We start from the raw sequence: 50,799 nt of genomic DNA, 5'->3' as shown, positions 1-50,799 counted from the left end.
ACCCAAGCCCGCCGTTCCCACTCCCCGGGACGCTGGTCTCCCAACCCCGAGGCGGTACTTGCCGAGCCGCACGAGCGGCCTGGTGAGTAGCCAGTGCTCCACATCTATGAGCAGCCGCCTGACAGACATCCGCTGTCAACAGCAGCCACCGACCACCGCACCCCGGCCCGAAGGCAGGGTCCACGACGGCCAGCTCATGCTCCTTAGAAAGGAGGTGATCCAGCCGCACCTTCCGGTACGGCTACCTTGTTACGACTTCGTCCCAATCGCCGGCCCCACCTTCGACCGCTCCCCCCACACAAGGTGGTTGGGCCACGGGCTTCGGGTGTTGCCGACTTTCGTGACGTGACGGGCGGTGTGTACAAGGCCCGGGAACGTATTCACCGCAGCGTTGCTGATCTGCGATTACTAGCGACTCCGACTTCACGAAGTCGAGTTGCAGACTTCGATCCGAACTGAGACCGGCTTTAAGGGATTCGCTCCACCTCACGGTATCGCAGCCCACTGTACCGGCCATTGTAGCATGTTTGCAGCCCAAGACATAAGGGGCATGATGACTTGACGTCATCCCCACCTTCCTCCGAGTTGACCCCGGCGGTCTCCCATGAGTCCCCAACCACCCGAAGGCGTTGCTGGCAACATGGAACGAGGGTTGCGCTCGTTGCGGGACTTAACCCAACATCTCACGACACGAGCTGACGACAGCCATGCACCACCTGTCACCGGCCCAAAAAGGACCCCGCATCTCTGCGGGATTTCCGGCAATGTCAAGCCTTGGTAAGGTTCTTCGCGTTGCGTCGAATTAAGCAACATGCTCCGCCGCTTGTGCGGGCCCCCGTCAATTCCTTTGAGTTTTAGCCTTGCGGCCGTACTCCCCAGGCGGGGCGCTTAATGCGTTAGCTACGGCGCGGAATCCGTGGAAGAACCCCACACCTAGCGCCCAACGTTTACGGCGTGGACTACCAGGGTATCTAATCCTGTTCGCTCCCCACGCTTTCGCTCCTCAGCGTCAGTACAGGCCCAGAGAACCGCCTTCGCCACCGGTGTTCCTCCCGATATCTGCGCATTTCACCGCTACACCGGGAATTCCGTTCTCCCCTACCTGCCTCTAGCCTGCCCGTATCCACCGCAGACCCACAGTTAAGCCGTGGGCTTTCACGACAGACGCGACAAACCGCCTACGAGCTCTTTACGCCCAATAATTCCGGACAACGCTTGCGCCCTACGTATTACCGCGGCTGCTGGCACGTAGTTAGCCGGCGCTTCTTCTGCACCTACCGTCACCCGAAGGCTTCGTCGATGCTGAAAGAGGTTTACAACCCGAAGGCCGTCATCCCCCACGCGGCGTCGCTGCGTCAGGCTTCCGCCCATTGCGCAATATTCCCCACTGCTGCCTCCCGTAGGAGTCTGGGCCGTGTCTCAGTCCCAGTGTGACCGGTCGCCCTCTCAGGCCGGTTACCCGTCGTCGCCTTGGTAGGCCATCACCCCACCAACAAGCTGATAGGCCGCGAGCCCATCCCCAACCGAAAAACTTTCCACACGCACACCATGCGATGACGCGTCATATCCGGTATTAGACCCGGTTTCCCAGGCTTATCCCGAAGTCAGGGGCAGGTTGCTCACGTGTTACTCACCCGTTCGCCGCTCGAGTACCCCCGAAGGGGCCTTTCCGCTCGACTTGCATGTGTTAAGCACGCCGCCAGCGTTCGTCCTGAGCCAGGATCAAACTCTCCATTAAGGCCCAACGACCAACCAGGAAACAAACCCCGGCCGGCCAAACCTTGAAGAAAATCCCAGCAATGAACCCCAAAGGGCTCCTGCCTCAAAGAAATCCCCACCACCCCCAAACGAGGGCGGCACGGGACGACCCGACCGAACAAACATCCGGCCGAGCCGAAAAAGGCACTGGCTTTTAACACGCTGTTGAGTTCTCAAGAAACGGACACCCACCGCGCCGAACCCCGCTCCCGCAGGCCCCGGCTCCGGGGCAACCACTCCATCCTAGCCGATCCGCCTCCTTTGTCCAACTTGGAGGCAGTTCGTCCCTTACGTCCCTTTGAGTGGAGACAGGTCTCCACCCAGTGGGTTCGTAGCGGATTCCCCTCCGGACCGGCCGCCTCTCGGCGTCCCGCTCCCCGGTGGGGCGTGTAGAACACTAGATCCGGCCCCCAGGGGCGTCAAATCGACCCCGCCAGGGACGAAAACCCAGGTCAGCCGGCGTTTTCCAGGCGTAAATGCTGCCCTGGAACGCGTCCCCGTAACCGCACTGTGACGTGTATTTGCCGAAGTTTGCCTCCGACATGGCGACCGTTCGCCCGGAACGCTCCGGACGGACGGTCACCTGGCGGCTCAGGACGCGGTCACCTCGACGCCGCCCACGTTGCGCTTGCCACGTCGCAGGACGAGGAAGCGGCCGTGGAGGAGGTCGGTGGCGGCCGGCGTCGCGTCTTCTGACTCGACCTTGGCGTTGTTGAGATAGGCGCCGCCCTGGGCGATCGCCCGGCGTGCCTCGGACTTGCTCTTGCACAGGCCGGACGCTGCGAGAAGGTCCACCACGGCGGGCAGTTCTCCCGGGGGAAGCTCGGTTCGAGGCACCTCGGCGAGCGCGGCCTGCAGCGTCCGTTCGTCCAGTTCCTCCAGCGCACCCTGCCCGAACAGGGCACGGGAGGCGGCCACGACCCGCTCGGTCTCGTCCGCGCCGTGCACGAGCGTGGTCAGCTCCTCGGCGAGCGCCCGCTGGGGGGCTCGCGCGGCGGGCCGGTCGGTGCCCTCCTTGACCAGGTCCTCGATCTCCTCACGGGGACGGAAGCTGAAGACCTTGAGGAAGTTCTCCACGTCCCGGTCGTCGGCGTTGATCCAGAACTGGTAGAACGCGTACGGCGAGGTCAGCTCGGCGTCGAGCCAGTAGGTCTCGCCGCCCGCGGTCTTGCCGAACTTGGACCCGTCCGCCTTGGTGAGCAGCGGCGTGGTCAGCGCGTGCGCGCTGCCGCCCTCGACGCGGCGGATCAGGTCGACCCCCGCCGTAAGGTTGCCCCACTGGTCGCTGCCGCCCGTCTGCAGCCGGCACCCGTACCGCCGGTACAGCTCCAGGAAGTCCATCGACTGGAGCAGGACGTAGCTGAACTCGGTGTAGCTCATGCCGGTGGTGTCGAGACGGGCCTTGACGGTCTCGCGGGCGAGCATCCGGTTGACCGGGAAGTGCTTGCCGATGTCGCGCAGGAACTCGATGGCCGTCATGGGGCCGGTCCAGTCGAGGTTGCTGACCATCGTCGCGCCCGACGGCCCCTCGTCGAAGTCGAGGAACCTCGACACCTGGCCGCGGATCCGGTCGACCCAGCCGGCCACGGTCTCCTCGGAGTTCAGGACGCGTTCGGCGCTCTTGCCGCTCGGGTCGCCGATCAGGCCGGTGGCGCCGCCGACGAGGCCGAGGGGCCGGTGGCCGGCCTTCTGGAAGCGCCGCAGCATGAGGATCTGGATCAGGTTCCCGAGGTGCAGCGAGGGCGCCGTCGGGTCGAACCCGCAATAGAGCGTGACCGGCCCCGCGGCGAGCAGCGCCCGCAGTTCGTCCAGGTCGGTGGACTGCGCGATCAGGCCGCGCCACGCGAGATCGTCCAGGATGTCGGCCACGTTCTCCCTCGTCTCCGCCTTGCTTTCCGTTCGCCCACCAGCCTGCCCGGCGGGCGGGCATTACGCCAACGATGTTCAACGCCCGCCCACGAAGTAGCGGGCTGGAACGAACACCTCGTGTCCCGAGGTGAACCTCACACGGACGCCTTCCTTGGTCCAGCTCACGAATTTGATGGCCACTGCTCCAACGAAGTCCAGGTGGACGAAGTGGCCGTAGAAGAGGTCTTTCGACACACCGGCGTACAGCTCATAGCCCTGGTGTCTCCCGAAGATCCGGCTGCGGTCGTGGGTCAGGGCGACGTAGTGGGTGGGGTGGAGCCCGTAGTCGTCCGTGTATCGCACCGAGGCCGGTTGCTGATGCACGTTGCCGACCCTTTCAGACTGGAGTAGCGAGGCGTCGATTACCACGACCGCCAAGAGGATCAGGACGGCGAAGTAACCCGTCGTGCAGAGCACGGCCTTCCGCCACCGTCTCCGCGGCCGTGGCGGGGCCGGGACGGGCGGCCCGCTCTGGCGGGGTGACTCCGGCGTGGCGGTCTCAGTCATCGGCGGTGGCCTTCTTTCGCGGCCTCGGGACGTGCGGCCGGTACGGGGAGACGGTGGGGTCGCCGTCGATCCAGAAGCGCCACGGCACCTCCTTGGCCCCGTTCACGCCGGTGCGCGGCCCCGTCCTGATCCGGCCGGGATCGGCGGGCTCACCGGCGTGGACGGTCAGGGGGCCGCCCGGCGAGCAGACGTCCAGGCCGTTGTGCTCGCGCGCGACGGCGAGCGCCCGGCAGAGCCGGGCGGGGCCCCGGGCCAGGTCGCGGACGGCGGAACGCGGGCGCCGCGCCCGTGCCGTCTCCTCCCCCTCGATGATCTCGCCCCCGCGGAGCAGCACCGCCATGGACGTCCCGTCCGGCCCGCACACGAGGTTCATGCAGAAGTGCATGCCGTACGTGAAGTAGACGTAGACGTGGCCGGGCGGCCCGAACATGACGGCGTTGCGCGCCGTCCGGCCCCGGAAGGCGTGGGAGGCGGGGTCGTGAGGCCCCGCATACGCCTCGACCTCGGTAAGCCTGACCGCGACCTCGCCCTCGGGCGTGCCGTGCCTGAGCACCTGCCCCAGCAGTGCGGGGGCCACCTCGTCGACCGGACGGTCGAAGAAGTCCCGTGACAGCAATGCTCCGCTCATCGCCTCACCCTATGGCGGCACCATGGCCGTTCTGATCGCAGGCGTGGACCACTCGGCGCGGGAAGGCTCAGGCGTCGGAGCCGGCGGCCCAGGCGGCGTGCTCGTTGACCAGGGTGCGCAGCGCGCCGATCTGCTCGCGGACGCGCTCGGGCGCCGTGCCCCCGTACGCCTTCCGTGACGCCAGGGCGCCCTGCACGTTGAGGACCTCGCGCACGTCCGGGGTCAGGTGCGGGGACACCTTGCCGAGTTCCTCGTCGGTCAGGTCGTCGAAGTCCTTGTCGTGGACCTGGCACCAGACGACGAGGTGGCCGACGACCTCGTGGGCGTCGCGGAACGCCACGCCGCGGCGGACGAGCAGTTCGGCGAGGTCGGTGGCGAGGGCGAAGCCGTCGGGGGCGAGGGCCTCAAGGCGCTCGGTGTTGACGCGCATGGTCGCGATCAGGCCGGACATGGCGGGCAGGACGAGCAGCAGCGTCTCGACGGCGTCGAACGCGCCCTCCTTGTCCTCCTGCAGGTCGCGGTTGTAGGTGAGCGGCAGGCCCTTGAGGGTGGTGAGGAGGCCGACGAGGTGGCCGATGAGGCGGCCCGCCTTGCCGCGCGCCAGTTCGGCGACGTCGGGGTTCTTCTTCTGCGGCATGATCGACGACCCGGTGGCGTAGGTGTCGTCCATCTCGATCCACCGGAACTCCTGCGACGCCCAGAGGCAGATCTCCTCGCCGAGGCGCGACAGGTGGACGCCGATCATCGCGGCGGCGAAGAGGAACTCGGCGACGAAGTCGCGGTCGGAGACGGCGTCCATGGAGTTGGCGGCGGCGGCGTCGAAGCCGAGTTCGGCGGCGGTGGCCTGCGGGTCCAGGGGCAGCGACGAGCCGGCGAGGGCGCCGGAGCCGAGCGGTGAGACGGCGGTGCGCCTGTCCCCGTCGCGCAGCCGCTCGATGTCGCGGGTGAGCGGCTGGACGTGCGCGAGGAGCTGGTGGGAGAACAGCACGGGCTGGGCGTGCTGGAGGTGGGTCATGCCGGGCGCGGCGACCCCGAGGTTGTGCTCGGCCTGCGCGATCAACGCGGTCTCCAGCTCGACCAGCCGGGAGACGATCTGGCGGGCGTGGTCGCGCAGGTAGAGGCGCAGATCGGTGGCGACCTGGTCGTTGCGGCTGCGGCCGGCGCGCAGCTTGCCGCCGAGGGCGCCGAGCCGCTCCAGCAGGCCGCGTTCCAGGGCGGTGTGGACGTCCTCGTCGGCGACGGCGGGCCGGAAGTCCCCGGACTTGCAGGCCTCCTCGAGGTCGTCCAGGGCACCGAGCATGCGGTCCAGCTCGTCGTCGGTGAGCAGCCCCGCCCGGTTGAGGACGCGGGCGTGCGCCCGCGAGCCCATCAGGTCGTAGGGGGCGAGCCGCCAGTCGAACTGGACGCTCACCGAGAGCCGCGCGAGCGCGTCCGACGGGCCGCCTTCGAACCGGCCGCCCCACAGCCGCGTCGGTGCCTTCGTCACGAAAATCCTCTTCCCACCGTTGATCGTTGTTCCGTCCCGCCACGCCGGGGCGCGCACGTACGGCGCGGGGACGCCGGGTGCACGGCGTCCCCGCGGAATGGCGCGGCGCCCCGGCCACAGGGTACGGCGAAACCGCTCGCGGAACCGCCGTTCCCTGTGGCCGGGGCGGCGTGTCAGGCGCCGCGGTCCCGCTCGGCGGCGATCTTGCTGGGCAGGCTCCACAGCTCGACGAAGCCCTTGGCGAGGCTCTGGTCGAACGTGTCGCCGGTGTCGTAGGTGGCCAGGTCGTAGCTGTACAGGGACGCGTCGCTGCGCCGGCCGGTGACGACTGCGCGGCCGCCGTGCAGCGTCAGCCGGACGTCGCCGGACACGTGCTTCTGCACGTCGGCGATGAACGCGTCCAGGGAGTCCTTCAGCGGCGAGAACCACAGGCCGTCGTAGGCGAGCTCCCCCCACCGCTGGTCGACCGACCGCTTGAAGCGGGCGAGGTCGCGTTCGACGGTGACGCTCTCCAGCTCCATGTGCGCGGTGATGAGCGCGATCGCGGCGGGGGCCTCGTAGACCTCCCGGCTCTTGATGCCGACGAGCCGGTCCTCGACCATGTCGATGCGCCCGACGCCCTGGGCGCCGGCGCGCCGGTTCAGCTCGGCGATGACCTGGTACGGGGTGAGCGGGCGGCCGTCGAGCGCGACGGGCACGCCGGCGGCGAAGGTGATCACGACCTCGTCGGCCTCGCGCGGCCCGGCGGGGTCGTCGGTGTAGTCGTAGACGTCCTCGGTGGGGCCGTTCCAGATGTCCTCCAGGAACCCGGTCTCGACGGCCCGGCCCCACAGGTTCTGGTCGATCGAGTACGGGGACTTGGCGGACACGTCGATCGGCAGGCCCTTGTCCTCGGCGAACGCGATCGCCTTGTCCCGCGTCCAGGCGAAGTCCCGGGCGGGCGCGATGACCTTCAGGGCGGGATTGAGGGCCGACAGCCCGGCCTCGAAGCGGACCTGGTCGTTGCCCTTGCCGGTGCAGCCGTGCGAGACGGTGGTCCCGCCGAACTCCCGGGCGGCCGACACCAGGTGCTTGACGATCAGCGGCCGGGACAGCGCCGACAGCAGCGGGTAGCGGTCCATGTAGAGGGCGTTGGCCTGCATGGCGGGGACGCAGAAGTCCGCGGCGAACTCCTCCTTGGCGTCCACGACGACGGCCTCGGCCGCGCCGCAGGCGATGGCCCGCTTGCGGATGGTGTCGAGGTCCTCGCCGCCCTGGCCGACGTCGACGGCCACGGCGATGACCTCCCCGCCGGTCTGCTCGGCGAGGTACGGGATGGCGACGGAGGTGTCCAGCCCTCCGGAGTATGCGAGTACGACGCGCTCGCTCATGTCGTTGTCTCCTGTGCGAAGTGTGTGCGTGAAGTTTCGGTGTGTGCTGGCTGGGACCGGGCCGGACGGCCCTAGCTTCGTCGTTCGCGTCCGTTGGTCAGCCGCAGGAGCGCCTGCGCGACGTCGTCCCCGCCGTGCGGGTCGCGGGCGATGACGAGGATGGAGTCGTCGCCCGCGACGGTGCCGAGGATGGTCGGCCACTCGGCGTGGTCGATCGCCGAGGCCAGGTACTGCGCGGCCCCGGGCGGGGTCCGCACCATGACGAGGTTGGCCGACGCCTCGGCCGAGACGAGCAGCTCCGCGGCGAGCCGGGAGAGCCGTCCGGTGAAGGTCTCGGCGGAGCCGGTGCGGGCCCGCCGGATGCGCTCGCCGCCCTCTCCGGGGACGGCGTAGATCAGGCTGCCGTCCTCGGAGCGCAGCCGTACCGCGCCGATCTCGACCAGGTCGCGCGACAGCGTGGCCTGGGTGACGTCGACGCCTTCGTCCGCGAGCAGCTTGGCCAGCTCCCCCTGCGAGTGGACGGGGTGCCGGGTCAGCAGCTCGATCACCCGGGCGTGCCGGGCGGCCTTGGTCATGGGGGTCGTCACCGGGAGCGCTCCAGAAGCCAGACGAGCAGCGCCTTCTGGGCGTGCAGCCGGTTCTCCGCCTCGTCCCACACGCGGCTCCGCGGCCCGTCGAGGACGGACGCGGCGATCTCCTTGCCGCGGTAGGCGGGCAGGCAGTGCAGGACGATCGCGTCCGGGCCGGCGGCGCCGAGCAGGTCCTCGGTGACGGCGTACGGCTCGTACAGCGAGGTGTCCTTGCCGTCCTGGCCCATCGAGACCCACGTGTCGGTCGCGAGGACGTCGGCGCCGGCCGCGGCCTTGCCCGGGTCGTCGGTGACGGTCACGGATCCGCCGGTCGCCGCGGCGATCTCGGCGGCGCGGCCGGCGATGTCCGGGTCCGGGGGCAGGGACGCCGGGGCGCCGATCCGGACGTGCATCCCGGCGGTGGCCCCGCCGAGCAGGTAGGAGTGGGCCATGTTGTTGGCGCCGTCGCCGAAGTAGGCGAGGGTGGCGCCCGCGAGGCCGCCCTTCGCCTCCCGGACGGTCTGCAGGTCGGCGAGGACCTGGCAGGGGTGGAACTCGTCGGTGAGGGCGTTGACGACGGGCACGGTGGTCCCGGCGGCCATCTCCTCGATGCGCTCCTGCCCCGCCGTCCGCCAGACGATGGCGGCGACCTGGCGCTCCAGGACGCGCGCGGTGTCGGATATGGGCTCGCCGCGGCCGAGCTGGCTGGTGCCGGCGTCCATCACGAGGGGATTGCCGCCCAGCTCAGCGATGCCGACGGTGAACGAGATCCGGGTCCGGGTGGACGGCTTGTCGAACAGGACCGCGACGGAGCGCGGGCCCTCCAGCGGCCGGAACCCGAACCGGTCCCGCTTCACCCGGGCCGCCAGGTCGAGGACCTCGGCCTGCTCGGCGGGCGTGAGGTCGTCGTCGCGGAGGAAGTGCCTGGCCATGGTCAGCTCTCCTTCCCGGGGGCGGCGGCGTCGAGGATCGAGGGGAACGCGGCGGTGAACGAGCGCGCCTGCCCGGCGGTGAGCGTGAGCGGCGGGGCGATCCGCAGCGCGTCCGGCTGGAGCGCGTTGATCAGGAAGCCGGCGTCGCGGGCGGCGGCCTCCACGGCGGGCGCGTGCGGCCCGGTGAGGACGGCGGCGCGCCAGAGCCCGCGGCCCCGCACGCCCGCGAGCAGCGGGTGGTCGACGGCGTCGAGCCCGGCGGCCAGGACCTCCCCCACCGAGCCGGCGTTGCCGAGCAGGCCGTCCCTCTCGATCGCGGTGAGGACGGCGAGGGCGGCGGCGGTGGCGACCGGGTTCCCGCCGAACGTGCTGCCGTGGTCGCCCTTCGCGAACAGTCCGCCGTGCGGGCCGAACGCGATGCACGCCCCGATCGGCAGGCCCCCGCCCAGGCCCTTGGCGAGCGTGAGCACGTCCGGCTTCGCGTTCTCGTGCTCGAAGGCGAACCAGGTGCCGGTCCGGCCGATCGCGGACTGGATCTCGTCGGCGACGAACAGGGCGCCGGTGGCGTCGCAGATGTCGCGGACCGTGGCGAAGTACCCCTCCGGCGGCGGGACGACCCCGGCCTCGCCCTGCGCGGGCTCCAGGAAGACCGCCGCGCAGTCCTCGTCCACCGCGGCCTTCAGCGCGCCGGCGTCGCCGTAGGGGACGAACCGCACGTCGATTCCGAACGGGCCGAACGGCTCCCGGATCGACGCCTTGCCGGTCAGGGACAGCGCCCCCATGGTCCGGCCGTGGAACCCGTTCTCCGCCGCGACGATGTACGACCGGCCGTTCGTCCTGCCGTACTTGAGGGCGAGCTTCAGCGCGCACTCGTTGGCCTCGGTGCCGCTGTTGGCCAGGAACACCCTGCCGTCGCCGCCCAGCAACTCCAGCAGCCGCTCGGCGAGCAGCACCTCCGGCTCGTGCAGGAACAGGTTGGATGAATGCGCCAGCGTCGCGACCTGCGACGACACCGCCTCGACCAGGGCCGGGTGGCCGTGCCCGAGCGAGCTGACCGCGATCCCGGCGATCAGGTCGAGGTACTCGCGGCCGTCGGCGTCCCACACGCGGCAGCCCTCGCCGCGCGCCAGCGCGAGCGGCGGGACGCCGTAGTTCGGCATGAACGCGGCCTCGAACCGCTCCCTGAGGTCGCTCATGCCCGTCCCCTGTGGGGGGACGACCCCCCACGCCCCCCGGTTCGCTCCGCTCATGCCCGCTCCGCCCCGGGAACGCCGGGAAGCACCATCGTTCCGATCCCTTCGTCGGTGAAGATCTCCAGCAGCAGCGCGTGCGGGACGCGCCCGTCCAGCACGTGGGCCCGCGGGACGCCGCCGCGCACCGCGGTCAGGCACGCCTCCATCTTGGGGACCATGCCCGCCGACAGGTCCGGCAAAAGGACGGCCAGCTCATCGGTGGTGAGGCTGTCGATCACGTCGTCGCCTGTTTCGCCCCCATGGCTACGCCCCGCCGCCCCCCGAGGGGGCCAGTCGGCGTAGAGCCCCTCGACGTCGGTCAGCACGACCAGCTTGGCCGCGTCCAGCGTGACGGCCAGCGCCGCCGCGGCCGTGTCGGCGTTGACGTTGTAGACCTCGCCGTCGTCGCCGCGCGCGATGCTGGAGACCACCGGGATCCGGCCGTCGTCCAGCAGCGCCCGGACGGCCCCGGCCTGCACCTCGACGATCTCGCCGACCTGGCCGATGTCGACGGCCTCGCCGTCCACCATCGCCCGCTTGCGCTCGGCGGTGAGCAGGTTCGCGTCCTCGCCGGACATGCCGAGCGCGAACGGCCCGTGCCGGTTGATCAGCCCGACGACGTCGCGCTGCACCTGGCCGGTCAGCACCATCCGGACGACCTCCATGGCCTCCGGCGTGGTCACCCGCAGCCCGGCGGTGAACTCCGAGTCGATGCCGTTGCGGGCGAGCGCCGCGTTGATCTGCGGGCCGCCGCCGTGCACGATCACCGGCTTCAGCCCCGCGTAGCGCAGGAACACGATGTCCTCGGCGAACGAGTGGCGCAGTGCTTCGTCCGTCATCGCGTGCCCGCCGTACTTGATCACGACGGTCTTGCCGTGGAACCGCTCCAGCCACGGCAGGGCCTTGATCAGCGTCTCGGCCTTGGCCAGGACACCGGCCCTGCTCTTGCGCATGTCCGCGCCCGGCGTGATCGCGCTCATGTCGAATACGCCGAGTTCTCGTGGACGTAGTCGGCCGTGAGGTCGGTCGTCCAGACGGTCGCGCTGTGCGGGCCGGCCGACAGGTCGACGGTGATCGTCACGTCGCGGGGGCGCAGGTCGACCTTGTCGCGGTCGTCGCCGGGCGCGCCGTTCCGGCACACCCACACACCGTTGATCGCGACGTTGAGGTCGCCGGGCTCGAACACCGCGTCGGTGGTGCCGACCGCCGAGAGAACCCGGCCCCAGTTGGGGTCCTCTCCGTGGATGGCGCACTTGAGGAGGTTGTTGCGGGCGATGGAGCGTCCGACGGTCACCGCGTCGTCGTCGCTCGCGGCGCCGACGACCTCGATCGCGATGGCCTTGGACGCGCCCTCGGCGTCCACGAGGAGCTGCCGGGTGAGGTCGGCGCACACGTCGGTGAGCAGCGCCGTGAACTCCTCCTCGTCCGGGGTGGTCGCGGCGGCGCCGGAGGCCAGCAGGAGGACGGTGTCGTTGGTGGACAGGCACCCGTCGGAGTCGAGCCGGTCGAGGGTGACGCCGGTGGCCGCGCGCAGCGCCCGGTCGAGCGTCTCCGCGGGCAGGTCGGCGTCGGTGGTGATGACGCAGAGCATGGTGGCCAGGGACGGCGCGAGCATGCCCGCGCCCTTGGCCATCGCGCCGATCATGTAGCCGCCCGCGCCCTGCCGGAAGGAGATCTTGGCGACGGTGTCGGTGGTGCGGATCGCGTCGGCGGCGGCGAGGCCGCCGTCCCCGCGCGACAGCTCGGCGGCGGCCTTGCCGACGCCGGGCAGCAGCAGGTCCATCGGGAGCCGCTCGCCGATCAGGCCGGTGGAGCAGACCGCGACCTCGCCGGCCGAGTCCTCCAGCAGTTCGGCGGCCTTCTCGGCGGTGGCGTGGGCGTCCTGGAAGCCGGGCGCGCCGGTGCAGGCGTTGGCGCCGCCCGCGTTCAGCACGACGGCGTGGACGCGGCCGCCCTTGAGGACCTGCTCCGACCACAGCACCGGCGCGGCCTTCACGCGGTTGCGGGTGAAGACGCCGGCCGCGGCGCGGGACGGCCCGTCGTTGACGACGAGGGCCAGGTCGCGGTTCCCGCTGTCCTTGAGCCCGGCGACGACGCCGGCGGCGCGGAAGCCCCGGGGGGCGGTGACGCTCAAGGGGACACTCCGATCGTGGTGAGCCCGAGGTCCTCGGGGAGGCCGAGGGCGATGTTGGCGCTCTGCACCGCGCCGCCGGCGGTGCCCTTGGTGAGGTTGTCGACGGCGGCGACCGCGACGAGCCGTCCGGCGGCCTCGTCCAGGGCGACCTGGACGAGGACGGTGTTCGCGCCGAGCGTCATGGACGTGGCGGGCCAGCGCCCCTCGGGCAGCAGCCCGGCGAACGGCTCGCCCTCGTACGCCGTGCCGTAGGCGGCGCGCAGCGCCGCGGCGGTCACGCCGGGGCGGGCCTTGGCCGTGCAGGTGGCGAGGATGCCCCGGCTCATCGGCGCGAGCGTCGGGGTGAACGACACCGTGACGGGCTCCCCCGCGACCGCGCTCAGGTTCTGGATCATCTCGGGTGTATGCCTATGCGTTCCGGCGGGCGAGTACGCGGAGACCGAGCCCATGACCTCGCTGCCCAGCAGGTGCGGCTTGAGGGCCTTTCCGGCGCCCGAGGTGCCGGACGCGGCGACCACGACGACGTCGGGTTCGGCGAGCCCGGCGGCGAACGCCGGGAACAGCGCGACGGAGACCGCCGTCGGGTAGCAGCCGGGGACGGCGATGCGCCTGGCGGACCGCAGCGCGTCCCGCCGCCCGGGAAGTTCGGGGAGGCCGTAGGGCCAGGTGCCCGCGTGGGACGTCCCGTAGAAGCTCTCCCACTGGCCCGGGTCGCTGAGCCGGTGGTCGGCGCCGCAGTCGATGACCAGCACGTCCTCGCCGAGTCGCCCGGCGATCTCTGCGGACCGGCCGTGCGGCAGCGCCAGGAAGACGACATCGTGGCCCGCGAGGTCGCCGGGGGTGGTCTCGGCCAGGACGCGCCCGGCCAGGGATCGCAGGTGGGGCTGGTGCGCGCCCAGCTCGGTGCCCGCGTTGGAGCCCGCCGTCAGCGCGCCGATCTCGAACTCTGGATGTCCCGCGAGGATGCGCAGCAGCTCGCCGCCCGCGTAACCGCTGGCGCCGGCGACCGCCGTCCGGATTCCCATGTCCCACTCTGCCCTTCGGAAGCAACAGGCAAGAGTATGCATGATGATGGATGCATATTCAAATGCGTCTCGGGTGCCGAGACGCCGGCCCGCCGGCCTCACCGCCCGCGGTGACCCGTGGCGCGGGCTCAGCGGCGGACGCCGGGGCCGGTGATGCGGACGTCGCCGCGGCTGGTCACGACGAAGACCTGCCAGTTGTAATAGGCGTAGTAGGCGCGCGGGTCCCTCCGCATCTGGCGTGCGTGACGCTGCACCGCCTCCACGTAGAGCGGGGTCGGGTTGTAGGCGTGCAGAGCCCGCCGGTAGTCGTCCGGCGCTCCCGAGGACGTCAGGTAGTTCGCGGCCCCCATGACCGCGTCGCGCGGGTCGTGTATGTCGCCGTCCATCCCGGACTGGCGCCAGGTCGCGGGCAGGAACTGCATGGGCCCCTGCGCCCCGGCCCAGCTCGGCGACTTCACCCGGCCGTACTTCGTCTCCACCAGCATGATCCCGGCCAGCACCTGCCAGTCGACGCCGAACCGCTTCCCGGCGTCCTTGAAGTGCTTCAGCAGCACGCCCGCCGGCACGGGCTCCCGGGTGCGGAACTTGCCGAGGTCGTCCTCCGGCTTGGCCAGCTCCAGCAGCTTGCCGACGGCCGTCACGTTGTCGCGCGTCGGGCCGGCGACCGCTCCCGGGAGTCGCGCGATCGTGCGCCGTTCGAGGCCGGAGTCCCTGGCGAGCGCCCGGTAGAGCCGCTGCTGCCGCAGGGCCAGGTGGACGACCGCCTCGGGCGGCCGGGTCCGGCTCGGGTCACCGCGCACCCACGCGTCCACCGCGGGACCGAGTGCCCGGTGCGTCCGGTTCAGGTCCTCGGCCAGGCCCTCCGGGTCCTTCGCGAGCCTGCCGTTGGGTTCCGGCAGAGGCGCCGCCGAGGGCGAGGCCGGCGTGGTCGCCGCTCGTGAAGGCGGCGGCTGCCCGCGCTCGCCGTCCGCTCCGCCGCCACATCCGGCCACCAGCAGGACCACCGCGGCGCCCAGGGCGCGGTATCGCCGTTTCGACATCCGAATCACGCACGCGACGATGCCCATCTCACGGGCACCGGTCAACCGCCCCCTACGACAGGCCGTCAACCGGCGTTGACACTCGCGCTGATGTCAACCTAGATTGACAACCCGGAACGAGTGGATACTTGGACGCCTCAGGATTCCACCCCCACGAAGAGGAATCGGAGGGAGACGGCGCATGACCGAACCCCCGGAAGCCGCCGTTCGCACGGCCGGCCTGGAGAAGACCTATCCCGCCTCCGGGCCGCGCCCCGAGGTGCCCGCCGTCCGGGGCATCGACCTGGACGTCCCGCGCGGCGAGTTCTTCGGGCTGCTCGGCCCGAACGGCGCGGGCAAGTCGACCACCATCGGCATGCTCACCACCCTCGTCGTCCCGACCGGCGGCAGCGCGCACGTCTGCGGCCTGGACGTGGTGAAGGACTCCGTCGAGATCAAGCGCCGTATCGGAGTCGTGTCGCAGAACAACACCCTCGACAGCGACCTGACCGTCGCCGAGAACCTGGAGTTCCGGGGCCGGTACTTCGGGCTGCGCGCCCGCGACGCCCGCAGGCGCACCGACGAGCTGCTGGAGCTGTTCGGCCTGACCGAGCAGCGCGGCGGCAACCCGTTCGAGATCTCGGGCGGGCAGGCCAAGCGCGTGATGATCTGCCGCGCCCTCATGCACGGCCCCGAGGTCCTGTTCCTCGACGAGCCGACGGCCGGGCTCGACCCGCAGACCCGCACCAACCTGTGGGAGGTGCTGCGCGGTCTCCAGGCCGCCGGGCAGACCATCCTGCTGACCACGCATTACATGGAAGAGGCCGAGGCACTCTGCGACCGGGTCGCGGTCGTCGACCACGGCGAGATCCTCGCCAGCGGGACGGTCGACCAGCTGAAGTCCAGCGCGGGCGCCGACACCGTCATCACCGTGGCCTACGACGCGGCCGTTCCTGAGGAGGTCAAGGCGGTCGCCGAGCGCACGGGGATCAGCAAGGTCGAGATCAACGACGGCCAGGTGCGCGTGTTCGCCGCCGACCCCGACGGCCTCCTCGGCGAACTCGTCGACCTTGGGTCTGCGGCTGGCGTCGGTGTCACCGACGCTAGCCAGCTCCGCCCCAGCCTAGAGACCGTCTTTCTCGCCCTCACCGGAAGGGAGTACCGCGATTGACCTCACCCCACGTCGAGACAAGGGGCTTCAACCCTCGCAGGTTGAGCTTTCTGCTTCTCAGACAGCAGCCGACCCGAATCAACGGCGAGGGACAGAGCACTGCCCATCGGTCTTACGCCAGCTCCACAGACCTGACATTCCGCCAGCCCGGCGGTAGGCCCGGCCGTCTTGGTCCTCGCCGACCCGGCGCCGCCAAACGTATCGCCCCCACCACGATCCGTGGCCAGAATGGAGAAATCCGTTGAGCACCACCGTCCTGGCTCCGCCGCCGCCGGCGCGGGCGACGATCGGCCGCACGTTCGCCGCGATGATGGCGCGCGAGGCGCGGGTCCTGCGCAAGAACTTCCTGTCGACGTTCGTGCGGGTGCTGGTCCAGCCCGTGATGTTCGTCTTCGTGTTCGCCTACGTCCTGCCCAAGCTCGGCGGCGGCGCGATGGCGGGGGCCGCCGGGGGCCCGACGTTCTCCACCATCCTGCTGCCGGGCCTCGTCGGGTCGTCCATCATCATGCAGGCCATGATGGCGGTGATCTTCCCGCTGATGATGGAGCTGACCTGGCAGAAGTCCATCACCGACCGGGCGCTGGCGCCGTTGCCGATCCCGCTGCTGGCCGCCCAGAAGATCATCGCGGCGGCGGCGCAGGGGCTGATCGGCGGGCTGCTGGTGTTCCCCGCGGTGCTGTTCATCCACGCCGAGGGCGAGTCGCCCAGCGTCCACGTGAGCAACTGGCCGGTGCTGGTCCTGGTCATGGTGGCCGGGGCGCTCATGTCGGCCGCGGGCGGCCTGCTGCTCGGCACGCTGATGAACCCGCAGAAGGTCCAGGTGCTGTTCGCGATGGTGCTGCTGCCGATGACCATGCTCGGCTGCGTGTACTACCCGTGGTCGGCGCTGGACGGCATCCGCTGGCTGCAGATCGCCAGCCTGTTCAACCCCCTGGTGTACGTCAGCGAGGGGCTGCGCAGCGTGCTCACGCCGGACGTTCCGCACATGCCCATGTGGGCGTTCCTGCTGGCCATCCTGGGCGGGACGGTCCTGCTGACCTGGGCCGCGACCCGCACCTTCACCAAGCGGGTCCTGACCTGACGCGCGCGGAGCGGGGCCCGAGGGTTTTGCCGCCCCCCGGGCCCCTGTGGTTACCGCCCAATTCGCACGCCGGCACATGGATGGACGCGGATCAGCCTGAGACCGTCGCGCGTTACCGTTATGCGACCGCCGCACGAGCGCGGCGAGCCGGACTCGAACCGGCATCTCGACGGTGGTAGTCCACGTCCGCGCGATCCGGCGATCGGCGGTGAATGCTGAGTCTGGAGCGAGAATCTGAGTTTGATCGGATGGCCGCCTCTACCGTTGGGCCACCCCGGCGCGGATGCCGGGGGCGGGACTCGAACCCGCATGTGACACTCATCCTGGTCAGCTTCGGCTTCAGCTTCAGCTTGCGCTCCTCGCGCACCCCCCGCGCCACGGCGGGGGGATCCTATTGAGTTGTCGGAATCGTCTCGTGCGGCGCGCTCACCCGAACAGGTAGCCGAAGACCGCCTCGCCGACCCGCTGGTCGGTGACCTCGGCCGCGTTGGCCTCCTCACGGGCGAACTTGACCGCGTCCTGCAGCTTCTCCACGCGGCCGAGCAGCTCGTTGACGCGCCTGGCCGGAAGCGCCCCGGAGAACTTCACCGTCGTCCACGTGCCGACGGGGACGTCCTCGTAGTACACCTCGACCTGGGCCGGGTGCTTCTCGGTCGCCTCCGCCTTGACGTGGTTGCGCGGGACCTTCTTGGTCTTCACGGTGCGGACCGCCTCGGTCCGCCACACGTCGGTGGACGCGTCGAAGGTCCACGCCTCCGCGGCGTCCAGCACCGGCAGCTTCTTGACGAAGGTGTGCAGGTCCTTGAGCTGCTTCTCCAGGAAGAGCAGGTAGGAGACCGGCACGTCGCGCAGCAGCGTCGTGCCGTCGACCGCCACGTCGGCCCGGGCGGTGCAGTTCGCCCAGTCCTTGGTGGCGGTGACGTCGAACAGCCGCGTCAGCGAGCCCGTCACGTCGCGCAGGACGTCGTCGACCTTGACCTGGACCCGGGTGGACTCGGCGGGCAGCTGCTCCCCCTCCTCGTCCCTCGGCTGGTAGGTCCGCGAGATGCCCGACAGCAGCGGAGCCTTCTGGACCGCATGGTGCGCGGCGGTCAGGTCCTGGAAGGACTTGCTCTTGACGCCCTTCTCGACCGCGATGATCTGGTTGAGCTTGGTCGGCACCCCGATGACTCCCCTCGATGTGGGCACAACGGTAACAGGCGATTGATCATGCCATCACCGCATTTTCGCCACCCGGCCCGGTCTCGGTCAGGCCGGTCGCACGGTCCATGCGCAGCCTGCGGGTGATGCCGAGGGTGCTCAGGAACGGCTCGTCGTGGCTGACCACGATCAGGGCGCCCTCATAGGCGGTGAGGGCCTGCGCGAGCTGCGCGGCGCTGGCCATGTCGAGGTTGTTGGTCGGCTCGTCCAGCATGAGCAGCTGCGGGGCGGGCTCGGCGAGCAGCAGGGACGCCAGCACGGCGCGGAAGCGCTCCCCGCCCGACAGCGTCCCGGCCGGCCGCTCGGCCCGCGCGCCGCGGAACAGGAAGCGCGCCAGCCCGGCCCTGACCTTCGACGGCGGCGCCGAAGGGGCCTGCGCGCGGACGTTGTCCAGGACGCTGAGCTCCTCGTCGAGGACATCGAGCCGCTGCGGCAGGTACCGGACGCCGTCCACCCCGACCTTGACCGACACTCCCTCCGGGAGGCACTCGCCGGTGAGCGCCCGGAGGAACGTCGTCTTGCCGGAACCGTTCGGGCCGGTCAGCGCGATCCGCTCCGGGCCCCGGACGATCAGCTCGCCGAGCGTCCCGGTCTCCGGCTCCGGCGCGGTCAGGCCGGTCACGGTGACGACCGTCCGGCCTGCCGGTACACGGGTGGCGGGCAGCTCGATCCGGATCCCGGCGTCCTCACGGACCGCCTCCTCCGCCTCGGTGAGCCTCGTGCGGGCGCCGGCGAGCCTCTCCTCGTGCATGATGCGGTGCTTGCCGGCCGACACCTGCGCCTGCCGTTTGCGCTCCCCCATCACGATCTTCGGCTCGCGCTTGTTCTCGTTCATCTTGGCCCCGTAGCGCTTGCGCCGGGCCAGTTTGACGTGCGCCTCCTCCAGTTCGCGCTTCTGGCGCCGCAGGTCGGTCTCGGCGGCACGGACCGTCCGCTCCGCCGCCTCCTTCTCCACGGCGAGCAGCTCCTCGTAGGCGGACAGGGCGCCGCCGAACGACCGGATCGCGCCGTCGCGCAGGTCGGCGATCTCGTCGACGCGGTCGAGGAGTTCGCGGTCGTGGCTGACGACGACGAGCACGCCTGTCCAGGCCGCGACCGCGTCGTACAGGCGGTGCCGCGCGTCCAGGTCGAGGTTGTTGGTCGGCTCGTCCAGCAGCAGGACGTCGGGACGCGCGAGGAACTGCGCCGCGAGCCCGACCATCACGGCCTCGCCGCCCGACAGCGCCGGGACGGCCCTGTCCAGGCCGATGTGGTCCAGGCCGAGCCGGTCCAGCTCGGCGCGTGCGCGCTCCTCGACGTCCCAGTCGTCGCCCACCGCGGCGAAGTTCTCCTCGGTGGCCTCGCCGCGCTCGATGGCGTGCAGCGCGGCGCGCGTCGCGCTGACACCGAGCAGGTCCGAGACCGTGGCCGCGCCGCCGAGGGCGAGGTTCTGCGGCAGGTAGCCGACCTCGCCGTCGACGCCGACGGTTCCCGACCCGGGACGCAGCTCCCCGGCGATGATCTTCAGCAGGGTGGACTTGCCGGATCCGTTGACCCCGATGAGCCCGGTCCGCCCGGCGCCGAACGCGGCGTCCAGGCCGTCGAGGACGACGGTGCCGTCCTCCCAGGCGAAAGACAGGTCCGAGCACACGATGGCGAATGACATAGGGGCGGCCTCCATGGTGATGAGCAGGTGCGGGACACATGGAGACACCGCGGAGCCGCGCGACGCGCCGGCGGGCATGGGAAAGCCCGGCGAGACGAGAGTCCACACTGAGGTCACGTGCGCGGGCCGGTGAACGGCCGCTGCGCGGTGTCGGACCTCAGATCCTCAATGGACTCCCCTGCCGGGCGGCGATGTGACGTGGTCGAGATTACCCGATCCCTTATCGCAACACAAGTAGCATTAACAGGTTTTCCAGGCGGCCCCTCGTCGAGAGCCTGAAGCCTCGGCTACGCCGGTCGAGACGTGAATCCGCCCCGGCCCCGCGGAAGGGCGGGCCCGGAGCGGGTTTCGCGTGGGTCAGGCGCCGCGGAGGGTGGCGCCGGTGCGGTCGGAGGCGGACGCCACGGCGGCGGCGCGGGCCTCCGAGGCCTCCTCGGCGGTGAGGGTGCGGTCCGGGGCGCGGAAGCGCAGCGAGTAGGCGAGGGACTTGCGGCCCTCGCCCACCTGCTCGCCGGTGTAGACGTCGAACAGCCGGATCGCCTCCAGCAGGTCGCCGGCGCCGGCGCGCAGCGCCGACTCCACCTCCGCGGCCGGCACCGAGGAGTCGACGGTCAGCGCGACGTCCTGGGTGGCGACCGGGTAGCGCGACACGTGCGGCGCGCGGACGGTCGCGGGGTCGCCGAGGCGGCGCAGCTCCAGTTCCATCGCGCAGGTCCGCGCGGGCAGACCGTACGCCTTGGTGACGCGCGGGTGGAGCTCACCGGCGTGCCCGACGAGGGTGTCGCCCGCGTAGAGCGCGGCGCAGCGGCCCGGATGCCACGGCGCGTGCCGGTCGGCCTCGGCCCTCAGCTCGACGCCCGCCTCGCGGGCCACGGTGCGGGCCGCCTCGATCGCGTCCGCCCACAGCGCCGGACGGCCCGTGCCCCACCAGCCGGACGGCTCGCGGTCGCCGGACAGGACGGCGGCCACGCGGTGCGGCTGGTCGGGCAGCGCCGCCTCCAGGGAAGCGATCTCCTCGGGCGACGGGCCGCGGTCGACCGCGAGGCGCGGTGCGCGGGCGGGCGCGTCCGGGTCCGGCCGGAACACCACGCCCAGCTCGTACAGGGCGGTGTCGGCGAAGCCGCGTCCCACGTTGAGCGCCAGCGCCTTGAGCAGCCCCGTCAGGAGGGTCGTGCGCAGCAGCGGCTCCTGCTCCGACATCGGGTTCGCGAGCCGCAGCGTCCGGCGGCGGTCGTCGCCGGCGGGGAGCTGGAGGCCGTCCAGGTCCTTCTCGGCGACGAACGGGAAGGTCAGCGCCTCGACGTAACCGGCCCCCGCGAGCGCGCGGCCGACGCGGCGGCGCAGCCGCTGCTGGACGGTCAGCCCCTTCCCGGCGACCGGGCGCGGCGCCCTGGCGGGGATGTCCTCGTACCCCTCCAGCCGGATGACCTCTTCGGCGAGGTCGTTGGGGTCGGTGAGGTCGGGGCGCCAGGACGGCGGCCTCACCGTGAGCGTGTCGTCCCCTTCGACGGCGCAGCCGACCTGCTCCAGCCGGCGGACGACCGCGTCCCGCCCGTAGACGACGCCCGCGACCCTGTCGGGGTGGCCGGCGGGCATCGTGACGGTGACCGGCTCGACGGGCGCCTCGGCGTGGGTGACGCCCGGCACGATCTCCGCGCCGCCCAGCTCGGCCAGCATCCGCGCCGCGCGGTAGGACGCGTACAGCGGCAGCTCGCGGTCGACGCCGCGCTCGAACCGGTAGGACGCCTCGCTGTGCAGCCGGTGCCGGCGGCTCATCCGGGCGGTGCCGATGTCGTCGAAGTGCGCGGCCTCGATGACCATGTCGGAGGACCGGTCGCCGATCTCGGTGGCGAGACCGCCCATCGTGCCCGCCATCGAGATCGGGCCCGACTCGTCGGTGATGAGGATGTCCTCGGGGTCGAGGGCGCGGCTGACGTGGTCGAGCGTCTCCAGCTTCTCGCCGGGGGCGGCCCGCCGCACGACGATCGGGCCGGTGAGCCTGCCCCGGTCGAAGGCGTGCAGCGGCTGCCCGAGCTCCAGCATCAGGTAGTTGGTGACGTCGACGGCCAGCGACACCGGGCGCATCCCGGCGCGGTGCAGGCGGACCTGCATCCACAGCGGGGTCGCCGCGTCGGGGTCGAAGCCGCGCACCTCGCGCAGCACGAACCGGTCGCAGGCGGTGGGGTCCGCGATGCTCGCCGGATACGATTCCCGGTCGTCCGCCGGAAGCTCCACGCCGGCCGGATCCTTGAACCGGACGCCGTAGGCCGTGGCCGCCTCGCGGGCGATGCCGCGGATCGACAGGGCGTAGCCGCGGTCGGGGCTGACGGCGATGTCCAGGACGTCGTCGCGCAGCCCGAGCAGCTCGATCGCGTCCGCGCCGACGGGGGTGTCCGGCGGCAGGACGAGGATGCCGCTGTGGTCTTCGCCGATGCCCAGCTCGCTGACCGAGCAGATCATGCCCTCGGACACCTTGCCGTAGGTCTTGCGGGCGCCGATCTCGAAGCCGCCGGGCAGCACGCCGCCCGGGAGGATGACGGCCACATGGTCCCCGGCCGCGAAGTTGACGGCGCCGCACACGATGTTCTGCGGCTCGCCGGTGCCGTTGGCCCGGCCGACGTCGACCCGGCAGTAGCGGATCGGCTTCTTGAAGCCGGTCAGCTCCTCGATCGCCAGGACCTCGCCGACGACGAGCGGGCCGGTGAGGTCGGCGCCGGCCCGGTCGACGGTCTCGACCTCCAGGCCCGCCGCGATCAGCTCGGCGGCCAGCGCCCGGCCGTCCACGCCGGCCGGGAGCTCGACGTACTCGCGCAGCCAGGAAAGCGGGGCCCGCATCAGATCTCCATCCCGAACGGGAGGGTGAACCGGACGTCGCCCTCCACCATGTCGTACATGTCCTCCACGCCGTGCCGGAACATCAGCGTCCGCTCGACGCCGAGCCCGAACGCCCAGCCGCTGTAGCGGTCCGGGTCGATGCCGCAGGCGACCAGCACGCGCGGGTTGACCATGCCGCAGCCGCCCAGCTCGATCCAGCCCTCCGAACTGCAGGTGCGGCACGGGTCGGCGCCCGGCTCCGCTGAGGCGCCCCGGCACACGAAGCACTGCATGTCGACCTCGGCCGACGGCTCGGTGAACGGGAAGTACGACGGCCGGAACCGGGTCTTCAGGCCCTCGCCGAACATGCCGGTGGCGAAGGCGTCGATGCCGCCGCGCAGGTCGGCCATCGTCAGGCCCTCGTCGACCGCGAGGCCCTCCAACTGGTGGAAGACGGGGCTGTGCGTGGCGTCCAGCTCGTCGGTGCGGAACGTCCGCCCCGGCATCACCACGTAGACCGGCAGCTCACGCGAAAGCAGCGCCCTGATCTGCACCGGCGAGGTGTGCGTGCGCATGAGCAGGCCGGTCTCCTCCGACCCGACGAAGAAGGTGTCCTGCATCGTGCGGGCGGGGTGGTCGGGCTTGAAGTTGAGCGCGTCGAAGTTGAACCACTCCGCCTCGACCTCGGGCCCCTCGGCGACCTCGAAGCCCAGCGAGACGAAGACGTCGGCCATCCGCTCCTGCATGGTGGTCAGCGGGTGCCGCGCGCCGCGCGGGGCGCGGTCCCACGGCAGCGTGACATCGACGGTCTCCTCGACGAGGACGCGCTGGTCGCGTTCCTCCTCCAGTTCCGCCTGGCGCTCCTTCAGCGCCTTGGACACCGCGCCGCGGGCGGCGCCGATGCGCTTGCCCGCGTCGGCGCGGGCGGCGGGCGGCAGCGCGCCGATCTCGCGATTGGCGAGCGCCAGCGGGGAACGGTCCCCGGCGTGCGCCAGGCGGACCTGCTTCAGGGCGTCGAGGTCGCCGGCCCCGGCGATGGCCGAGAGCGCCTCGTCGCGGACGCGGTCCAGCTCTTCGGGCTGCAACGCGGACACCTCGACGGGATCATAGGACTTGTTGGGTGCAGACATGGTGGTGTGATCGACTCCGGTCGGCGTGGGACGCCCGCAGTCTAGTGCGCGGGCGAGGGGGATCCGGAAAGCGTGCGCTCGACGCGCTGGCCCTGTCGGGAACCCGTGGCCGCGGTCCGTGCCGCGGTGCGCGCCGCGCTCAGGCGGCGTGGTCGGGGGCCCCTGCGGGCACGGTAAATCGGAACTCGGCGCCCCCGCCGGGCGCCTTCCGCACGGTGATCACGCCGCCGTGCGCCTCGACGAGGCCCTTGACGATGTAGAGCCCGAGGCCGGTGCCGCCGCGGCGGTTGCCGCCGGGACCGCGCCAGAACTGCCGGAAGACGCGCTGGACGGCTTCGGGCGGAATGCCCTCGCCCTCGTCGCGCACCAGCACGGCCGCTCCCTCCTTGTACGCGTCCGGCTCCACCACGATCGTGACGGTGCCGGCTCCGTGGCGCACCGCGTTCTCCACGAGGTTACCCAGGATCTGGTCCATCTTGTCGGGGTCGAGCCACATCTCGGGCAGCTCGCCGCGGACCTCGAAGCGGAAGCGGTCCTCCGGGTCGCCGGCTGCGACCCGGCCGGCGATGACCTTGCGCACCTCTTCGGGCAGGTCGACGACCTGGCGGTGCATCTCCAGCCGGCCGGCCTCGATGCGGGACACGTCCAGCAGCTCGGTGATCAGCCGGGTGACGCGGTCGGCGTCGGCGTTGACGGTCTCCAGCATCACGCGCTTCTGGTCGTCGTTGAAGCGGTGCCACTTCGCCAGCAGTGTCGCGGTGAAGCCCTTGACGCTCGTCAGCGGGGAGCGCAGCTCGTGGGCGACGGTGGAGACGAGGTCGGCGCGGTCGCGTTCCTGGCGGGCGCGGTGCAGGGCGTCGCGCAGGCACACCGTGAACCGCTCCACCCGGCCTTCGCCGTCCCTCTGGTACGCGGCCGTCACGAGCAGCTCCGCGCCGCCCGGCAGGAACAGGACGCGCTCGGGATGGCGGGTGCGGGTGCGGAGGCCGTCGTAGGGCGCGAGGCACTTCCACCAGTCGCGGCCCTCCGCGTCGTGCAGGTGCAGGACGTCGCGGAAGTCACGGCCGAGGGCGGACGCGGCGGCGATCCCGGTCATCCGCGCGGCGGCGGCGTTGAAGACCACCACCCGGGCGTCGCGGTCGGCGACCAGCATCCCGTCGGGCAGGTCGTCCGCCGAGACCCCGCCGGGGCCCGGCGCTGCCCCCTTCGCGGGCACGCGCGCGGCCACGGGAGGGGGTTCCTCTCCGCCCAATGCGGCCTCCAGTGCACCGAAGAGAACGCGGCCTGTCGACAAGAGACTCTAGCCCCAGTCGGGCACCTTACGGGACCCGGAAACCGCCCGCCGGCAAGGCATGTGTAGCCCTCGGGCGGCGTCGCGGCGGGTCCGGGCCAGGCCTCACCAGGAGGCCGGGGACCTCACCCGGGTCTCATCCGGACGTGGTGGGCGAGTCCAGCGCGGCGAGGGCGCCGTCCACGTCGGCGTGGACCGCGAACAGGCGCTGGAGCCCGGTGATGCGCAGCAGCCGCAGCTGGGCGGGGCGGACCCCGACGAGCACGATCTCACCGCCGGACGCGGCGATCTGGTTGTGCGCGGCGACCAGCGCGCCGAGCCCGGCCGCGTCGCAGAACGGGACGCCGGCGAAGTCGGCCACCAGCCGGCGCGGCCCCGCGGCGTGCAACTCGACGAGCCGCGCGCGCAAGACGTCGGACGTACGCAGGTCGATCTCGCCGGTGACCGCGACGACGGCGGTGTCGCCCCGCACCCGGGTGATCGCGACCTCCAGCGCGCCGCCGGCCGCGTGCACCCGCGCCGCGCGGGCCGCGGGAGATCCGGCGGCCGGGGCCGCCGTCCGGCACCTCACCTCCGGCGCGCGCCGGCCCGGCCTCCTGGCCGGCCTGGTCCCCTCGGTCATCACGTTCGCCCCCACTCTGCACGGCATCGTCGCCGCCCCGGTCAACGCACTGATCAACACCGTAGGCGCGGAGCCGGGCGGCGAGATCCCCCGCCGGACCCGTTTCCCGTTCCTACCTGCGGACGAGCCGCCGCGCGGCGGCGCACCCCCGCCCCTCGTCCGCGCGCGCACCATTCTCCCAGGTCACCGCCCGGAAAAGCGCGCCGGGGGCGACCGATTGCGGCCATCCGATCACAGATCGCATTGAACCGGTGAGGTCGTCGGCACGTACGACCCTCACCTGGGAGCCCTCGGCGGCGTCCGCTCAGCTCCTGCGCTGCGCGCGGGCGGAGGCATACAGGCATACGGCCGCCGCCGTCGCCAGGTTCAGGCTCTCGGCGCGCCCGTGGATGGGGACCCGCACGACCTCGTCGACGTGCCCGAGGATCTCGTCCGGGAGCCCCCACGCCTCGTTCCCGAACACCCAGGCGGTGGGCCGCGCGAGCAGGCCCTCGTCGATCGCGTCGTCAAGGGTGCGCTCGCCGGCGCCGTCGGCGGCCAGGACGGTGAGGCCGGCCTGCTTCAGCTCGGCGATCAGCGGGCCGAAGCGCGGGCCGACCACGACGGGCAGGTGGAACAGGCTGCCCGCCGAGGCCCGGACGCACTTGCCGTTGTAGGGGTCGACGGACGCGTCGGTGAACACGACCGTCTCCGAGCCGGCGGCGTCGGCGGTGCGCAGGACGGTCCCGGCGTTGCCGGGGTCGCGGACGTGCGCGAGGACGGTCACCAGCCGGGGCCCGGCCTCCAGGGCACTGGCCAGCGGGACGTCCACGAACTCGCAGACCGCCAGCAGCCCCTGCGGGGTGACGGTCTGGGCGAGCTCGGCCATGATCTCGCCGCTGACGCGCAGCACCGGGGCTCCGGCGCGCTCGGCGGCGAGCACCAGCTCGGGATGGCGGGCCTCGGCCTCGGCCGTGGTGAACAGCTCGGCGAGGCCGCCGGGGATCTCCAGCGCCTCCCGCACCGCCTGCGGCCCCTCGGCGAGGAACCGGTTCTCACGGCGCCGGAAGGCGCGCTTGGCGAGCCGGCGAGCGGACTTCACCCGCGGTGATCGGAGGGAGGTCAGCTCGCGGCCCGCCATGTCGCTGTGATCGCCTGTCGCCCGGTACCCGGGTCAGGCCGCCTCCGAGCCCTCGGCGGGAAGCGCGTCCTTGGCGACCTTGACCAGGGCGGCGAACGCGGGCGCGTCGTTCACGGCCAGCTCGGCGAGCATGCGGCGGTCGACCTCGATCTCGGCGGCCTTCAGCCCCTGGATGAACCGGTTGTAGGTGATGCCGTTGGCGCGGGCCGCGGCGTTGATCCGCTGGATCCACAGCCGGCGGAACTGGCCCTTGCGGTCCTTGCGGTCCCGGAACGCGTACGTCATCGAGTGGAGCTGCTGCTCCTTGGCCTTGCGGTACAGGCGCGAACGCTGACCGCGGTAGCCGCTCGACCGCTCCAGGACGACCCGACGCTTCTTGGCGGCGTTGACCGCCCGCTTCACGCGTGCCACGTGCTGAACTCCTTCGTGGGGGCCGGGGCCATGCCGACCTCGGCCGGTCGCTGATAGTGCAGGTCGAGTGCTACTTGCGCAGCAGCTTCTTGATGTTCTTCGCGTCGGCCTCGGCCACCACGGCCGGGCCGTCGAGCCGCCGGGTCCGCTTGGACGGCTTGTGCTCGAGCAGGTGGTTCTTGTTGGCGCGGCGGCGCATCACCTTGCCGGAGCCGGTCAGCTTGAAGCGCTTCTTGGCACCGCTGTGGGTCTTGGTCTTCGGCATGGTCGCCGTCGTCTCCCTCGTTCCCGGCCCCCGTGCGGACGCGCGGGGGCGCGCCTGATCGGCGCATCACACGGGGGCTCCGCGAACGTGTCCGTGGACGCGCCAGGTCAGGCTTCAATGTACGTGCGCCGCGACCCCGCTCTGCGCGAGGTCGCGGAGTCGGGACCGCCGCGGGCGGCCCCGGACGGCCGTTCAGGCGGTGGTCTCGGCCTCCTGCCCGCGGGCCGTCTTCTTCTTGTGCGGACCGATCACCATGATCATGTTCCGGCCGTCCTGCTTGGGCCGCGACTCGACGAAGCCGAGCTCCTCGACGTCGTCGGCGAGCCTCTGCAGCAGCCGGTAGCCGAGCTCGGGGCGGGACTGCTCGCGACCACGGAACATGATCGTGACCTTCACCTTGTCCCCGGCCTTCAGGAACCGCACCACGTGACCCTTCTTGGTCTCGTAGTCGTGCGGGTCGATCTTCGGGCGGAGCTTGATCTCCTTGATGACCGTGTGCGCCTGGTTCTTCCGCGCCTCACGCGCCTTCATCGCGGACTCGTACTTGAACTTGCCGTAGTCCATGAGCCTGGCGACGGGCGGACGCGCGGTGGGCGCCACCTCGACGAGGTCGAGGTCCGACTCACGCGCGATTTCAAGGGCCTTGGCGATGGGCACGATGCCCACCTGTTCGCCGTTCGGGCCGACGAGCCGGACCTCGGGCACGCGAATGCGGTCGTTGATACGCGGTTCGGCGCTGATGGGACCTCCTTGGGGCCGTTCTCAAGCTTTGTGGGACCGGTCGTACCCCGAGGCTTCCACAAGAAAAGCCCCGCACGACTCACGCACGGGGCCACCTTCGGTCTCCCTGGACGGCAGTGCCGCCCGGGGACGACGACGGGACGAGCGCCATGCGCCCGTTCGCCGGACCGAGGACCCACCGGCCTCACTGGCCGGTCAGGTGGGAGGTGGCCTCCGCTTGAGCGCCCGGTGCGCGCCACCGCTGCGGGTCGCGTGCACAGGGCCGGTCAGCCACCAAGAGTACCACCTGGCAAGGTGCGGCGCGCTACGGAACGCATCCTTTCAGGCGTTCCGAGGAGCCTCGTGAGGTACGCCACCCTCGTCAACGGATCGGGGCGCACGCGCATTCCCGGGTCCTGCGCTCTCGGCACGGCGGTCCGGGCTTGTTACGGTGGAGCGAAGACGGCCCGGTGCGGCCGGCACCAGGGAGGTAGTTCCCGCGATGCCCTCGGTCGAGGCCGGCATGGCCGGCCCCCTCACCGCCTTGTCGCCGATCAGGCTGGCGTTCGCCCAGAAGGCGTTCATCGTTTCCGGCGGACGGCTCCTGCTGGTCCGCAAGTCCGCGTCCGACCCGTTCCATCCGGGCCGCTGGGAGGTCCCCGGCGGGCGTCTGGAGGAGGACGACCTGGACCTGGACGACCACATCCGCCGGGAGGTCTGGGAGGAGGTCGGCCTCAAGATCGACCCGGGCGCGGCGTTCCATCTCTGGCAATGGTTCATGCCCGACCGGGCGGCCCCGGCCCAGCGGGGGCGGGTGCGCGTCGTGGCGGCCGCGCGCCGCTGCCGGCCGCTCACGCTGGACGCCGGCCTGGAGAACCAGGACGCGGGCGACCATCTCGACGAATGCGCATGGGTGCCGCTCGACGAGCTCCACGCCTACGACCTCATCCCGAGCCTGCGTCCGGTGATCCGGGCCTTCCTCGTCCCGCCGCGCTGAGCGGCCGCGACATGGCCGCACCCCGGACGCCCGTGCAGTGGCCGGGCCTGGAGGGCGCGGACGAGCGCCGCTTCGGACTCTTCGTCATCGGGGACGTGGGAATCGAGATCCGCGCTTCGCTGCCGGACGTCCGGTTCACCGAACTGGACGCCGACCGTCTCTCCTACGCCCCGGCACGGGCCATGGTCGCGGGGACGGCCGTCAACCTGGCCCGCTGCGCGACGCGCTACTTCAGCCGGGTCGGCGTGCTGGGAAAGGTCGGGGACGACGACTTCACGCCGGTGATCCGCCGGGAGCTGCGGCGGATCGGCGCGGACGACCACCTGCGCGTCGAGCCCGGCACGGCCAACGGCGTCGCGGTGATGCTGCGCGACCGGCCGCGCGGGGGCGGGCGGGGCGCCCGGCTCCTGGTCGTCCAGGACGACCCGCCGGGCCGCCGCCTCACCGAGCCGGAGGTCCGCGCGGCGGCGGCCGGGATCGGGGCCGCGGACGTGCTGGTCACCGACGGGTACTCGCTGCTGTCCCCGGTCTCGCGGGAGGCGCTGCGCGCGGCGGCACGGACGGCCCGTGACGCGGGGACGCGGGTCGCGTTCGACCTCGTCCCCCACGACATCGACGCGCGGCTCCCGGCCGGGGCCGTGCTCCCCGTGCTCGCGCTCGCCGACGCGGTCATCTCCGAGGCGCCCACGCTGGCGCGGCTGCTCGGCCGGCCGGTACCGGACGGCGGGCACGAGGTGCGGGGGCTGCTGCCGGAACTGGACCGCGCGGTGCCCGGCCGGCCGCTGTGGCTCCTGCGCTTCGGCGCCACCGCGCTGGAGCGGGTGATCGCGTACCGGCGGGGACGGCTGCTGCTGGAATACCCCACCGGATACGGCGACGGTGTCGAGCGCGCCGGTTTCGGCGACCGGCTCGCGGCGTCCGAGCTCTACTGGTGGCTCTCGGGGACGTGACCGCCGCGCGGGACCGCCTCCGCCTCGGGCCCCACCGCCGCGCGCAGGGCCCGGAGCGTGCGCAGGAACCGGCGCCTGCTGCCGGGGAGCCCGAACGTCTCCTGCCAGCGCCACGTCTCGTCGCCCGCGCCCGCGGTGACGGCCCAGCGCAGGAACTGGCTCCGCACACCGTCGCCGGGGTGGACCGTCGCGACGCCGTCCTCCTCTATCAGGAGGTAGGAGCGGCCGGTGCGGAAGTACGCCCGCAGCGCGGTGTGGCCGGCGGGCGCTCCGGGAAGGCCCTGCTGCTCCACCACCGCCCGGACGCCGTGCGTTCCCGGGAGCAGGTGCCAGTGCGCGTGGTCGATGCAGGCGCCGCCGCCCTGGGCGCTCGCCGGACCGTGCTCGAACAGCAGCAGCGCGCCGTCCCCGTACGCCTCGCGGTAGAGGCGGGCGACGCGGTCACGCCATGACATCGCGCGTTCCCACATGGCGCGGCCGAACGCCCCGGCGCACTGGTGGTGCTCGCGTGTCACCAGGAGCACGTGTCCCTCTGCCAGCGGCGCGACGTCCGGCATCAGGAGGAAGGCCGCGTCGCGCGCGATGACGCCCGTCTCCCCCGGCAGGCCGGCCATGGCGTTGAACCGGAACCGCAGGGGCGGGCACAGCACGCACTCGGGACCGGGCTCGCTCCACACCGTCGGCTCGGCCAAGCCTCCTCCAGCACCACGGACCGCGGGACCACTCTCGTTCCACGATGCCCGGCACCGGCGATCTGTACATCAACGGATACCGACATAGAACCCATAAGGTACAAAGTCTGGCCTTGCGGGCATAAAGGGGCACAGAAGGCGACATCGTGAATCAGACACCTCCTCTCCCCGCACCGGCCCCCCGCGCCGAACGTCCCGCCGCCGCGTCCGGGCCCGCCGACGTCCCCGCCATCGACATGGCGGTCCTGCAGACCCGGCTGACCGAATCGCTGGACGTGCTGCGCGACACCTACGCGCCCGCTCTCGGCTCGGGCGGCGGCTGGTACCACGAGCTGTCCCGCCCCGAGCCGGGCACCACCGCGACGGCCCTCGGGCTGCTGGCGTTCGCCGAGGCGGGCCGCCCGTTCGAGTACTTCGACGAGGGCCTCGCCCTCCTCGCCGCGCGGCAGACGAACTCCGCCGACGCACTCCTGGACGGCGGCTGGGCCACCAAGACCAGCCTCGGCATGCCGGTCGTGGAGGCCACCGGCTGGATCGCGCGGTTCCTCGCCCGCGCCCGCTGCGGCCTGCGCGACGACGCGCCCGACCTCAGGCGCGCCTACCTGTGGCTGGTGCGCAACCAGAACGCCGACGGCGGCTGGGGCTCCCTGCACGGCTGCCGGTCCCGGGTGTGGCTGACGTGCCTGGCGCTCCGCGCGCTCAGCCAGCTCAACCCCTACGACCCGGCGGTCGACCGGGGCGTGGAGTGGCTGACCGCCGACCGCACCGCGCACCGGCCCGGCTGGGGACCGACGCAGGCGTCCCGGCCCACCGTCACCCACACCGCGTTCGCGCTGGTGACGCTGGCGGAGGCGCGGCCGGACCTGCGGACCGAGCGGCTGCTGGACGCCTACGACTGGCTGCTGGAGCACCTCGACCCGGACGACGACCACACGTGGATCGAGACCTACGACGTCTCCCCGCACGGCACCGGCTCCAAGCCGGTGTGGCGGCTCGCCCTCTGGCACTACGGCCTCCCGGTCGCGCTCACCGCGCTGCTGCGGGACCCGCGCGGACCGCACGGACCGGCCGTCGCCCGCGCGTTCCGGACCCTGGTGCGCGGCGAGGTCGCCGACCCGCGCTGGAATGGCCCGCCGGGCGGCGGCCGCACCTCGCTGTGGACGCTCTGGTGGCGGCTGGAGACGCTGGTCGCGCTGGCCCGGACCCGGATCGCGGGGGACGCCGACGTGCTGCACTGGCTGCCGGACGCGACGGTCGTGCAGCTCGGCCATGCGCGGGAACTCCCGCTGGCGGCGCTGCTGCCGCACCGCCGGCTCGTCGATCCGGTGGCCCTGGCGCGGCGCCACTGGGCCGCGCTCCTGCTGGCCCTGGTGTGCGCCGGCAGCGCGTTCGGCGTCGCCCTCGGCGCGTGGGGCTGGAAGGACTTCTGGCTCAGCGTGATCCTGCCGGTCATCCTCACCAGCATCGACGAGTCGGTGAAGCGGCGCCGCCCGCCGCGCGCTCCGCCTCCGGCAGGCCCCTGAAGCGGCGATCAGGTGATCAGGCGCGGCGGGACAGCTCCGCCTCGCCCGCGGCACGCATCGCCTCCACCGGCACGTCGTCGCGGCCGGTCATCAGCGCCACCTGCCGGACGGCCTGGTGCAGCAGCATCTCGAAACCGCCGACGACCGTCCCGCCGGCCCGCCCGACCGCCGTGGCGAGCGCCGTGGGCCACGGCGCGTACACCACGTCGAACAGCACCGTGTCGAACAGGGCCGCGCCCGCGGGGGCGACGGGCTCGGCGAGGGCGTCCGCCGCCCGTCCCGGGAGCGTCGAGACCACCAGTCCGGCGGGCAGGTGCGCGGCGACCCGGTCGAGCGTCACGACCCGGACCGCGAGCCCGAACCTCACCCCGGCCTCCGCCGCCTCGGAGGCGCGTTCCGGCGTCCGCACCGCGAGCACCGCCTCCTCCATGCCGAGCGCGGCGAGCGCGGCCAGGGCGGACGCCGCCGTGGCACCGCCGCCCAGCACCAGCGCGGGCGTTCCGCCGTGCGGCGGGACGGGCTTCACGCCCGCCTCGGTCAGCGCCGTCACGATGCCGTGGACGTCGGTGTTGTCGCCGTGGCGCCGCCCGTCCCGCAGCACGACCGTGTTGACGCCGCCGACCTTCACCGCCAGGTCCGACACCGCGTCGACCAGGTCCAGCGCGGCGCGCTTGAGCGGCATGGTCAGCGACAGCCCCGCCCACTCGGGACCGAGAGCGCCGAGGAGGCCGGGAAAGTCCTCCTCACCGCACTCGATCGCCTCGTAGGACCATCCGTCCAGGCCCATCGCGCCGTACGCCGCCCGGTGCAGGACCGGCGACAGCGAATGCGCGACCGGCGACCCCAGCACCGCGGCCCGGCGGCCCGTCTCCCCCACTGCCACTTCCTCGTTCAGTTGCCCGGGTTCGCCTTCTGCCAGGCCCGGAACTCCTTCTCCAGCTCCAGCTGCTGGTCGTAGGTCGTGGCGAACTTGGTGATCTTGCGGTCCGGGTCGGTGGTGACGAAGAACAGCCACGTCCCCTTCTTCGGCTCCAGCGCCGCCTCGATCGCCGCGTGCCCCGGGTTGCCGATCGGCCCCGGCGGCAGTCCCCGGTACTTGTAGGTGTTGTACGGCGAGTCGTACTTGAGGTCCTCGTTGGTGACCGTGAGCGTCCGCTTGCCGAGCGCGTACACCACCGTGCTGTCGAACTGGAGCGGCATGTCCTTCTCCACCCGGTTGTAGATGACCCGGGAGACCTTCGGCAGGTCGCTGGGCCTGGCGCCCTCGGCCTGGATCAGGCTGGCCAGCGTGACGACGGTCCCCGGGTTCATCCCCGCTTCGCGCGCCTTGCCGGCGAGACCGTAGCTCGATGCCTCGGCGTTGAAGCGGGACACCATCTGCTTGAGGATCTGCGCCGCCGACCCGTTGGGGTCGAGGTCGTAGCGGCCCGGGTAGAGGTAGCCCTCCACCTTGCCCTTCGCGTACTGCGGCAGCCCGAGCTCCGCCGGCTTCTTCGCGGCCGCCTCGAACTCCTTCGCCGCGATCCCGGTCTTCTTCTCCAGCAGCTCGAAGACCTCGATGGCCCGCCGCCCCTCCGGGATCGTGATCTGGTTGCCGGCCCGCGACTTCGGGTCCAGCAGCAGCGCCATCGCCGCCGCGGACGACATCTTCAGCCGCATCTGGTAGAAGCCCGGCTGGATGCTGGGGGCGCGCGTCTCCTTGTTGTAGACCTTCACGAACGCGCGGTGGCTCTTGACCACCTCGTGCTCCTCCAGCGCCCTGCCGATCCCCGCGCCGGTGGCTCCGTCCTTGATCTGGACCGTGACATTCCCGGTGCCCTTGCCGGCGTAGTCCGGCGGGTTCCACTTGTCGTCCAGCCACGCGTACCCCAGCACGCCGCCGGTCCCGAACACCGCGACCAGGAACGCCATCGCGAACAGGGCCGCGGCCCGGCCGTTGCGCCTGCGCCGCCTCTGCCGCTTGCGGGTGCGCCGCCGGTCCTTCCTGCTGAAGCGCTCCTCCGGCGGCGGCCCGTCGCCGTACGGATCTGAGAAGAGGTCCAAATCGTTCATGAGCTCCCCCGGACGATCTCTCCTGGGGGGCTGCCGGTCAACCTTTCCGCGTCGAGCGCCGCCTGCAGCAGGACCGCCGCGGCGGCCTGGTCGACCACCTTGCGCCGTGCCCGGCCGTGCACGCCTCCGGCCCGCAGGCCGCTTTCGGCCGTGACGGTCGTGAGCCGCTCGTCGTGCAGCCGGACCGTCTCCGGGGGGAGGCGGTCCGCGAGCCTGGCCGCGAACCTGCGCGCCGCCTCCGCCGCCGGGCCCTCCCGGCCCGACAGCGAGGTCGGCAGTCCCACGACCACCTCGATCGCCTCATGCTCGGCGACGAGGGCCACGAGCCGGTCGATGTCTCCTTTGCCGCTCTTCACGGTCTCCAGAGGAGACGCGAGAATCCCGCCGGGGTCGCACCGCGCGACCCCGACCCGCACACTCCCCACATCAATTCCCAACCGGACGCCCTGCCTCATGCTCATGGCCTCGCCCCCGGTCGCTTACCCCGATGTGCGGGGATCACGCGGCCCCTACTGCGTGTTCGACGGCTTCCAGCGCCTCGCCGACGGCGGCCGGGTCGGCGCCGCCGCCCTGGGCGAGATCGTCCTTGCCACCGCCTCCTCCGCCGAGCGCCTTGGCCGCCAGGCCGACGAGCGCGCCCGCCTTGAGACCGCGCTCGCGCGCGCCCTCGGTGACGGCCACGACCACGACGGGACGGTCCTTCGGCACGCCGGTGACCATGACGACGGCGGGCCGGGCGATGAGCCTGCCCCGGATGTCGACGGCGAGCTTGCGCAGGTCGTCGGCGCCGGTGCCGCCGGGGGCGTGGTGGCCCACGAACGCGATGCCGCCGATGTCCACGGCGTCGCCGGCGAGCGCCCCGGCGGCGGCGAGGACCTGCTGCGAACGGAGCTTGTCCAGTTCCTTCTCGGCGTCGCGGAGCCGGGCGACGATGCCGGAGACGCGCTCGGGCAGCTCCTCCTTGCGCGCCTTCATCTGCTCCGCGAGCTGGGCGACCAGGACGCTCTCGCGGGCCAGGAACCGGAACGCGTCGATCCCGACGAGGGCCTCGACGCGGCGGACGCCGGCGCCGATCGACGACTCGCCCAGCACCTTGATCAGCCCGAGCTGCCCGGAGCGGGCGACGTGGGTGCCGCCGCACAGCTCCCGGGAGTAGTCGCCGACCTCGACGACGCGGACCTCGTCGCCGTACTTCTCGCCGAACAGGGCGAGCGCGCCCATCGCGCGGGCCTCGTCGATCGAGGTGTGGAACGCCCGGACGTCCAAGTCGCCGACCAGCACCTCGTTGACCTCGTCCTCGACCTCGCGGAGCACGCTCACGGGGACGGCGCCGGACGCGGTGAAGTCGAACCGGAACCGGCCGGGCGAATTCTCCGACCCGGCCTGGGCCGCGGACTCGCCGAGCGCGCGGCGGAACCCGGCGTGCACCATGTGGGTCGCGGTGTGCGAGCGGGAGATCGCGCGGCGCCGCTCGGTGTCGACCTCGGCGTGCGCGGAGTCGCCCGCCTGCGCCTCGCCGCTGCGGACGCGCCCGCGGTGGACGATGAGGCCCGGCAGGGGCGCCTGCACGTCGGTCACCTCGACGACGGCGCCGTTGCCCAGCCTGATCAGGCCGTGGTCGGCGAGCTGGCCGCCGCCCTCGGCGTAGAAGGGGGTGCGGTCGAGGACGACCTCGACCTCGGTTCCCTCCCCCGCCGCCGGCGCGCTGGCGCCGCCGACCAGCAGGCCGATGAGCCTGGCGTCGCCGCGCAGGTGGCCGTAGCCGATGAAGTCGACCTCGCCGCCCGCGCCGGTGAGCAGCTCGTCGAGGACGGAGACGTCCAGGTTGCCGGTGCGCTTGTCGCGGGCGTCCTTCTTGGCGCGCTCGCGCTGCTCGCGCATGAGCCGCCGGAACCCCTCCTCGTCGACCTGGAGGCCCTGCTCGGACGCCATCTCCAGCGTGAGGTCGATCGGGAAGCCGTAGGTGTCGTGGAGCTTGAACGCCTGGTCGCCCGCCAGCGCCCGGCCGCCGGACCGCCTGGCCTCCTCGACGGCCGTGTCGAAGATGGCGGTGCCGGTCCGCAGCGTCTGGAGGAAGGAGTCCTCCTCGGCGTCGATGACCGTGTGGATGTTCGCCGCCGTGCGCACGAGCTCAGGGTACTGCTCGCCCATCGCCGTGATCGCGACGGCGGTCAGCTCGTGCATCAGGCCGGCGTCCTGGCCGCCGAGGAGCCGCAGGTTGCGGATGGAGCGGCGCAGGATGCGGCGCAGCACGTACCCGCGGCCCTCGTTGGCCGGGCGGATGCCGTCGGCGACCATCATCGTCCCGCTGCGGACGTGGTCGGCGACGACGCGCAGCGACACGTCGGAGCGGTCGTCGCGGCCGTACCCGGAGCCGGTCAGCTCGGCGGCCCGGTCCAGGACCCGCCACAGGGTGTCGGTCTCGTAGATGTTGTCGACGCCCTGCAGGATCGCCGCCATGCGCTCCAGGCCCATGCCGGTGTCGATGTTCTTGGAGGGCAGGTCGCCGAGGATCGGGAAGTCGGCCTTGCCGTCGCCCGGTCCGCGCTCGAACTGCATGAAGACGAGGTTCCACACCTCCAGGTAGCGGTCCTCGTCGGCGACCGGGCCGCCCTCGCGGCCGTACTCGGGGCCGCGGTCGTAGTAGATCTCCGAGCAGGGGCCGCACGGGCCGGGGACGCCCATCGACCAGAAGTTGTCCTCCATGCCGCGCCGCTGGATGCGGTCGAGGGGGACGCCGACCTTGTCGTGCCAGATGCTCCGGGCCTCGTCGTCGTCGTGGTAGACGGTGACCCACAGCCTGTGCTCCGGGAACCCGAAGCCCCCCTCGGCCCGCGGCCTGGTCAGCAGGTCCCAGGCGAACGGGATCGCCTGCTCCTTGAAGTAGTCGCCGATGGAGAAGTTCCCCAGCATCTGGAAGAACGTGGCGTGCCGGGTGGTCTTGCCGACCTCCTCGATGTCCGGCGTCCGCACGCACTTCTGCGCGCTGGTCATCCGCTGGGACGGCGGGGTGCGCTGGCCGAGGAAGTACGGCTTGAACGGGACCATGCCGGCGTTGACCAGCAGCAGGGTCGGGTCCTCGGCGACCAGGCTCGCCGAGGGGACCACCAGGTGCCCGCGCTCCTCGAAGAACGTAAGGAAGCGGCGTGCGACCTCTGCCGACTCCATATCAGTGGCCATCCTTGTCGTTGTCGTCTCTGTCGTTGCCGGACCGGACATCGCCGGCGCCGGCGTCATCGATGATCGTGTAACGCGCCTTGAGCACCCGGCGGGCCCCGGGGCCCCGGAGTCCGGGCAGCTCGGCGTCCGGCGGGGACCGGTCCATGCGGACGGCCTCCCGCAGTTCCTCTTCACGCGCACGCATCTCTGTACGCACATCCGAGGCGAAGTGCCTCAATCGATCACTCGCGCCCTGCCCGGTGGACACGGCCCGCGCCGCGACCCCCTCCGGCGACCAGGCGCGGGCGATCCGCTCGACGCGGCGCTTGACGCGGTGCGAGGCGTAGACGCCGGCGCCCGCGCCGACGGAGATCCAGAACAGCCGCCTCATCTGCGCCCCTTGCCCGTGGAGCGGGCCTGAAGCTGCGGCCGGCCGGACTCCGGACGCTCGTCGCCGTCGCGGCCGCCGAGGGCCTTGCGGACCCCGTAGGAGAACGCGGCGGCCTTCACCAGCGGGCCGCCCACCACCGAGGTCATGACCGTGGTGACCGCCGAGACGTTCTGGGTGACGCCGGCGACCTGCTTGGTGATGACGTCGGTGCGGCCGAGCTGCTCGTTGGCGCGGTTCACCGTCCGGGTCATGTCGTCCATCAGCGGTCCCGCCTGGTCGCCGATGTCATGGACGACCTTGGTCGCCTCGCCGAGGAGGCGCGAGAGCTTCAGCAGGGTGAGCGCGATGAACGAGACGAGCACCGCCCAGAACACCGCCACGATGAGACCTGCCAGCTGTCCACCAGTGAGCATCAGGCTTTCCGTTCGCGTGAGTTCGGCCTCGGGGCCGGGCATGGCGTGACAGACCTTACCGGTCAACCGGCCCGCGTGGCGGGAGCATCGGCCCGGCGGGACCCGGTCAGCGGCGGTCCGCGGTACCGCGCAGAACCGAGCGGATCCGCGCGAGGACTTCGGTGAACCGCGACTCGGCGCCGTGCCTGGTCGGGCGATAGTACTCCCGCCCGTCCACCGAGTCGGGGGCGTACTGCTGCCTGACCACGCCGCCGGGATGGTTGTGCGCGTACTTGTAGCCCTCCCCGTGCCCGATCTTCGCCGCGCCCTTGTAGTGCGCGTCGCGCAGGTGCCCGGGGACGGCCCCGGCGAGCCCCTTGCGCACGTCGCCGAGCGCCCCGTCCACCGCCGTGATCACCGCGTTGGACTTGGGTGCCAGGGACAGGTGGATCACCGCCTGGGCGAGGTTGATGCGCGCCTCGGGAAGGCCGACGAACTCCACCGCCTGCGCCGCGGCGACCGCGGTCTGCAGGGCGGTCGGGTCGGCCATGCCGACGTCCTCGCTGGCGTGGACGATCAGCCGCCGCGCGATGAACCGGGCGTCCTCCCCGGCCTCGATCATGCGGGCCAGGTAGTGCAGCGCGGCGTCGACGTCGCTGCCGCGGATGCTCTTGATGAACGCGCTGATGACGTCGTAGTGCTGGTCGCCCTCGCGGTCGTAGCGGACGGCGGCCCGGTCGACGGCCTTCTCCAGGACGTCGGCGTCGATCACGCCGCCGTCGTCGACCACCAGAGACGCGGCCTCCAGGTAGGTGAGGGCGCGCCTGGCGTCGCCGCCGGCCAGCCGGATGAGGTGGTCCTCGGCGGCGGGGTCGAGGCCGGCCGCGCCGTCCAGGCCGCGCTCCTCGGCTAGCGCCCGGTGGATCACCTCGCGCAGGTCGTCGTCGCCGAGCGGCTCCAGGGTGAGCAGCAGCGAGCGCGACAGCAGCGGGCTGATGACGGAGAAGAACGGATTCTCGGTGGTGGCGCCGATGAAGGAGACCCAGCGGTTCTCCACGGCGGGCAGGAGCGCGTCCTGCTGCGCCTTGTTGAACCGGTGGACCTCGTCGACGAACAGGACGGTCTGCCGCCCCGTCATGCCCAGCTCGCGCCTGGCCAGGTCGATCTCGGCGCGGACGCGCTTGACGCCGTCGCTGACCGCGGAGATCTCCACGAACCGCCTGGAGGTGACGAGGCTGACGACGGTGGCGAGCGTCGTCTTGCCGGTGCCCGGCGGCCCCCACAGGACGAGCGACATCGGCACGTCCCGGTCGACGAGCTGGCGGATCGGGGTGCCCGGGCCGAGCAGGTGGCCCTGGCCGACGACCTCGTCCAGCGAGCGGGGGCGCATCCGCACCGCGAGGGGCTGCTCGGCGCCTCCCGCCCCGGACACGGCGGGGGAAGGCGGGGACCCGGCGCCGCCGGGAGCCGTCCGCGCCGGCGCCGGTGCGTCGAAGAGGCCCTCCGGCTCGCCTGATTCCGCCCAGCTGGTCACGCTCCGACACTATCTCCCGCCACGGACATCCCGGCCGTCCGGCGGTGCGGGAACCTCCGGGCCGGCTGTCGCGTTGGAACAGCCCGACAGGCACGAATCAGGAGCGTGACGGTGTCCGGTACGACCCCCCGCCGGCGGCACGGGCTGGCCGGGCTGCTCGCGATCCTCTTCGTCGTGGGCGGGCTGATCTTCAGCTACGGGCTGGGGCACGCGCCCGTGCCGCGCGTGTGCACCGAGCACGCCGTGAACGCGCCGCTCAGCACCGTGTGGTCCTTCGGCGGCCACCAGTCCCCCGGCGGCCACCAGGCGCCGGAGACCGCGGTCTCGCCGCTCCAGGGGCTCCACGGCCTCGCCGGCACGGCCCCGGTGGACGAGCCGCCGCACGGACCGGCGCACGCGAGCATGTGCCTGGCCGCGCTGTTCACCCTCTTCCTGCTCGGACTGGCCGCCGGCCCCGGGCGCGCGGTCTTCCGCCTGCCCGCCCGCGCCGGCTGGATCCTCGCCGTCCCCTCCGGCGCCGCGCACGTCTGGGTGCTCCGGCCCTCCCTCCAGGTGCTCCGGCTGTAGGAGACCGGCCGCAAGGCCGCACGCATCGCCACGACGCGCCGGCGGCGGTCACCGCGGCATGGCGCTGCCCTCGTCTCCCACAGCCAGCCACAGCAACGAGAGGACCTGCTCTCCATGTCCAAGAGCGCACGCAACAGGAACGCCCGCACCAGCAGCAACTCCCGTAACAGCAGCACCCGCGGCAAGAACGCGCTCACCCGGTCGCAGGTGCCGTGGGGCACCATCGCCTTCTTCACCGTGATCGGCATGGTGGCTTTCGTCGCCATCGGCTTCGCGTTCATGCAGTCCCGGTCGACCGCCGACGAGTCGTCCATCGACGGCCTGGTCACGAAGGACGACCTGAGCCGCGACCACGTCACCGGCAGCGTCGAGTACGAGACCGAGCCACCGATGGGCGGCGAGCACGACGCCGCCTGGCAGAACTGCAACGGCCGCGTCTACGACGCGCCGCTGCGCAACGAGAACGCCGTGCACTCCCTGGAGCACGGCGCCGTCTGGATCACCTACCGGCCGGGCCTCGCCGCCGGCCAGGTCGAGGCGCTCAAGGCCAAGGTCACCGGCACCGACTACACGCTCATGAGCCCGTACCCGTCGCTGGACGCCCCGATCGCGCTCAGCGCGTGGGGCAAGCAGGTCAAGCTCCAGGACGCGTCCGACCCGCGCGTGGACGAGTTCCTGCGCGCCTTCGTCAAGGGCCCGCAGACGCCGGAGCCCGGTGCCGCCTGTGACGGCGCGAAGGACACCCCGTGAGCGACGAGACGCCCCGGGGGCGGCGGATCACCGTCGTCCTCGCGGGCCTCGTCCTCCTCGCCGGCGTGGCGCTGGTGGCCGTGACCATGTCCGGTTCGGACCGGCCGGGTACGAACGACCCCGAACCCGGGTTCGCCCGCGACATGAGCGCCCACCACGCCCAGGCGGTGCGGATGTCGTTCATCGTGAGGGACCGGACCGACGACCGCGACGTCCGGCTGCTGGCCTACGACATCATCAACACCCAGTCGACGCAGATCGGCATGATGACCGCCTGGCTGGACGAATGGGCGCTGCCCAAGGCCGACCCGGCGGGCGCCATGCGCTGGATGTCCGGGCACGCGGGCCACGACGGCGGGAGCGCGCGCGGGCCGGCCTCGATGCCGGGCATGGCCACCCGCGAGCAGCTCGCCGGGCTGGAGAAGGCGTCCGGCCGCGACGCCGAGGTGACGTACCTGCGCCTGATGACCGCGCACCACCGGGGAGGGGTCGGCATGGCGGAGGCGGTGCTCGCCCTCACCGGCCACGACCGGGTGCGCCGGCTCGCCCGCACGATGGTGGACGGCCAGCAGGCGGAGATCAAGCTGATGAACACGATGCTCCGCGAGCGGGGAGCCCCCTCGGCCTGACGCGCCGCCCCGGAGGACCGGGAGGCGACCTTCGCGATAGCGCTTGACACGGCGGCCGTATCGCGCGTCACTGGCCACCATGGCTCAGAACCTCAGCGGCTACCACCGGGCCCTCGACCTCTTCGAGGGCCTGGTGGCCGGCGCTCCCCCGGACGGCTGGGACGCGCCGTCGCCCTGCGAGGGGTGGACCGCCAGGGACGTCGCCGGCCACGTGACCGGCGGGCAGTACCTGATCCTGGCGCTGGCCGGCGGGGAGCCCGAGCCCGACGTCGCCCGCGACCCGGCGCGCTTCGTCCCGGGCGACGTCCTGATGGCCTGGCGGGCCGCCCGCAAGGAGTGCGCCGCCGCTCTCAGCCCGGACACGCTGAGCCGCCCCGTCCCGTTCGGGGGGCTGGGCGACCTGCCGCTGAGCGACTACCTGGAGGGCTACATCCTGGAGCCGCTGGTGCACGCCTGGGACCTGGCGCGGGCGACGGGCCAGCCGTCCCGCCTCGACCCCGACCTCGTCCACCACGCGTTCGCGACCGCCCAGGTCGTCGCCGCCCCGCTGCGGGCCGCGGGCCGCCTGGCCCCGCCGCGGCCGGCCCCGAGAGGCGCGGACGAGCAGACCCGGATGCTCGCCTTCCTCGGCAGAACCGTCGGCTAGGAGAACTCGGCGAGAGTCCGTTCGGCCTCTTCGAGCCAGGCCCGGCGGGCGGCCAGGGCCTCTTCGGACTCCCTGACGTCCTTCTCGCGGCCGGCGTCACGGGCCTTGGCGAGGCGCTTCTCCAGCTGCTCGATGGAGCTGCGCAGCTGGGTGACCGTGGCCTCGGCGCGGGCGCGGGCCTCGGGGTTGGTGCGCCGCCACTCGTTCTCCTCGGCGGCGCGGACGGCCTCCTCGATCTTGCGGAGCCGGCCTTCGAGGCGGTCGCGCTGGTCGCGGGGGACCATGCCGGCGGCCTCCCAGCGCTCCTGGACGCCGCGCAGCGCCTGCCTGGCCTGGCGGACGTCCTTGACGGGCAGCAGCCGCTCCGCCTCGGCGAGGATCTTCTCCTTCTCCTCGGCGTGCACGCGGAACTCGGCGTCGCGTTCGGCGAACGCGGCGCTGCGGGCCTGGAAGAACGTGTCCTGGGCGCCCTTGAAGCGGGCCCAGAGGTCCTCCTCGGCGTCCCGGGAGGCGCGGCCGGCCGTCTTCCAGCGCCGCATCAGGTCGCGGTACGCGGCGGCCGTCTCGCCCCAGTCGGTGGACCCGGACATCGACTCGGCCTCGGCGACCAGGCGCTCCTTCTCCTTGCGGGACTCCTCGCGCTGGTCGTCCAGGGTGGCGAAGTAGACCTTGCGCCGCTTGGTGAAGGCGTTGCGGGCGGCCGACAGCCGCTTCCACAGGGCCGTCTCGGTGGGCCGGTCGATGCGGTCGGCGGCCTTCCACTCCTCGACGAGCTGGCGCAGCCGCTCGCCGCCGTTCTTCCAGTGGGTCTCCTCGACCGCGATCCGCTCGGCCTCGGCGACGATCCGCTCCTTGACCTCGCGGGCCTCGTGGCGGTGCTGCTCGCGCTGGGCCTTGACCTCCTCGCGGCGCCGCCCGACCTGCTCGGTGAGCGTGTCCAGCCGCCGCCCGAGGGCGTCGAGGTCGCCGACCGCGTGCGCCTCGGCGACGGCGTCGCGGAGCCGGTCGATGCTCTGCTGCGCCTGCGCGGGCTGCAGGTCGGTGGTGCGGACCCGCTGTTCGAGCAGGCCGATCTCGGTGACGAGCGCGTCGTACTTCCGCTTGAAGTAGGCCAGGGCCTCCTCGGGTGCGCCGGCCTGCCAGGATCCGACGACGCGCTCGCCCTCGGACGTCGTGACGTACACGGTGCCGTCCTCGTCCACCCGGCCCCAGGGATCGGTCGCGCTGGACACCCTTGCCTCCTGAATCGCGAATCCGGATCTGCTCATGGCCACCGGACCCTCCACACCTTAGTATCCCGTTCGCCTATTTCCCGGCGATCGAGACGTCCCGGATCGTGACCTTCTTCTTGGGTTCGCCGTCCCCCTTGGGCTCCGAGCCGGCCTTGGCGATCTCCTTCACCACGTCCAGCCCCTTGGTGACCTTCCCGAACACCGTGTAGTCGGGGGGGAGGTCCGAGTCCTCGTACACGATGAAGAACTGGCTGCCGTTGGAATCCGGGAGCTGGCTGTGCGCCATGGCGAGCGTGCCCGCCGTGTACTCGGCGCCCTCGGTGTTCTCGTTGGCGAACTGGTACCCGGGCCCGCCCGCGCCCTCGCCGGTGGGGTCGCCGCACTGCAGGACGTTCAGCCCGCCGCTGGTCAGCCGGTGGCAGTCGCTCTTGTCGTAGAAGTTCTCCTCAGCGAGGAACGCGAAGGAGTTCACGGTGCAGGGCGCGTTCTTGCCGTCCAGCTGGATCACGACGTTGCCGTGGTTGGTCTTGACGGTCGACTTCACCGTGCCCTTGTGGACGGGCTTCACCGGCGGGGTCCCGAGGTCCTTGGGAGCCCCCGGCACCGATGCCTCCTTGTAGGCGCACTCCCCGGGCTTGGCCTGGGGGGTGGCGGAGGCCGTCGCGCCGGCATCGGACTCGTCGTCCTTGCCGGTGAACGCGACGATCGCCGCGCCGCCGACGACGATCGCCCCGACCGCGGCGGCCGAGCCTATGATCTTGACGCGGCGCGCCTTCGCCGCCGCCTGGGCCCGCCGCTGCTCCTGGCGCTCGTAGCGTTGCCGCGCGAGCTGCTTCTTGCGGTCCTTCGCCGCCACGTGGCTGCTCCTCCGCTGTGATCAGGTGAACGTGCAGCGCATAGTAGCGGTACCGGCGAGTACACGCGTCTCCGCTTTCAGGTAGCGCTCAGGGAGCGCTTCCGCCCCCCGGCGCGCGACACGGCGGCCGCATCTCGTTCGCGGTGTCCGCGGCCGCGCCGGTACCCTCGGACAGGCCCACCCGAGATGGTTCTAAGGAAGGACGACCGTGCTCGTCGCCGGGTTCCCCGCCGGATCTTTCGCCGCGAACTGCTACGTCGTGGCGCCCGCCGCGGGTGAGGAATGCGTGATCGTCGATCCCGGCCAGGACGCCGAGGGCGGGATCGAGGAGATCCTGCGCGAGCACCGGCTGAAGCCGGTCGCGGTGCTGCTGACGCACGGTCATATCGATCACGTCTGGTCGGTGGCGCCGGTCTGCGGCGCCAAGGACGTCCCCGCCTACATCCATCCGGACGACCGCGACCTGCTCACCGATCCGGCGAAGGGGCTGTCGCTGGGCCCCGGCCAGGAGCTGTTCGGCGGCCTGGAACTGGCCGAGCCGGACGATGTGAAGGAGCTGGCCGATGGGGCGGCGCTGGAGCTGGCCGGGCTGAGCTTCACCGTCGACCACGCGCCGGGCCATACGCCCGGGTCGGTGACCTTCCGGACGCCGAAGACACAGGAGCTCCCGGACGTGATGTTCACCGGGGACCTGCTGTTCGCCGGCTCGATCGGGCGCACCGACCTGCCGGGCGGATCGTACGAGGAGATCCTCGCGAGCCTGTCCCGGGTGTGCCTCGGCATGCCCGACGAGACGGCCGTCCTGCCCGGCCACGGGACGCAGACCACAATCGGCCGCGAGCGCGCGACGAATCCGTTCCTCTCCGAGCTTTCGTCGGGGGGGGCAGGGGGGTCGTCCCCCCTGAATGACTCGGATCTGACGCCGGCGGACGGCCCCGGCAAGGGATTCTGAGCCTGAGAGATGAGTTCGAGCTTCCGGGCCCCCAAGGGGGTCAGTGAATACGTTCCGCCGCGCGCGGACCTCTTCTATGCCATCCGGGAGGCGTTCGCCGAGCAGGCGAGGCTGGCCGGCTACGGCTACCTGGAGCTGGCCGTCTTCGAGGACACCAACCTGTTCAGGCGGGGCGTCGGCGAGTCCACCGACGTGGTGTCCAAGGAGATGTACACGTTCGAGGACCGCGGCGGCCGGTCGCTGACGCTGCGTCCCGAGTTCACCGCCTCGGTGCTGCGGTCGGTGCTGGAGAACAACCTCCACAAGGGCGCGCTGCCCGTGAAGGTGTGGACGACCGGGCCCGCGTTCCGCGCCGAACGTCCCCAGCAGGGCCGTTACCGGCAGTTCTACCAGCTCGACCTGGAGGCGATCGGCAGCGAGGACCCGCGGGTCGACGCGGAGACGATCGCGATCGCGTGGAACTGGTACCGCTCGCTCGGGCTGACGCGGGTGCGGCTGCTGCTGAACTCCCTGGGCTGCAAGGAGTGCCGTCCCGCCTACCGCGCCCTGCTGCAGGACTTCCTGCGCGGCCTGGACCTGGACGACGACACCCGCGCCCGCGTCGAGATCAACCCGCTGCGGGTGCTGGACGACAAGCGCCCGCAGGTGCGGGACCGGCTCGCGGGCGCCCCGCTGATGGCCGACCACCTGTGCCCGGCCTGCAAGGCCTACCACGACCGGGTCCGCGGGCTGCTCGCCGATCTCGGCATCGCCTGGGAGGACACCCCCACGCTCGTCCGCGGCCTGGACTACTACACCCGGACGACCTACGAGTTCGACCACCCGCTGCTCGGCGCCCAGTCCGGCATCGGCGGCGGCGGCCGTTACGACGGGCTGTCGGAGGACATCGGCGGCCCCGCGCTGCCCGGCATCGGGTTCGGCCTCGGCCTGGACCGCACCATCCTGGCGATCGAGGCCGAGTCGCAGCGGGAGCCGGGCGCCGCGTTCACCGTCCGGCCGCGCTGCGAGGCGTTCGGCGTCGCGCTCGGCGACACCGCCGAGCGCCGCATGTTCGCGATGGTCGACGAGCTGCGCCGGGCCGGGATCGCCGCCGACATGGCGTTCGGCGGCAAGAAGCTGAAGGGCGCCATGAAGGACGCGGACCGCTCCGGCGCCCGCTACGCCGTGATCCTCGGGGAGCGAGATATCGCGGACGGCGTCGCCCAGGTCAAGGATCTGGCCGAGGGCGAGCAGACTGCCGTCCCGCTCACCGCCATCGTCACGACGTTGAAGGAAAGGCTCTCCAAATGATCCGCACGCACGAGGCGGGGACGCTCCGCAGGGAGCACGCCGGGCAGCAGGTCACGCTGGCCGGGTGGGTCGGCCGCCGCCGCGACCACGGCGGTGTCACGTTCATCGACCTGCGCGACGCGTCCGGCACCGCGCAGGTCGTGTTCCGCGAGGAGGAGGTGGGTTCGGGCGGTGTCATGCACGGAGTGCACGACCTGCGCGCGGAGTTCTGCGTGAAGGTCGTCGGGGAGGTGCGCGTCCGGCCGGAGGGCAACGAGAACCCCGAGCTGCCCACCGGGGACATCGAGGTCGCCGCCACCGACATCGAGGTGCTGTCGGACGCGGCGCCCCTGCCGTTCCCCATCGAGGGCGACGTCAACGTCAACGAGGAGATCCGGCTCAGGTACCGGTACCTGGACCTGCGCCGCGACGCCGTCGCGCGGGCCATGAAGATCCGGTCCGAGGCGTCGTTCCTGACGCACGAGGTGATGCGCGAGCACGGGTTCGTCAACGTCGAGACCCCGACGCTGACCCGGTCGACGCCCGAGGGCGCCCGCGACTTCCTGGTCCCCGTCCGGCTCCAGCCGGGCCACTGGTACGCGCTGCCGCAGTCGCCCCAGCTGTTCAAGCAGCTGCTCATGGTCGGCGGGCTGGAGCGCTACTACCAGATCGCCCGCTGCTACCGGGACGAGGACTTCCGCGCCGACCGGCAGCCGGAGTTCACCCAGATCGACATCGAGATGTCGTTCGCCGACCAGGACGATGTCCTCACGGTCGCCGAGGACCTCGTCGCCCGGCTCTGGAAGGAGATCGACGGGTACGAGATCCCCCGGCCCATCCCCCACATCACCTACGCCGACGCGATGGCGCGGTACGGCTCGGACAAGCCCGACCTGCGGTTCGGCCTGGAACTGACCGACATGACCGAGTACTTCGCCGGCACGTCGTTCCGCGTGTTCCAGGCGCCGTACGTCGGCGCGGTCGTCATGCCGGGCGGCGCGGCCCAGACCCGCAAGGAGCTGGACGGCTGGCAGGACTGGGCCAAGGCCCGCGGCGCCCGCGGCCTGGCGTACGTGCTCGTCCAGGAGGACTGGACGCTCGGCGGCCCCGTCGCCAAGAACCTGTCCGACACCGAGAAGGAGGGGCTGGCCGCCGCGACCGGCGCGGGCATCGGCGACGCGATCTTCTTCGGCGCCGGGAAGCGGCACGCCGCGCAGGAACTCCTCGGCGCCGCCCGGCTGGAGATCGGCCGCCGACGCGAGCTGATCGACGAGAAGGCGTGGAAGTTCGTCTGGGTCGTCGACGCGCCGGTCTTCGAGCCGGTCGAGGACGCCAAGGGCGAGCACGTCGGCTGGACCGCCGTCCACCACCCCTTCACCGCGCCGAAGCCGGAGTTCGCGGCCACCTTCCAGGACGACCCGGGCGGCGCGCTCGCCAACGCCTACGACCTCGTCCTCAACGGCACGGAGATCGGCGGCGGGTCCCTGCGCATCCACCGCGCGGAGATGCAGCAGCGGGTGTTCGACGTGCTGGGCATGTCGAAGGACGACGCGGAGTCGAAGTTCGGGTTCCTGCTGGAGGCGTTCAAGTTCGGCCCGCCCCCGCACGGCGGCATCGCGTTCGGCTGGGACCGGATCGTGATGCTCCTGGCCCGGCAGGACTCGATCCGCGACGTGATCGCCTTCCCGAAGGCCGCGTCCGGCTACGACCCGCTGACCGCCGCGCCGACGCCGATCACGCCGCAGCAGCGCGCGGAGGCCGGTGTCGACGCCGACCCCGAGGGCGGGGACGAGACCGCCCGAGGCTGACCGGGACGAGCAGCGGCGCCGCGCGCTACCGCGCGGCGCCGCTGGTCGTCCGGTACACGTCGTACACGCCGTCGATGGAGCGGACGGCCTTCAGGACGTGGCCGAGGTGCTTCGGGTCGCCCATCTCGAACGTGAAGCGGCTGACGGCGACGCGGTCGCGGGTCGTGGTGACCGACGCCGACAGGATGTTGACGTGCTGGTCGGACAGCACGCGGGTCACGTCCGACAGCAGCCGGGGACGGTCGAGGGCCTCGACCTGGATGGCGACCAGGAAGACCGAGTCCTCTCCCGGGGACCATTTCACGTCGATCAGCCGGTCGGGCTGCGCCTTCAGGCTCTCGATGTTGGAGCAGTCGGCGCGGTGGACCGACACGCCGTGGCCGCGCGTCACGAAACCGACGATGTCGTCGCCCGGGACGGGGGTACAGCAGCGCGACAGCCGGACCCACACGTCGGGATCGTCGGCGACGACGACGCCGGGGTCGCCCGCGGGACGGGTGCGCTTGCGGCGGGTCGGCAACGCGATCTCGGCGAGGTCCTCTTCGGCGCTCTCCACACCGCCGAGCGCGTCGACGAGGCGCTGGACGACGTGCTGCGCGGAGACCTGGCTCTCGCCGACGGCGGCGTACAGGGACGAGACGTCCGGGTAGCGCATGTCGCGGGCGAGGGCGAGCAGGGCCTCACCGGACATCATCCGCTGCAGCGGCATGTTCTGCTTGCGCATCGCGCGGGCGATGGCGTCCTTGCCGGACTCGATCGCGGTGTCGCGGCGCTCCTTGGAGAACCAGTGCTTGATCTTGTTGCGGGCGCGGGCGCTCTTGACGAAGCCGAGCCAGTCGCGGCTCGGGCCGGCGTCCTGCGACTTGGAGGTGAAGACCTCGACGGTGTCGCCGTTGTCGAGGGTCGATTCGAGGGGGACGAGCCGCCCGTTGACACGGGCGCCGATACATCGGTGCCCGACCTCGGTGTGGATCGCGTACGCGAAGTCGACGGGGGTCGCGCCCTGCGGCAGCGCGATCACGTCGCCCTTCGGGGTGAACACGAACACCTCGGAGACCGACAGGTCGAACCGCAGCGACTCCAGGAACTCCGCCGGGTCGGCGGTCTCCTTCTGCCAGTCGAGGAGCTGGCGGAGCCACTGCATGTCACCGGCCTTGCGGCCGCCGACCGTCTCCTCCTTGTACTTCCAGTGCGCGGCGACGCCGTACTCGGCGCGGCGGTGCATGCCCCAGGTGCGGATCTGCAGCTCGACGGGCTTGCCCTCGGAGCCGATCACCGTCGTGTGCAGCGACTGGTACATGTTGAACTTCGGCATCGCGATGTAGTCCTTGAACCGGCCGGGGACCGGGTTCCACCGCGCGTGGATCGTGCCGAGGGCGGCGTAGCAGTCGCGGACGCTGTCGACGAGGACCCGGATGCCGACCAGGTCGTAGATGTCGTCGAAGCTGACGTCCCGCGCGATCATCTTCTGGTAGATCGAGTAGTAGTGCTTCGGCCGGCCGGTGACGGTGGCCTTGATCCGCGCGTCGCGCAGGTCGGTGGAGACGTACTCGATCACGTCCTGCAGGTGGACGTCGCGGCGCGGGGCGCGCTCGGAGACCAGCCTGGCGATCTCGTCGAACCGCTTGGGGTACATCGTGGCGAACGCGAGGTCCTCCAGCTCCCACTTCAGCGTGTTCATCCCGAGGCGGTGCGCGAGCGGCGCGAACACCTCCAGGGTCTCGCGGGCCTTCTTCTCCTGCTTGTGCCGCGGCATGTAGCGCAGCGTGCGCATGTTGTGCAGCCGGTCGCCGAGCTTGATCACCAGGACGCGGATGTCGCGGGACATGGCCACGACCATCTTGCGGACGGTCTCGGCCTCGGCGGCCTCCCCGTACTTGACCTTGTCGAGCTTGGTGACGCCGTCGACCAGGGCGGCGATCTCGTCGCCGAACTCGTCCCTGAGCTGGTCGAGCGTGTACGAGGTGTCCTCGACGGTGTCGTGCAGCAGCGCCGCGCAGAGCGTCTCGGTGTTCATGCCGAGCTCGGCGAGGATGGTGGCGACGGCGAGGGGATGCGTGATGTACGGGTCGCCGCTCTTGCGCTTCTGGTGGCGGTGGTGGTGAGCGGCGACGTCGTAGGCGCGCTCGATGAGCCGGAGGTCCGCCTTGGGGTGGGTGTTGCGGACGGTCTTGATCAGTGGTTCTAGTACCGGGTTCATAGCGGGGCCGCGCTGGGCGCCCAACCTGGCGAGCCTACGGCGCACCCGGGCGGCAGACGGTGGAATCGTGGCCGGCGTGGGCCTGGGCGGAACGGCGGGCTGGGACGGATCGGCGGGTTCTCCGGCGGGCTGTGCCGGTTCCGCGGGATCCGCGGGGTCCGC

45 protein-coding genes and 1 rRNA gene are annotated in these 50,799 nt (G+C 71.9%); 12 read left to right on the top strand and 34 right to left on the bottom strand.

Going from position 1 to position 50,799, the window contains the following annotated elements; genetic code table 11:
- Window positions 1–207: 207 nt before the first annotated feature.
- From E1281_RS04315 to E1281_RS04255, 13 genes are all read right to left on the bottom strand, one after another.
- A 16S ribosomal RNA gene (locus E1281_RS04315) occupies window positions 208–1,738 on the bottom strand.
- Window positions 1,739–2,349: 611 nt separating this feature from the next.
- On the bottom strand, window positions 2,350–3,627 hold the full coding sequence (tyrS, locus tag E1281_RS04310; protein WP_131875805.1) for a tyrosine--tRNA ligase: 1,278 nt from the start codon (window positions 3,625–3,627) through the stop codon (window positions 2,350–2,352).
- A 75-nt stretch (window positions 3,628–3,702) separates the two neighbouring features.
- Entirely contained in the window at window positions 3,703–4,083 is a 381-nt protein-coding gene (locus E1281_RS04305; protein ID WP_131875804.1) for a hypothetical protein, read from the bottom strand.
- A gap of 82 nt (window positions 4,084–4,165) precedes the next feature.
- On the bottom strand, window positions 4,166–4,801 hold the full coding sequence (locus tag E1281_RS04300; protein WP_131875803.1) for a DNA-3-methyladenine glycosylase: 636 nt from the start codon (window positions 4,799–4,801) through the stop codon (window positions 4,166–4,168).
- Window positions 4,802–4,868: 67 nt separating this feature from the next.
- Window positions 4,869–6,287: an argininosuccinate lyase gene (gene argH / locus E1281_RS04295; protein ID WP_131875802.1), complete on the bottom strand. Its 1,419-nt coding sequence runs from the start codon at window positions 6,285–6,287 to the stop codon at window positions 4,869–4,871.
- 173 nt (window positions 6,288–6,460) lie between these two features.
- Window positions 6,461–7,657 (bottom strand): argininosuccinate synthase, encoded by a 1,197-nt coding sequence (locus E1281_RS04290; protein WP_131875801.1) that lies wholly within the window; start codon window positions 7,655–7,657, stop codon window positions 6,461–6,463.
- Window positions 7,658–7,728: 71 nt separating this feature from the next.
- Window positions 7,729–8,232 (bottom strand): arginine repressor, encoded by a 504-nt coding sequence (locus E1281_RS04285; RefSeq protein ID WP_131875813.1) that lies wholly within the window; start codon window positions 8,230–8,232, stop codon window positions 7,729–7,731.
- Window positions 8,233–8,240: 8 nt separating this feature from the next.
- Window positions 8,241–9,158 (bottom strand): ornithine carbamoyltransferase, encoded by a 918-nt coding sequence (argF, locus tag E1281_RS04280; protein ID WP_131875800.1) that lies wholly within the window; start codon window positions 9,156–9,158, stop codon window positions 8,241–8,243.
- 2 nt (window positions 9,159–9,160) lie between these two features.
- Entirely contained in the window at window positions 9,161–10,354 is a 1,194-nt protein-coding gene (locus E1281_RS04275) for an acetylornithine transaminase (protein WP_131875799.1), read from the bottom strand.
- Window positions 10,355–10,404: 50 nt separating this feature from the next.
- On the bottom strand, window positions 10,405–11,343 hold the full coding sequence (gene argB / locus E1281_RS04270) for an acetylglutamate kinase (protein WP_131875812.1): 939 nt from the start codon (window positions 11,341–11,343) through the stop codon (window positions 10,405–10,407).
- A 23-nt stretch (window positions 11,344–11,366) separates the two neighbouring features.
- Complete coding sequence (gene argJ, locus E1281_RS04265) at window positions 11,367–12,524, bottom strand: bifunctional glutamate N-acetyltransferase/amino-acid acetyltransferase ArgJ (protein ID WP_131875798.1); 1,158 nt, start codon at window positions 12,522–12,524, stop codon at window positions 11,367–11,369.
- Window positions 12,521–13,549, bottom strand: coding sequence for an N-acetyl-gamma-glutamyl-phosphate reductase (argC, locus tag E1281_RS04260; RefSeq protein WP_131875797.1), 1,029 nt, complete (start codon window positions 13,547–13,549; stop codon window positions 12,521–12,523). Before argC ends, argJ begins: the two co-directional genes overlap by 4 nt.
- A gap of 128 nt (window positions 13,550–13,677) precedes the next feature.
- Window positions 13,678–14,589: a lytic murein transglycosylase gene (locus E1281_RS04255; RefSeq protein ID WP_165958784.1), complete on the bottom strand. Its 912-nt coding sequence runs from the start codon at window positions 14,587–14,589 to the stop codon at window positions 13,678–13,680.
- Between the two features lie 181 nt (window positions 14,590–14,770).
- On the opposite strand from E1281_RS04255, the gene E1281_RS04250 reads away from it, so the two are divergent.
- Together E1281_RS04250 and E1281_RS04245 are read left to right on the top strand one after the other, a co-directional pair.
- The gene (locus tag E1281_RS04250; protein WP_131875795.1) at window positions 14,771–15,739 is read left to right on the top strand and encodes an ABC transporter ATP-binding protein; all 969 of its coding nucleotides are present in this window, start codon (window positions 14,771–14,773) and stop codon (window positions 15,737–15,739) included.
- Between the two features lie 241 nt (window positions 15,740–15,980).
- On the top strand, window positions 15,981–16,820 hold the full coding sequence (locus tag E1281_RS04245) for an ABC transporter permease (protein ID WP_243716573.1): 840 nt from the start codon (window positions 15,981–15,983) through the stop codon (window positions 16,818–16,820).
- 426 nt (window positions 16,821–17,246) lie between these two features.
- Here the strand turns inward: E1281_RS04245 and E1281_RS04240 are convergent, their stop codons facing one another.
- From E1281_RS04240 to infC, 10 genes are all read right to left on the bottom strand, one after another.
- Window positions 17,247–17,981, bottom strand: a complete 735-nt coding sequence (locus tag E1281_RS04240) for a hypothetical protein (protein WP_131875794.1) — start codon at window positions 17,979–17,981, stop codon at window positions 17,247–17,249.
- Window positions 17,982–18,027: 46 nt separating this feature from the next.
- Window positions 18,028–19,665 (bottom strand): ABC-F family ATP-binding cassette domain-containing protein, encoded by a 1,638-nt coding sequence (locus E1281_RS04235; RefSeq protein WP_131875793.1) that lies wholly within the window; start codon window positions 19,663–19,665, stop codon window positions 18,028–18,030.
- Between the two features lie 357 nt (window positions 19,666–20,022).
- A complete protein-coding gene (pheT, locus tag E1281_RS04230; RefSeq protein WP_131875792.1) occupies window positions 20,023–22,500 on the bottom strand; it encodes a phenylalanine--tRNA ligase subunit beta in 2,478 nt (825 codons plus the stop codon).
- Window positions 22,500–23,609, bottom strand: a complete 1,110-nt coding sequence (pheS, locus tag E1281_RS04225; RefSeq protein WP_131875791.1) for a phenylalanine--tRNA ligase subunit alpha — start codon at window positions 23,607–23,609, stop codon at window positions 22,500–22,502. The genes pheT and pheS overlap by 1 nt, the downstream gene beginning before the upstream one ends.
- A gap of 139 nt (window positions 23,610–23,748) precedes the next feature.
- Window positions 23,749–24,837: an ATP-binding protein gene (locus E1281_RS04220; protein ID WP_279433584.1), complete on the bottom strand. Its 1,089-nt coding sequence runs from the start codon at window positions 24,835–24,837 to the stop codon at window positions 23,749–23,751.
- Between the two features lie 199 nt (window positions 24,838–25,036).
- Window positions 25,037–25,522, bottom strand: a complete 486-nt coding sequence (locus tag E1281_RS04215) for an STAS domain-containing protein (RefSeq protein ID WP_131875790.1) — start codon at window positions 25,520–25,522, stop codon at window positions 25,037–25,039.
- Window positions 25,523–25,826: 304 nt separating this feature from the next.
- On the bottom strand, window positions 25,827–26,642 hold the full coding sequence (locus E1281_RS04210) for an RNA methyltransferase (protein WP_131875789.1): 816 nt from the start codon (window positions 26,640–26,642) through the stop codon (window positions 25,827–25,829).
- Window positions 26,643–26,675: 33 nt separating this feature from the next.
- Entirely contained in the window at window positions 26,676–27,053 is a 378-nt protein-coding gene (gene rplT, locus E1281_RS04205; protein ID WP_131875788.1) for a 50S ribosomal protein L20, read from the bottom strand.
- Between the two features lie 70 nt (window positions 27,054–27,123).
- A complete protein-coding gene (gene rpmI, locus E1281_RS04200) occupies window positions 27,124–27,318 on the bottom strand; it encodes a 50S ribosomal protein L35 (protein WP_131875787.1) in 195 nt (64 codons plus the stop codon).
- A 192-nt stretch (window positions 27,319–27,510) separates the two neighbouring features.
- Window positions 27,511–28,059: a translation initiation factor IF-3 gene (gene infC, locus E1281_RS04195; protein WP_131875786.1), complete on the bottom strand. Its 549-nt coding sequence runs from the start codon at window positions 28,057–28,059 to the stop codon at window positions 27,511–27,513.
- Window positions 28,060–28,540: 481 nt separating this feature from the next.
- Here infC and E1281_RS04190 point away from each other — a divergent pair, with 481 nt between their 5' ends.
- Window positions 28,541–29,035, top strand: a complete 495-nt coding sequence (locus E1281_RS04190) for an NUDIX hydrolase (RefSeq protein WP_131875785.1) — start codon at window positions 28,541–28,543, stop codon at window positions 29,033–29,035.
- Window positions 29,036–29,046: 11 nt separating this feature from the next.
- The gene (locus E1281_RS04185; RefSeq protein WP_165958783.1) at window positions 29,047–29,985 is read left to right on the top strand and encodes a PfkB family carbohydrate kinase; all 939 of its coding nucleotides are present in this window, start codon (window positions 29,047–29,049) and stop codon (window positions 29,983–29,985) included.
- On the opposite strand, the gene E1281_RS04180 is transcribed toward E1281_RS04185, so the two are convergent.
- On the bottom strand, window positions 29,961–30,677 hold the full coding sequence (locus E1281_RS04180; RefSeq protein WP_131875783.1) for an HIT domain-containing protein: 717 nt from the start codon (window positions 30,675–30,677) through the stop codon (window positions 29,961–29,963). The two genes, E1281_RS04185 and E1281_RS04180, sit on opposite strands and share 25 nt — an antisense overlap.
- Window positions 30,678–30,823: 146 nt before the next feature.
- Here E1281_RS04180 and E1281_RS04175 point away from each other — a divergent pair, with 146 nt between their 5' ends.
- Window positions 30,824–32,200 (top strand): prenyltransferase/squalene oxidase repeat-containing protein, encoded by a 1,377-nt coding sequence (locus E1281_RS04175; protein WP_131875782.1) that lies wholly within the window; start codon window positions 30,824–30,826, stop codon window positions 32,198–32,200.
- A gap of 16 nt (window positions 32,201–32,216) precedes the next feature.
- Here E1281_RS04175 and E1281_RS04170 read toward each other — a convergent pair whose 3' ends face one another.
- The 7 genes from E1281_RS04170 to E1281_RS04140 all read right to left on the bottom strand — a co-directional run bounded on the left by E1281_RS04170 (window position 32,217) and on the right by E1281_RS04140 (window position 39,584).
- Complete coding sequence (locus tag E1281_RS04170; RefSeq protein ID WP_131875781.1) at window positions 32,217–33,077, bottom strand: shikimate dehydrogenase; 861 nt, start codon at window positions 33,075–33,077, stop codon at window positions 32,217–32,219.
- Window positions 33,078–33,091: 14 nt separating this feature from the next.
- Complete coding sequence (mltG, locus tag E1281_RS04165; RefSeq protein WP_131875780.1) at window positions 33,092–34,252, bottom strand: endolytic transglycosylase MltG; 1,161 nt, start codon at window positions 34,250–34,252, stop codon at window positions 33,092–33,094.
- Entirely contained in the window at window positions 34,249–34,707 is a 459-nt protein-coding gene (gene ruvX, locus E1281_RS04160; protein WP_131875809.1) for a Holliday junction resolvase RuvX, read from the bottom strand. The genes mltG and ruvX overlap by 4 nt, the downstream gene beginning before the upstream one ends.
- A 43-nt stretch (window positions 34,708–34,750) precedes the next feature.
- Complete coding sequence (gene alaS, locus E1281_RS04155) at window positions 34,751–37,420, bottom strand: alanine--tRNA ligase (RefSeq protein ID WP_131875779.1); 2,670 nt, start codon at window positions 37,418–37,420, stop codon at window positions 34,751–34,753.
- 1 nt (window position 37,421) lies between these two features.
- Entirely contained in the window at window positions 37,422–37,802 is a 381-nt protein-coding gene (locus E1281_RS04150; protein ID WP_131875778.1) for a hypothetical protein, read from the bottom strand.
- The gene (locus E1281_RS04145) at window positions 37,799–38,215 is read right to left on the bottom strand and encodes a DUF948 domain-containing protein (protein ID WP_131875777.1); all 417 of its coding nucleotides are present in this window, start codon (window positions 38,213–38,215) and stop codon (window positions 37,799–37,801) included. The genes E1281_RS04150 and E1281_RS04145 overlap by 4 nt, the downstream gene beginning before the upstream one ends.
- 106 nt (window positions 38,216–38,321) lie before the next feature.
- Entirely contained in the window at window positions 38,322–39,584 is a 1,263-nt protein-coding gene (locus E1281_RS04140; protein WP_243716575.1) for a replication-associated recombination protein A, read from the bottom strand.
- A gap of 255 nt (window positions 39,585–39,839) precedes the next feature.
- Between E1281_RS04140 and E1281_RS04135 the strand changes: the two genes are divergently transcribed.
- From E1281_RS04135 to E1281_RS04120, 4 genes are all read left to right on the top strand, one after another.
- Entirely contained in the window at window positions 39,840–40,295 is a 456-nt protein-coding gene (locus tag E1281_RS04135; RefSeq protein ID WP_131875776.1) for a hypothetical protein, read from the top strand.
- A 114-nt stretch (window positions 40,296–40,409) separates the two neighbouring features.
- A complete protein-coding gene (locus E1281_RS04130) occupies window positions 40,410–41,045 on the top strand; it encodes a DUF3105 domain-containing protein (RefSeq protein WP_131875775.1) in 636 nt (211 codons plus the stop codon).
- A complete protein-coding gene (locus E1281_RS04125; RefSeq protein WP_243716569.1) occupies window positions 41,042–41,674 on the top strand; it encodes a DUF305 domain-containing protein in 633 nt (210 codons plus the stop codon). The genes E1281_RS04130 and E1281_RS04125 overlap by 4 nt, the downstream gene beginning before the upstream one ends.
- Before the next feature lie 79 nt (window positions 41,675–41,753).
- Complete coding sequence (locus E1281_RS04120) at window positions 41,754–42,320, top strand: TIGR03086 family metal-binding protein (protein ID WP_131875774.1); 567 nt, start codon at window positions 41,754–41,756, stop codon at window positions 42,318–42,320.
- On the opposite strand, the gene E1281_RS04115 is transcribed toward E1281_RS04120, so the two are convergent.
- Together E1281_RS04115 and E1281_RS04110 are read right to left on the bottom strand one after the other, a co-directional pair.
- Window positions 42,317–43,588, bottom strand: a complete 1,272-nt coding sequence (locus E1281_RS04115; RefSeq protein WP_131875773.1) for a DUF349 domain-containing protein — start codon at window positions 43,586–43,588, stop codon at window positions 42,317–42,319. The genes E1281_RS04120 and E1281_RS04115 overlap by 4 nt on opposite strands.
- A gap of 37 nt (window positions 43,589–43,625) precedes the next feature.
- Complete coding sequence (locus tag E1281_RS04110) at window positions 43,626–44,408, bottom strand: peptidylprolyl isomerase (RefSeq protein ID WP_131875772.1); 783 nt, start codon at window positions 44,406–44,408, stop codon at window positions 43,626–43,628.
- 208 nt (window positions 44,409–44,616) lie between these two features.
- Between E1281_RS04110 and E1281_RS04105 the strand changes: the two genes are divergently transcribed.
- From E1281_RS04105 to aspS, 3 genes are read left to right on the top strand one after another with little or no spacing between them, the layout of a single operon-like run.
- Entirely contained in the window at window positions 44,617–45,360 is a 744-nt protein-coding gene (locus E1281_RS04105; protein WP_131875771.1) for an MBL fold metallo-hydrolase, read from the top strand.
- A gap of 9 nt (window positions 45,361–45,369) precedes the next feature.
- Window positions 45,370–46,650, top strand: coding sequence for a histidine--tRNA ligase (gene hisS, locus E1281_RS04100; protein WP_131875770.1), 1,281 nt, complete (start codon window positions 45,370–45,372; stop codon window positions 46,648–46,650).
- Complete coding sequence (gene aspS, locus E1281_RS04095; protein ID WP_131875769.1) at window positions 46,647–48,437, top strand: aspartate--tRNA ligase; 1,791 nt, start codon at window positions 46,647–46,649, stop codon at window positions 48,435–48,437. The genes hisS and aspS overlap by 4 nt, the downstream gene beginning before the upstream one ends.
- Window positions 48,438–48,462: 25 nt before the next feature.
- Here the strand turns inward: aspS and E1281_RS04090 are convergent, their stop codons facing one another.
- On the bottom strand, window positions 48,463–50,637 hold the full coding sequence (locus E1281_RS04090) for a bifunctional (p)ppGpp synthetase/guanosine-3',5'-bis(diphosphate) 3'-pyrophosphohydrolase (RefSeq protein ID WP_131875806.1): 2,175 nt from the start codon (window positions 50,635–50,637) through the stop codon (window positions 48,463–48,465).
- Window positions 50,638–50,799: the final 162 nt, after the last annotated feature.

Origin of the sequence: Actinomadura sp. KC345, assembly GCF_004348515.1 — a bacterium.
In the GTDB taxonomy this organism is placed as follows: Bacteria; Actinomycetota; Actinomycetes; order Streptosporangiales; family Streptosporangiaceae; genus Spirillospora.
This window is presented reverse-complemented; position numbering and strand designations above follow the sequence as displayed.

Excerpts from the sequence above, each read along its gene's own strand:
- E1281_RS04300 (WP_131875803.1), bottom strand. The coding sequence starts at position 4,801 with ATGAGCGGAGCATTGCTGTCACGGGACTTCTTCGACCGTCCGGTCGAC.
- E1281_RS04290 (WP_131875801.1), bottom strand. The coding sequence starts at position 7,657 with ATGAGCGAGCGCGTCGTACTCGCATACTCCGGAGGGCTGGACACCTCC.
- E1281_RS04285 (WP_131875813.1), bottom strand. The coding sequence starts at position 8,232 with ATGACCAAGGCCGCCCGGCACGCCCGGGTGATCGAGCTGCTGACCCGG.
- argF (WP_131875800.1), bottom strand. The coding sequence starts at position 9,158 with ATGGCCAGGCACTTCCTCCGCGACGACGACCTCACGCCCGCCGAGCAG.
- E1281_RS04275 (WP_131875799.1), bottom strand. The coding sequence starts at position 10,354 with ATGAGCGACCTCAGGGAGCGGTTCGAGGCCGCGTTCATGCCGAACTAC.
- argB (WP_131875812.1), bottom strand. The coding sequence starts at position 11,343 with ATGCGCAAGAGCAGGGCCGGTGTCCTGGCCAAGGCCGAGACGCTGATC.
- argC (WP_131875797.1), bottom strand. The coding sequence starts at position 13,549 with ATGGGAATCCGGACGGCGGTCGCCGGCGCCAGCGGTTACGCGGGCGGC.
- E1281_RS04255 (WP_165958784.1), bottom strand. The coding sequence starts at position 14,589 with ATGTCGAAACGGCGATACCGCGCCCTGGGCGCCGCGGTGGTCCTGCTG.
- E1281_RS04250 (WP_131875795.1), top strand. The coding sequence starts at position 14,771 with ATGACCGAACCCCCGGAAGCCGCCGTTCGCACGGCCGGCCTGGAGAAG.
- E1281_RS04235 (WP_131875793.1), bottom strand. The coding sequence starts at position 19,665 with ATGTCATTCGCCATCGTGTGCTCGGACCTGTCTTTCGCCTGGGAGGAC.
- pheT (WP_131875792.1), bottom strand. The coding sequence starts at position 22,500 with ATGCGGGCCCCGCTTTCCTGGCTGCGCGAGTACGTCGAGCTCCCGGCC.
- pheS (WP_131875791.1), bottom strand. The coding sequence starts at position 23,609 with ATGTCTGCACCCAACAAGTCCTATGATCCCGTCGAGGTGTCCGCGTTG.
- E1281_RS04215 (WP_131875790.1), bottom strand. The coding sequence starts at position 25,522 with ATGACCGAGGGGACCAGGCCGGCCAGGAGGCCGGGCCGGCGCGCGCCG.
- E1281_RS04210 (WP_131875789.1), bottom strand. The coding sequence starts at position 26,642 with ATGGCGGGCCGCGAGCTGACCTCCCTCCGATCACCGCGGGTGAAGTCC.
- rpmI (WP_131875787.1), bottom strand. The coding sequence starts at position 27,318 with ATGCCGAAGACCAAGACCCACAGCGGTGCCAAGAAGCGCTTCAAGCTG.
- E1281_RS04190 (WP_131875785.1), top strand. The coding sequence starts at position 28,541 with ATGCCCTCGGTCGAGGCCGGCATGGCCGGCCCCCTCACCGCCTTGTCG.
- E1281_RS04185 (WP_165958783.1), top strand. The coding sequence starts at position 29,047 with ATGGCCGCACCCCGGACGCCCGTGCAGTGGCCGGGCCTGGAGGGCGCG.
- mltG (WP_131875780.1), bottom strand. The coding sequence starts at position 34,252 with ATGAACGATTTGGACCTCTTCTCAGATCCGTACGGCGACGGGCCGCCG.
- ruvX (WP_131875809.1), bottom strand. The coding sequence starts at position 34,707 with ATGAGGCAGGGCGTCCGGTTGGGAATTGATGTGGGGAGTGTGCGGGTC.
- alaS (WP_131875779.1), bottom strand. The coding sequence starts at position 37,420 with ATGGAGTCGGCAGAGGTCGCACGCCGCTTCCTTACGTTCTTCGAGGAG.
- E1281_RS04150 (WP_131875778.1), bottom strand. The coding sequence starts at position 37,802 with ATGAGGCGGCTGTTCTGGATCTCCGTCGGCGCGGGCGCCGGCGTCTAC.
- E1281_RS04145 (WP_131875777.1), bottom strand. The coding sequence starts at position 38,215 with ATGCTCACTGGTGGACAGCTGGCAGGTCTCATCGTGGCGGTGTTCTGG.
- E1281_RS04140 (WP_243716575.1), bottom strand. The coding sequence starts at position 39,584 with ATGCGCCCCCGCTCGCTGGACGAGGTCGTCGGCCAGGGCCACCTGCTC.
- E1281_RS04130 (WP_131875775.1), top strand. The coding sequence starts at position 40,410 with ATGTCCAAGAGCGCACGCAACAGGAACGCCCGCACCAGCAGCAACTCC.
- E1281_RS04120 (WP_131875774.1), top strand. The coding sequence starts at position 41,754 with ATGGCTCAGAACCTCAGCGGCTACCACCGGGCCCTCGACCTCTTCGAG.
- E1281_RS04115 (WP_131875773.1), bottom strand. The coding sequence starts at position 43,588 with ATGAGCAGATCCGGATTCGCGATTCAGGAGGCAAGGGTGTCCAGCGCG.
- hisS (WP_131875770.1), top strand. The coding sequence starts at position 45,370 with ATGAGTTCGAGCTTCCGGGCCCCCAAGGGGGTCAGTGAATACGTTCCG.
- aspS (WP_131875769.1), top strand. The coding sequence starts at position 46,647 with ATGATCCGCACGCACGAGGCGGGGACGCTCCGCAGGGAGCACGCCGGG.
- E1281_RS04090 (WP_131875806.1), bottom strand. The coding sequence starts at position 50,637 with ATGAACCCGGTACTAGAACCACTGATCAAGACCGTCCGCAACACCCAC.